The 55030-nt window shown below is 67.3% G+C and carries 56 protein-coding genes and 2 riboswitches (2 of these 58 cut by a window edge); of the genes, 32 read left to right on the forward strand and 24 right to left on the reverse strand.

Annotated elements, in window-relative coordinates:
• Window positions 1–73, reverse strand: partial view of an A24 family peptidase gene (locus J2W22_RS18865; protein WP_307119824.1) — the beginning only. It extends 401 nt beyond the left edge of the window; only the first 73 of its 474 coding nucleotides appear in the window; its start codon is at window positions 71–73; its stop codon lies beyond the left edge, outside the window.
• A 49-nt stretch (window positions 74–122) separates the two neighbouring features.
• Here J2W22_RS18865 and J2W22_RS18870 point away from each other — a divergent pair, with 49 nt between their 5' ends.
• From J2W22_RS18870 to J2W22_RS18885, 4 genes are all read left to right on the forward strand, one after another.
• Window positions 123–1067, forward strand: a complete 945-nt coding sequence (locus J2W22_RS18870) for an alpha/beta fold hydrolase (protein WP_307119825.1) — start codon at window positions 123–125, stop codon at window positions 1065–1067.
• Window positions 1067–2146: an NAD(P)/FAD-dependent oxidoreductase gene (locus J2W22_RS18875; RefSeq protein WP_307119826.1), complete on the forward strand. Its 1080-nt coding sequence runs from the start codon at window positions 1067–1069 to the stop codon at window positions 2144–2146. Before J2W22_RS18870 ends, J2W22_RS18875 begins: the two co-directional genes overlap by 1 nt.
• A gap of 5 nt (window positions 2147–2151) precedes the next feature.
• Window positions 2152–2874 (forward strand): hypothetical protein, encoded by a 723-nt coding sequence (locus tag J2W22_RS18880; RefSeq protein ID WP_307119827.1) that lies wholly within the window; start codon window positions 2152–2154, stop codon window positions 2872–2874.
• Window positions 2875–3077: 203 nt separating this feature from the next.
• Window positions 3078–3251: a YegP family protein gene (locus J2W22_RS18885; protein ID WP_307119828.1), complete on the forward strand. Its 174-nt coding sequence runs from the start codon at window positions 3078–3080 to the stop codon at window positions 3249–3251.
• A gap of 15 nt (window positions 3252–3266) precedes the next feature.
• Here the strand turns inward: J2W22_RS18885 and J2W22_RS18890 are convergent, their stop codons facing one another.
• Window positions 3267–3767, reverse strand: coding sequence for a hypothetical protein (locus J2W22_RS18890; RefSeq protein ID WP_307119829.1), 501 nt, complete (start codon window positions 3765–3767; stop codon window positions 3267–3269).
• Window positions 3768–4109: 342 nt separating this feature from the next.
• Window positions 4110–5321 carry a D-mannonate dehydratase ManD gene (gene manD / locus J2W22_RS18895; protein WP_307119830.1) on the reverse strand — a complete coding sequence of 404 codons (1212 nt, stop codon included), beginning with the start codon at window positions 5319–5321 and terminating at the stop codon, window positions 4110–4112.
• An 87-nt stretch (window positions 5322–5408) separates the two neighbouring features.
• On the opposite strand from manD, the gene J2W22_RS18900 reads away from it, so the two are divergent.
• From J2W22_RS18900 to J2W22_RS18915, 4 genes are all read left to right on the forward strand, one after another.
• On the forward strand, window positions 5409–6179 hold the full coding sequence (locus J2W22_RS18900; RefSeq protein ID WP_307119831.1) for a FadR/GntR family transcriptional regulator: 771 nt from the start codon (window positions 5409–5411) through the stop codon (window positions 6177–6179).
• 76 nt (window positions 6180–6255) lie between these two features.
• Window positions 6256–8127 (forward strand): hypothetical protein, encoded by a 1872-nt coding sequence (locus J2W22_RS18905; RefSeq protein WP_373423016.1) that lies wholly within the window; start codon window positions 6256–6258, stop codon window positions 8125–8127.
• A gap of 118 nt (window positions 8128–8245) precedes the next feature.
• Complete coding sequence (locus J2W22_RS18910; protein ID WP_307119833.1) at window positions 8246–11179, forward strand: TonB-dependent receptor; 2934 nt, start codon at window positions 8246–8248, stop codon at window positions 11177–11179.
• A gap of 180 nt (window positions 11180–11359) precedes the next feature.
• Complete coding sequence (locus J2W22_RS18915; RefSeq protein ID WP_307119834.1) at window positions 11360–12475, forward strand: alginate lyase family protein; 1116 nt, start codon at window positions 11360–11362, stop codon at window positions 12473–12475.
• A 162-nt stretch (window positions 12476–12637) separates the two neighbouring features.
• Here the strand turns inward: J2W22_RS18915 and J2W22_RS18920 are convergent, their stop codons facing one another.
• Complete coding sequence (locus J2W22_RS18920) at window positions 12638–13579, reverse strand: DUF4861 family protein (protein WP_307119835.1); 942 nt, start codon at window positions 13577–13579, stop codon at window positions 12638–12640.
• A 9-nt stretch (window positions 13580–13588) separates the two neighbouring features.
• The gene (locus J2W22_RS18925; protein WP_307119836.1) at window positions 13589–14758 is read right to left on the reverse strand and encodes a glycoside hydrolase family 88/105 protein; all 1170 of its coding nucleotides are present in this window, start codon (window positions 14756–14758) and stop codon (window positions 13589–13591) included.
• 191 nt (window positions 14759–14949) lie between these two features.
• Between J2W22_RS18925 and J2W22_RS18930 the strand changes: the two genes are divergently transcribed.
• The 3 genes from J2W22_RS18930 to J2W22_RS18940 all read left to right on the forward strand — a co-directional run bounded on the left by J2W22_RS18930 (window position 14950) and on the right by J2W22_RS18940 (window position 16578).
• Window positions 14950–15372: an acyl-CoA thioesterase gene (locus J2W22_RS18930; protein ID WP_307119837.1), complete on the forward strand. Its 423-nt coding sequence runs from the start codon at window positions 14950–14952 to the stop codon at window positions 15370–15372.
• Window positions 15373–15413: 41 nt separating this feature from the next.
• Window positions 15414–15770: an STAS/SEC14 domain-containing protein gene (locus J2W22_RS18935; protein WP_307119838.1), complete on the forward strand. Its 357-nt coding sequence runs from the start codon at window positions 15414–15416 to the stop codon at window positions 15768–15770.
• Window positions 15771–15870: 100 nt separating this feature from the next.
• Window positions 15871–16578: a DUF6683 family protein gene (locus J2W22_RS18940; RefSeq protein WP_307119839.1), complete on the forward strand. Its 708-nt coding sequence runs from the start codon at window positions 15871–15873 to the stop codon at window positions 16576–16578.
• Between the two features lie 9 nt (window positions 16579–16587).
• Here the strand turns inward: J2W22_RS18940 and J2W22_RS18945 are convergent, their stop codons facing one another.
• The 4 genes from J2W22_RS18945 to ispH all read right to left on the reverse strand — a co-directional run bounded on the left by J2W22_RS18945 (window position 16588) and on the right by ispH (window position 20485).
• On the reverse strand, window positions 16588–17949 hold the full coding sequence (locus J2W22_RS18945; protein ID WP_307119840.1) for a protein arginine N-methyltransferase: 1362 nt from the start codon (window positions 17947–17949) through the stop codon (window positions 16588–16590).
• Window positions 17950–18013: 64 nt separating this feature from the next.
• Window positions 18014–18454, reverse strand: a complete 441-nt coding sequence (gene rnhA / locus J2W22_RS18950; protein ID WP_307119841.1) for a ribonuclease HI — start codon at window positions 18452–18454, stop codon at window positions 18014–18016.
• Window positions 18451–19407: a homoserine kinase gene (gene thrB / locus J2W22_RS18955; protein ID WP_307119842.1), complete on the reverse strand. Its 957-nt coding sequence runs from the start codon at window positions 19405–19407 to the stop codon at window positions 18451–18453. Before thrB ends, rnhA begins: the two co-directional genes overlap by 4 nt.
• A 124-nt stretch (window positions 19408–19531) precedes the next feature.
• Window positions 19532–20485 carry a 4-hydroxy-3-methylbut-2-enyl diphosphate reductase gene (gene ispH / locus J2W22_RS18960; protein WP_307119843.1) on the reverse strand — a complete coding sequence of 318 codons (954 nt, stop codon included), beginning with the start codon at window positions 20483–20485 and terminating at the stop codon, window positions 19532–19534.
• 108 nt (window positions 20486–20593) lie between these two features.
• Here ispH and J2W22_RS18965 point away from each other — a divergent pair, with 108 nt between their 5' ends.
• The 6 genes from J2W22_RS18965 to gcvPB all read left to right on the forward strand — a co-directional run bounded on the left by J2W22_RS18965 (window position 20594) and on the right by gcvPB (window position 26650).
• Window positions 20594–21241 carry a hypothetical protein gene (locus J2W22_RS18965; protein ID WP_307119844.1) on the forward strand — a complete coding sequence of 216 codons (648 nt, stop codon included), beginning with the start codon at window positions 20594–20596 and terminating at the stop codon, window positions 21239–21241.
• Window positions 21242–21413: 172 nt separating this feature from the next.
• Window positions 21414–21506, forward strand: a riboswitch (glycine riboswitch).
• A 1-nt stretch (window position 21507) separates the two neighbouring features.
• Window positions 21508–21597, forward strand: a riboswitch (glycine riboswitch).
• Between the two features lie 69 nt (window positions 21598–21666).
• Complete coding sequence (gcvT, locus tag J2W22_RS18970) at window positions 21667–22830, forward strand: glycine cleavage system aminomethyltransferase GcvT (RefSeq protein WP_307119845.1); 1164 nt, start codon at window positions 21667–21669, stop codon at window positions 22828–22830.
• Window positions 22830–23201: a glycine cleavage system protein GcvH gene (gene gcvH / locus J2W22_RS18975; protein WP_307119846.1), complete on the forward strand. Its 372-nt coding sequence runs from the start codon at window positions 22830–22832 to the stop codon at window positions 23199–23201. The genes gcvT and gcvH overlap by 1 nt, the downstream gene beginning before the upstream one ends.
• A gap of 44 nt (window positions 23202–23245) precedes the next feature.
• Window positions 23246–23710, forward strand: a complete 465-nt coding sequence (locus J2W22_RS18980) for a hypothetical protein (protein ID WP_307119847.1) — start codon at window positions 23246–23248, stop codon at window positions 23708–23710.
• A 10-nt stretch (window positions 23711–23720) separates the two neighbouring features.
• Window positions 23721–25079: an aminomethyl-transferring glycine dehydrogenase subunit GcvPA gene (gcvPA, locus tag J2W22_RS18985; RefSeq protein WP_307119848.1), complete on the forward strand. Its 1359-nt coding sequence runs from the start codon at window positions 23721–23723 to the stop codon at window positions 25077–25079.
• Window positions 25076–26650, forward strand: coding sequence for an aminomethyl-transferring glycine dehydrogenase subunit GcvPB (gcvPB, locus tag J2W22_RS18990; protein ID WP_307119849.1), 1575 nt, complete (start codon window positions 25076–25078; stop codon window positions 26648–26650). The genes gcvPA and gcvPB overlap by 4 nt, the downstream gene beginning before the upstream one ends.
• A gap of 190 nt (window positions 26651–26840) precedes the next feature.
• Here gcvPB and J2W22_RS18995 read toward each other — a convergent pair whose 3' ends face one another.
• A complete protein-coding gene (locus J2W22_RS18995) occupies window positions 26841–27752 on the reverse strand; it encodes an oxygenase MpaB family protein (RefSeq protein WP_307119850.1) in 912 nt (303 codons plus the stop codon).
• Between the two features lie 99 nt (window positions 27753–27851).
• On the opposite strand from J2W22_RS18995, the gene J2W22_RS19000 reads away from it, so the two are divergent.
• A complete protein-coding gene (locus J2W22_RS19000) occupies window positions 27852–28178 on the forward strand; it encodes a phage tail protein (protein ID WP_307119851.1) in 327 nt (108 codons plus the stop codon).
• A 16-nt stretch (window positions 28179–28194) separates the two neighbouring features.
• On the opposite strand, the gene J2W22_RS19005 is transcribed toward J2W22_RS19000, so the two are convergent.
• On the reverse strand, window positions 28195–28668 hold the full coding sequence (locus J2W22_RS19005) for a methyltransferase family protein (RefSeq protein WP_307119852.1): 474 nt from the start codon (window positions 28666–28668) through the stop codon (window positions 28195–28197).
• A 125-nt stretch (window positions 28669–28793) separates the two neighbouring features.
• On the opposite strand from J2W22_RS19005, the gene J2W22_RS19010 reads away from it, so the two are divergent.
• Together J2W22_RS19010 and J2W22_RS19015 are read left to right on the forward strand one after the other, a co-directional pair.
• A complete protein-coding gene (locus J2W22_RS19010) occupies window positions 28794–29306 on the forward strand; it encodes a CcdC protein domain-containing protein (protein WP_307119853.1) in 513 nt (170 codons plus the stop codon).
• Window positions 29303–29884 carry a DUF938 domain-containing protein gene (locus J2W22_RS19015; protein ID WP_307119854.1) on the forward strand — a complete coding sequence of 194 codons (582 nt, stop codon included), beginning with the start codon at window positions 29303–29305 and terminating at the stop codon, window positions 29882–29884. Before J2W22_RS19010 ends, J2W22_RS19015 begins: the two co-directional genes overlap by 4 nt.
• Before the next feature lie 173 nt (window positions 29885–30057).
• On the opposite strand, the gene J2W22_RS19020 is transcribed toward J2W22_RS19015, so the two are convergent.
• Together J2W22_RS19020 and J2W22_RS19025 are read right to left on the reverse strand one after the other, a co-directional pair.
• Window positions 30058–30963 (reverse strand): DMT family transporter, encoded by a 906-nt coding sequence (locus tag J2W22_RS19020; protein ID WP_307119855.1) that lies wholly within the window; start codon window positions 30961–30963, stop codon window positions 30058–30060.
• Between the two features lie 50 nt (window positions 30964–31013).
• Window positions 31014–31808, reverse strand: coding sequence for a hypothetical protein (locus J2W22_RS19025; protein WP_307119856.1), 795 nt, complete (start codon window positions 31806–31808; stop codon window positions 31014–31016).
• Window positions 31809–32017: 209 nt separating this feature from the next.
• Between J2W22_RS19025 and J2W22_RS19030 the strand changes: the two genes are divergently transcribed.
• The 3 genes from J2W22_RS19030 (at window position 32018) to J2W22_RS19040 (ending at window position 35430) form a co-directional block, all read left to right on the forward strand.
• Complete coding sequence (locus J2W22_RS19030) at window positions 32018–33553, forward strand: aminoacyl--tRNA ligase-related protein (protein WP_307119857.1); 1536 nt, start codon at window positions 32018–32020, stop codon at window positions 33551–33553.
• Window positions 33554–33829: 276 nt separating this feature from the next.
• The gene (locus J2W22_RS19035; protein ID WP_307119858.1) at window positions 33830–34432 is read left to right on the forward strand and encodes a TIGR02466 family protein; all 603 of its coding nucleotides are present in this window, start codon (window positions 33830–33832) and stop codon (window positions 34430–34432) included.
• Window positions 34429–35430 (forward strand): pectinesterase family protein, encoded by a 1002-nt coding sequence (locus tag J2W22_RS19040; protein ID WP_307119859.1) that lies wholly within the window; start codon window positions 34429–34431, stop codon window positions 35428–35430. Before J2W22_RS19035 ends, J2W22_RS19040 begins: the two co-directional genes overlap by 4 nt.
• A gap of 333 nt (window positions 35431–35763) precedes the next feature.
• On the opposite strand, the gene J2W22_RS19045 is transcribed toward J2W22_RS19040, so the two are convergent.
• The 3 genes from J2W22_RS19045 to glpD are packed head-to-tail and all read right to left on the reverse strand — an operon-like array spanning window position 35764 to window position 37932.
• Window positions 35764–36096 carry a PilZ domain-containing protein gene (locus J2W22_RS19045; RefSeq protein ID WP_307119860.1) on the reverse strand — a complete coding sequence of 111 codons (333 nt, stop codon included), beginning with the start codon at window positions 36094–36096 and terminating at the stop codon, window positions 35764–35766.
• A gap of 58 nt (window positions 36097–36154) precedes the next feature.
• A complete protein-coding gene (locus J2W22_RS19050; RefSeq protein ID WP_307119861.1) occupies window positions 36155–36484 on the reverse strand; it encodes a hypothetical protein in 330 nt (109 codons plus the stop codon).
• Window positions 36481–37932, reverse strand: a complete 1452-nt coding sequence (glpD, locus tag J2W22_RS19055; RefSeq protein ID WP_307119862.1) for a glycerol-3-phosphate dehydrogenase — start codon at window positions 37930–37932, stop codon at window positions 36481–36483. The genes J2W22_RS19050 and glpD overlap by 4 nt, the downstream gene beginning before the upstream one ends.
• Before the next feature lie 54 nt (window positions 37933–37986).
• Between glpD and rnr the strand changes: the two genes are divergently transcribed.
• From rnr to J2W22_RS19070, 3 genes are all read left to right on the forward strand, one after another.
• Window positions 37987–40227, forward strand: coding sequence for a ribonuclease R (gene rnr, locus J2W22_RS19060; RefSeq protein WP_307119863.1), 2241 nt, complete (start codon window positions 37987–37989; stop codon window positions 40225–40227).
• Between the two features lie 70 nt (window positions 40228–40297).
• Window positions 40298–40714, forward strand: a complete 417-nt coding sequence (locus tag J2W22_RS19065) for a hypothetical protein (protein ID WP_307119864.1) — start codon at window positions 40298–40300, stop codon at window positions 40712–40714.
• On the forward strand, window positions 40711–41028 hold the full coding sequence (locus J2W22_RS19070) for a hypothetical protein (protein ID WP_307119865.1): 318 nt from the start codon (window positions 40711–40713) through the stop codon (window positions 41026–41028). Before J2W22_RS19065 ends, J2W22_RS19070 begins: the two co-directional genes overlap by 4 nt.
• Here J2W22_RS19070 and J2W22_RS19075 read toward each other — a convergent pair.
• Both J2W22_RS19075 and J2W22_RS19080 read right to left on the reverse strand, forming a co-directional pair.
• A complete protein-coding gene (locus tag J2W22_RS19075) occupies window positions 41017–42186 on the reverse strand; it encodes a saccharopine dehydrogenase family protein (RefSeq protein ID WP_307119866.1) in 1170 nt (389 codons plus the stop codon). The two genes, J2W22_RS19070 and J2W22_RS19075, sit on opposite strands and share 12 nt — an antisense overlap.
• 290 nt (window positions 42187–42476) lie before the next feature.
• Window positions 42477–42914, reverse strand: a complete 438-nt coding sequence (locus tag J2W22_RS19080) for a MarR family winged helix-turn-helix transcriptional regulator (protein ID WP_307119867.1) — start codon at window positions 42912–42914, stop codon at window positions 42477–42479.
• Window positions 42915–43050: 136 nt separating this feature from the next.
• On the opposite strand from J2W22_RS19080, the gene J2W22_RS19085 reads away from it, so the two are divergent.
• Both J2W22_RS19085 and J2W22_RS19090 read left to right on the forward strand, forming a co-directional pair.
• Window positions 43051–43476, forward strand: coding sequence for an organic hydroperoxide resistance protein (locus tag J2W22_RS19085; protein ID WP_307119868.1), 426 nt, complete (start codon window positions 43051–43053; stop codon window positions 43474–43476).
• A gap of 173 nt (window positions 43477–43649) precedes the next feature.
• Entirely contained in the window at window positions 43650–45644 is a 1995-nt protein-coding gene (locus J2W22_RS19090; protein ID WP_307119869.1) for a sensor histidine kinase, read from the forward strand.
• Here J2W22_RS19090 and J2W22_RS19095 read toward each other — a convergent pair.
• Window positions 45625–46518 carry a LysR family transcriptional regulator gene (locus tag J2W22_RS19095; protein WP_307119870.1) on the reverse strand — a complete coding sequence of 298 codons (894 nt, stop codon included), beginning with the start codon at window positions 46516–46518 and terminating at the stop codon, window positions 45625–45627. The two genes, J2W22_RS19090 and J2W22_RS19095, sit on opposite strands and share 20 nt — an antisense overlap.
• A gap of 118 nt (window positions 46519–46636) precedes the next feature.
• On the opposite strand from J2W22_RS19095, the gene J2W22_RS19100 reads away from it, so the two are divergent.
• Together J2W22_RS19100 and J2W22_RS19105 are read left to right on the forward strand one after the other, a co-directional pair.
• Window positions 46637–47374, forward strand: coding sequence for an SDR family oxidoreductase (locus tag J2W22_RS19100; RefSeq protein WP_307119871.1), 738 nt, complete (start codon window positions 46637–46639; stop codon window positions 47372–47374).
• A gap of 44 nt (window positions 47375–47418) precedes the next feature.
• Complete coding sequence (locus J2W22_RS19105) at window positions 47419–48315, forward strand: SDR family oxidoreductase (protein WP_307119872.1); 897 nt, start codon at window positions 47419–47421, stop codon at window positions 48313–48315.
• 50 nt (window positions 48316–48365) lie between these two features.
• Here J2W22_RS19105 and J2W22_RS19110 read toward each other — a convergent pair whose 3' ends face one another.
• Entirely contained in the window at window positions 48366–50144 is a 1779-nt protein-coding gene (locus J2W22_RS19110) for an ABC transporter transmembrane domain-containing protein (RefSeq protein ID WP_307119873.1), read from the reverse strand.
• Between the two features lie 273 nt (window positions 50145–50417).
• Between J2W22_RS19110 and J2W22_RS19115 the strand changes: the two genes are divergently transcribed.
• Window positions 50418–51650, forward strand: coding sequence for a polyhydroxyalkanoate depolymerase (locus J2W22_RS19115; RefSeq protein WP_307119874.1), 1233 nt, complete (start codon window positions 50418–50420; stop codon window positions 51648–51650).
• A 105-nt stretch (window positions 51651–51755) separates the two neighbouring features.
• On the opposite strand, the gene J2W22_RS19120 is transcribed toward J2W22_RS19115, so the two are convergent.
• From J2W22_RS19120 to J2W22_RS19130, 3 genes are all read right to left on the reverse strand, one after another.
• A complete protein-coding gene (locus J2W22_RS19120) occupies window positions 51756–52130 on the reverse strand; it encodes a YkvA family protein (RefSeq protein ID WP_307119875.1) in 375 nt (124 codons plus the stop codon).
• Window positions 52131–52368: 238 nt separating this feature from the next.
• The gene (locus J2W22_RS19125) at window positions 52369–52851 is read right to left on the reverse strand and encodes a pyridoxamine 5'-phosphate oxidase family protein (RefSeq protein WP_307119876.1); all 483 of its coding nucleotides are present in this window, start codon (window positions 52849–52851) and stop codon (window positions 52369–52371) included.
• A 45-nt stretch (window positions 52852–52896) separates the two neighbouring features.
• Window positions 52897–53847, reverse strand: a complete 951-nt coding sequence (locus J2W22_RS19130) for a glucokinase (protein ID WP_307119877.1) — start codon at window positions 53845–53847, stop codon at window positions 52897–52899.
• 246 nt (window positions 53848–54093) lie between these two features.
• Here J2W22_RS19130 and J2W22_RS19135 point away from each other — a divergent pair, with 246 nt between their 5' ends.
• The gene (locus J2W22_RS19135) at window positions 54094–54399 is read left to right on the forward strand and encodes a GIY-YIG nuclease family protein (RefSeq protein WP_307119878.1); all 306 of its coding nucleotides are present in this window, start codon (window positions 54094–54096) and stop codon (window positions 54397–54399) included.
• Window positions 54400–54848: 449 nt separating this feature from the next.
• Here the strand turns inward: J2W22_RS19135 and J2W22_RS19140 are convergent, their stop codons facing one another.
• Window positions 54849–55030, reverse strand: partial view of an acetyl-CoA C-acyltransferase gene (locus tag J2W22_RS19140; protein WP_307119879.1) — the final stretch only. 997 nt of this gene lie beyond the right edge of the window; the window shows 182 of its 1179 coding nt (coding positions 998–1179); its start codon lies beyond the right edge, outside the window; its stop codon occupies window positions 54849–54851.

The raw sequence follows: 55030 nt of genomic DNA on the forward strand, positions 1-55030 counted from the left end.
CGTCCTGGATGCCCGCCGAAACGAGCAGCAGCGCGAGCGCAACGAGCAGCAAAGTGATGAACAGCTCCCCCATGGAGCCAAAGTCCTAGACGGGACGGCTTATCAAAACGTAACCAAGGGACATGCGTGAAAACCCGGATATCCGCCGTTCCATCCCCGCCGGGGCCAAGGTCCACTATTGGGGCACCCCGGACGGCTGGCATTTGCGCGCCTTTGCCTGGCCGGCCGAGACCGCGACTCCGCGCGGCTCGATCCTGTTCCAGGGCGGGCGCGGCGACATTTTCGAGAAGTATCTCGAGGCGTTCCATCACTGGCACGAGCAGGGCTGGACGATCACTTCGTTCGACTGGCGCGGCCAAGGCGGCTCGGGCCGGCTGACCTCGCGCGCCCACTGCGGCGACATCGACAGCTTCGACACGTTCATCGCCGATCTGCGCGCCTTCTATGCCGAATGGGAGGCGGCGACTCCGGGGCCGCACGTGGTGATGGGCCATTCGATGGGCGGCCACCTGATCCTGCGCGGGCTGGTCGAGGGCGCGATCCGCCCCGATGCCGCGGTGATCGTCGCCCCGATGCTCGGCGTGAAGAGCGCGCTCGGCCCCTTTGCCGAGCGGGCCGCGCGCATCCTGGGCGGGGTGGGGGACAGCACCCGCCCGGCCTGGAAGAGCAACGAGAAGCCCTACACCACCGAGACCCGCGCCAACCTCCTCACCCATGACCAGGATCGCTATTCGGACGAGATCTGGTGGCAGCAGCACAATCCGGACATCGTCACCGGCCCCCCCAGCTGGCGCTGGCTGATCCAGGCGTTCAAGTCGATGCGCGAGCTGGCCGGCAATCCGAAGCTCCGCAAGATGCCGGTGCCGCTGCTTGCCGTGGTCGCCAAGGCGGACGGGCTGGTCGATGCCAAGGCGGCGCTGAAGATCGTTCCGAAGCTACCCGACGCCCGCATCGTCAGCTTCGGCAAGGAAAGCGCGCACGAGATTCTGCGCGAGGGCGACAAGGTGCGCAATCGTGCGATCGGCGAGATCGACCTGTTCCTCGCCGCGCGCGCCCAGCGCCGCTGATGCGTTACGACGTGGCGATTGTCGGTGCCGGCATCGCCGGCGCCAGCCTCGCGGCCGAGATCGCGCCGCACGCTCGGGTGTTGTTGCTCGAGGGCGAGGACCGGCCCGGCTATCATGCCACCGGGCGCTCGGCCGCCTTCTGGTCCGAAAGCTATGGCGGCCCGGCGATCCAGCCGCTCACCACCGCCTCGGGGCCGATGCTGCGCCCCTATCTGGAGCCGATGGGCTCGGTCCATATCGGCCGCGCCGACGAGGCCGGGGCGATCGACGCGTTTCTCGCCGAGTTCGAGGGGACGGGTGTCGAACTGCGCCGGGTCGATCCCCAGGCGATGATCCCCGGCCTGCGCCCCGAATGGACGCTCGGCGTGCTCGAGCCGAGCTGCGAATATATCGATGTCGGCGGCCTGCACGGCGACCAGCTCGCTGTGGCGAAGCGGGGCGGGGCCGAGCTGGTCACCGGCGCCGGCGTCCTCGCCGCCCGGCGCGAGAACGGCGCCTGGAAGATCGAGACGCGGGCGGGATCGTTCGAGGCCGACGTCCTGGTCGATGCCGCCGGCGCCTGGGCCGATCCGGTGGCGGAGATGGCCGGCGTGCGGCCGCTCGGCATCCGGCCCTATCGCCGCACGATAATGCAGCTCAAGACCGATCCCGCGCCGGCGCCGGGCAGCCCGATGGTCGCGCATATCGGCGGCAGCTTCTACTGGAAGCCCGAGGCCGGCGGCCGGGTGTGGCTCAGCCCGCATGACGAGATCGAGACGCCCCCCTGCGACGCCCAGCCCGAGGACATCGACGTCGCCACTGCGATCGACCGGTTCGAGCATGTCGTCGACTGGCGGGTCGAGAAGCTCGAGCATAAATGGGCGGGCCTGCGCACCTTCGCCCCCGATCGCCTGCCGGTCTATGGCTTCGACCCGCACGCGCCCGGCTTCTTCTGGTGCGCCGGCCAGGGCGGCTTCGGCATCCAGACCGCTCCGGCGGCGGCGAAGCTCGCGGCGGCGCTGCTGCATGTTGCGCCTGATCCTGTAGTGGCGGGCATCGACCCGGCGCGATATGCTCCGGAGCGCTTCAACCGGGGGTGATGCCGATGCGTAGGCTGGGGTTCGCTGTTCTCGCAATGCTCCTGCCGGCAGTGGCGCAGGCCCAGCAGCCCGACGATTATCAAACGCTCAAGCAGCGCGTCACCGATATCGCCTTCGATCCCGACAGCTTCTTCGGCGAGCAGGGCCGGTATTTCCGGATCGCGACGATCCGCTACCGCGGCGACGACTGGGCCTTTCCCGTCTACGCCATCGCCATTTCCAATGGCTGCGTCCTTGGCCGCGCGCCGGGATGCGAGGCGCGGCGCATCGCGCGGATGGTGCGCGGGACCGAGGCAAAGCCGCCCGAGCGGCCGCGCTGGCGCGGTTCGGCGCTGATCGGTCGGTTGGGCAAGCTCGGCCCGCTTGACCGCCCCGGGCTCGCCAGGGCGCTCGATGCCAATGTCGACTGGCTGGAGGCCGATCTCGACCAATGCGCCGGCGCGCGGGCTGCGCTGTCGCAGGCGGGGGAAGCGCGCTGGATCGCACCCGAGCTGCTGGCATCCAAGCCGAGCGACGATATCGGCATCGTGCTGCACGCCGATACGATCCGGGTGGAATTTGCCGGTTTCCTGCGCAGCGCGGTCTATGACAGCTACATTGCCAAGGGCACGCCGACGGCCTGGGCCGATGGCTTCGCCAAGGCGATCGAGCCCTGCTGGAAACCCTCCGCCGCGCCGCGTCCCTGGCATGCCGCACCGGGTGCCAAGCCCGCTCCCTCGGGCGGTTGAGCGCGGAGGCCGCCCTGGGCTGGCTCGGCCCGGTCGGATCGCTCGGGGGAACAATCTTCCGCAGAATCGGCTCGCCGCTGATCGTTGAAGCCGAAACGATTGCCGCGCGCGACGAACGCCTTGCTTCAGGTTAAGCGAGTGCTTCAATCCGCAGCGGAATCGTCCTAACCTTTCGGCTCCGGAACGGAAGAGGAGCTGGGTTCATGGCACACAAGTTCGTGATCGAGCAGAACAAGGCCGGCGAGTATGTCGCCAAGTTCAAGTACAATGCCGAAGTGATCTTCTGGACCGAGGGCTATTCGAGCAAGGCGAGCGCGAAGAACGCGATCGAGTCGATCCTGAAGAACGGCCCCACGGCACCTGTCGAGGAGGGCTGAGGGCTCCGGGCGCCGCTATTTGGCGCCTTTGCACCCTTCGACGAACTGCGTGGCGAGCGCCCGGTCTTGGTCGCTCATCGCAACGGCGGTCGTGTGGCCGGTGGTGAACAGCGAAACGAGCTGGGCGCGGCCCAGGCGTTTCAGCTGCTTGTCGTTCTTTGCGATGTGGATCGTCATGTCCCAGCCCTTGGCGGGGTTGGCCACCGCCGTGGCGGGGCGCAGGTCCGGTGTGCCGTCGCCGCCATAGAGCGCCATGAGCGCGGCGCCCTGCGTCATCTTCGCGCCGGGGCCGTCGCCGACCTTCGTCCCTGTCTGCAGGTCCAGCAACTGGGTCACGCCGAACTGCGTGATCTTCACATCCTCCGCGCCGCATTCGAAGAGATATTGCGCGCCGTACGTCAACTGCAGCCCATGCTCAGGCGTTGCCGCGATCAGATGCCATCCCTCCTCCTGGGCCGCCGCCGGCTGGGCGAGCGACAGGTAGAGCCCCAACATCGCGACGATCGGCAGCTTCATGGCAAATCCCCCGGCTTGTTCTTTCGGGCGACTGTCGGGCGCCAGCGATGGCAGATCAAGGGGGGGCTCGGTCCGAAGTGGCTCCGCATCCGACGCAGATCGGCTCCCCTGGCTTGCAATGTAGGATTTCGCCTGCTTGGCTTTCGCGGCCGGCATCGCAATCGACCGCTCTTTGATGTTGTTGGAAAGATAGGATCACGCCCACGCAAGCATGTTGCGGGATGCGTCGCGCTTGCGGGAACAGTGTCAATTTTGGCGCCGCGAGAAACGGCTTCTGGCGTGAACTTCGTGTACTTTGGCGAGCCGCCGGGGCGCGGGGTGTAGGAAACCCCGCGCGGTAGCTCACCAGTTGAACATCGTCCCGTCCTCAAGCCGGTTCACCGGCAGATAGGCGCGCTTGTATTCGTATTTCGCCGCCAGCACCTCGTCGATGTCGACGCCCAGGCCCGGCTTGTCGCCCGGGTGCATCAGCCCCTGGTTGAAGCTGTAGGCGTGCGGGAACACCGCGTCGGTCTCCTCCGAATGCCGCATATATTCCTGGATGCCGAAATTGGGCACCGAAAGCCCGAAATGCAGCGCCGCGGCCATGCACACCGGCGACAGGTCGGTCGCGCCGTGGCAGCCGGTCCGCACCTGGTAGAGGTCGGCCAGCGCGGCCACCCGGCGCAGATGGGTGATGCCGCCGGCATGCACCACGGTCGCGCGGATATAGTCGATCAGCTGCTCCTCGATCAGCTGCTTGGCATCCCAGATCGAGTTGAAGATCTCGCCCACCGCCAGCGGCGTGGTGGTGTGCTGGCGGATCAACCGGAAGCCTGCCTGGTTCTCGGCCGGCGTGGTGTCCTCGAGCCAGAACAGGCGATACGGCTCCAGGTCCTTGCCCAGCCGCCCGGCCTCGATCGGGGTGAGGCGGTGGTGGACGTCGTGGAGCAGGTGGATGTCCCAGCCCAGCGAGTCGCGCGCCTTCTGGAACAGCTCCGGCACGAAGCGCATGTACTTCGACGTGCTCCACTGCGATTCCTCGGGCAGCGATCCCTTGGCCGGCTCGTAATAGAAGCGCTCGCCGGACACGCCGTACGTCGTCTCCATGCCCGGCACGCCCGATTGCAGGCGCACCGCCTTGTAGCCCTGCTCGAGATATTCGTGGGCGCGCTCGATCGTTTCGGCGGTATCGCTACCATTGGCATGGCCATAAACCATGCAGCCTTCGCGCGCCGCGCCCCCCAGCAGCTGGTAGACGGGCATGTTGGCCAGCTTGCCCTTGATGTCCCAGAGCGCCATGTCGACCGCGGCGATCGCCGTCATCGTCACCGGGCCGCGCCGCCAGTACGCGCCCTTGTAGAGATATTGCCAGATATCCTCGATGCTGTGCGCATCGCGGCCGATAAGGCACGGGATCACGTGGTCCGTAAGGTAGCTCGCCACCGCCAGCTCGCGTCCGTTGAGCGTCGCGTCGCCAAGGCCATATACGCCCTCGTCGGTCTCGATCTTCAGCGTTACGAAGTTGCGGCCGGGGCGCGTCACGATGACGCGGGCGGCAGTGATACGTGGCAAAACAACATCCCCTGGAAGTGGTCAGGCCAATATCGACTTGTATGACCTATCGTGTCAACCTACGAGACTGTGTATGACGAGGATGCAATGAAGATTACCGGCAACAAGCTCTACCAGCGCGTAGCCGCCTCGATCACCGAGGCGATCGAGGCCGGGCGCTGGTCGCCGGGCTCCCGCCTTCCCGGCGAGCGCGACCTCGCCGAGGAGTACAAGGTCAGCCGGCCGACGATCCGCGAGGCGATGATCGCGCTCGAGATGAAGGGCTGGATCGAGGCGCGTCACGGCTCGGGCCTCTATGTCACCAAGCGCGATCATGGCAGCGGCGAGCGCGCCGATGCGCTCAATTTCGACGTCGGCGCCTTCGACCTGACCGAGGCGCGCATCCTGTTCGAGGGCGAGGCGGTTGCCCTGGCCGCGGTCTCGATCACCGACGAGCAGCTCGCCGAGCTGGATGCGCTGCTGGAAGAGATGGCGGCCGACGACTCGAACGAGCCGTCGGTGATGGACGCCGATCACCGCTTCCACCTCGCCATCGCCAATGCCACCGGCAATGCGGCGATCCGCAGCGTCGTCGACTATCTCTGGGACCTGCGGGTCAACTCGCCGCTCGCCGCCAACATGTTCGCCCGCGCCAAGCGCGGTGGCATCACGCCGCGGGTCGAGGAGCATCGTCCGATCCTCGATGCATTGAAGGCGCATGACCCGCATGCCGCGCGCAACGCGATGCGCCGCCATCTGCGCGGCGTGGTCGACGATCTGCTCGAGGCCACCGAGCTCGAGGCGATGCAGCGCGCGCGCAACGAGATCGAGACGCGCCGCGACAGTGTCGCCCGGCGCCTCAAGATCGGGTCGGCCTGATCGCGCGATCGGGTGGCTTGACACCGATTACCTTAATGTTGAGATTGGCCTGACCAAAAGGAGAGGCCAATTGAACATGCTGTCGCGTGCGCCGTTCGGCGCCGCCTGTCTCGCGTTGCTCGCTGCCCCGGCGGCGATGGCCCAGTCCGCGGCACCGGCGCCCCATGGCCCGGTCTATGAGACCGCTCCGCCGATGGACGCGACGATCGAGGGTCGGCTGATGCCCCAGCTCGCCGGGCTGCTCCACCAGCTGCTCCGCGAGAAGCGGGGCATGCGGCTGGACGGGGTGCCGGTGTTCGACAGCGGCGACAAGTTCCTCCCCGGCAAGATCGCCTCGGGTCTGAGCTATCTCCTGCTCGACACGCCGAAGGGCGATCCGAAGCTCGCCGAATATCTCGCCGGCTACCGCGACATCGCCGACCTGACGATCGACGATCCCAACGACACCTGGGGCATCTATTACTACATCTCCGCCCTCCACGACCTGAAGCGGGCCGGCCTGCTCGACGAGGCGGTCAGCCCCACGACGCTCGCCAGGCTGCAGCAGAAGCTCGACTGGCGCCGCTTCGTCGATGCGAAGTCGCTCAGGCTGCTCCACGACCTGCCGAACAATTATTACGGCGTCGCCTTCAGCGTCGCCCGGCTGCGCTACCTGCTCGGCTGGGAGGACGAGGCGGCGTCGAAGGCGCTGCTCCAGCGGATGATCGACCATTATCGCAGCTATTCGGGGCAATATGGCTTTGCCGACGAGACCGATGGTCATGGCCGGTTCGATCGCTATTCGGTGCTGCTGATCGGCGAGATCGCCCAGCGCTTCATCGAGACCGGCATGACGCCGACGCCGCAGGTCAAGGCCTGGCTGCGCAAATCGGCCGACCTGATGCTCCACCGCGCCACGCTCACCGGCGAGGGCTGGGAATATGGCCGCAGCATCGGCACCTATGGCGAGACCGCGTTCCTCGAGGTGCTCACCGCCGCAGCGAAGCTGGGCGTACTCGACAAGCGGGAGCGTGACATGGCCTATGCGCTCTCCAGCCGCATCGCCGCGCGCTATGCCGATTTCTGGCTGAACCCGGCGATGGGGTCAGTGAACCTGTGGGACGGTGGCCGCCGCACCGATGGCTATCGCGGCAAGCACCGGATCCTGGGCGAGAATCTCAGCCTTGCCCGCCAATATATCTACACCAACGCGCTGTGGAACGGCCTCGGCTACAAGGGCGCCGCGCCGTCGCCGGGCTATGCGGCCTGGCTCCGGACCTTGCCCGCCGCCCGCTTCACCTGGTTCGCACGCGGCGATCATGACCGCGCGCTGCTGACGCTCAGGGACGGCGATCACGTCATCGGTCTGCCGATCATCAACGGCGCCGAGGATCAGCACATGCACAATCCCTATTTCCCGATCCCCTTCGCGGGCGGGATGCTCCAGGGATCGGCCGACGCGAGCTTCCCGCAGCTCACGCCGCGCTTCGCGCTGGCGGACGGCAGCGTGCTGATGCCGCTCGCCTGGTTCCGCGGCGTGACCTGGAAGCGTACGGGCAATCGAACTGTCGTCGGCTGGCGGCAGGATGCAATGGACCGGATGGGCGGGAACGCGCCGGTCGCCGACAAGCGCCTCACCGTCACGACGCGCTACGCATTCGCGCCGGGCCGAATCACCCGCACCGACGTCTATCGTGCGGCCGTGCCGGTCGACCTGTCCGAGGTGACGATGGAGTTCGCCAGCTTCTCGGGCGACCCGCGCAGCACCGGGCCTGCGGCGGTGACGTTCGGGGCTGGGGAAGTCACGGGCTTCTCGGCGACCGGCTATGAAGGCTGCACGGTCGGCCCGGCGGCGGGCAAGGAATATCGCGCGCCGACCGGCGCCTTTGCCTCGCTGGTCCGCTGCCGGCTCGGCGCGCGACGGCTGGCGGCGCCGCTCACCTTGACCTGGACGCTTCGCTACAAGTGACAAACGTTACGATCATCGTGCACTGCGCCTAGTCAATTGGGTTGACACCGGTGCCAAATTGGCCTTACCACACCGCCTGACCCGAAGACGGGCGCGAGAGATACTACGGGGAGAGTTCATGCCTGGGACCGTTTTTTCTGCTTTCGGACGTAATTCGCTGCGCCTCGCGCTGCTGGCATCCGCCTGTGCGGTGATGCCCGCCTATGCGCAGACCGCCGGCGCCGCGTCCGATGCCGCCCCGGCGGACGGCGCGGCCCCGCAGGAGGAAAGCCAGGCGATCGTCGTCACCGGCGCCCGCGCCGAGCAGCGCAGCTCGATCGACGTGAAGCGCAACGCCGACGTCGTGCTCGACGGCATCGTCAACGACGAGATCGGCGCGCTGCCCGACAACAGCGTGGGCGACACGCTGGAGCGCATCACCGGCGTCTCGGCCGACCGCTTCAAGGGCAATGCCAACGAGCTGTCGGTGCGCGGCCTCGGCCCGACGCTGAGCTTCTCCACCTTCAACGGCCGCGAGGTCTCCACCGCCGGTGCCGACCGCTCGGTCGCCTTCCAGCAATTCCCCTCCGAGCTGGTCAACGGCGTCATCGTCTACAAGACGCAGCGCGCCGACTTCCTCGAGGGCGGCATCGGCGGCGTGATCGAGCTCAAGTCGATGCGCCCGCTCGACTATGGCAAGTCGCGCTTCCAGGCCGAGTTCCGCGGATCGTACCTGCCCAAGGACGACGACATCATCGGCCGCGACGGCCTGGGCTACCGCGCCAATGCCAGCTTGGTGAAGCAGTTCAACACCGGCATCGGCGAGTTCGGCATCGCGATCGGCTATCAGCGCCAGGACGTCGCCGCGCCGGAGGATTATTACAACGGCAACGCAGCCTTCGTGCCATGCAACACCTCGGCCAGCAACGGCACGCTGATCTCGGCCAACACCCCGGCAAACAACGCCGCCGGCGCTGCGGTCAACTGCCAGTTCGCCGCCGCGCCGCGCGCCGGGATCGGCGAGACGGTCGGCACCACCTACTACGCCACCCAGTCGCGCAACTTCCGCCAGCAGAACACCCGCGAGCTGCGCAACGCCGTGATCGGCGCGCTGCAGTGGCGTCCGGCGCCCAATCTCGACATCGCGATCGACGGCCAGTGGTCGAAGCGCGAATCGACCGAGGACCGCAACATCCTGTCGATCGCCGAGGCGCTGCGCGGCATCAAGCCGATCCTGATCGGCAACGGCAGCAACGGCTATTCCGAGGGCGCGCTGATCAAGTACAGCGGCAATTCGAACATCGAGAACCAGCTCGAGTTGCGCGAGCGCGACGAGGAGTACAAGGGCGGCGGCGCGACCATCACCTGGAAGCCGGGCAACTTCACCCTGGTCGCCGATGGCAGCTTCTCGGACTCGCACCGCACCGAGACGCAGAAGGCCACGCGCATGCGCTCGACCACGCGCGTCGGCTATGAGCTCGACTATACCGAGAGCCCCGACGTCCCGCGCGTCACCTTCCTCAACTTCGACGTCAACGATCCGGCAGCCTTCGGGGCCAATGCCGCGACCGCGGTCTATGCCCGCAACCGCTTCGTCACCAACCGCAAGGACAATATCTGGGCGGGCCGCTTCGACGGCGAGTACAAGTTCGCCGACGGCAGTTTCATCACCGCGATCAAGGCAGGCGGGCGCTATTCCGAGCATCACCGCACGCTCGACAACAACCGCAACACCGATGTCGGCACGATCGTGCCCTATGGCAGCTTCACGACCCCGGCGCAGGTGATCAACGCGGCCAACGCCAATTGCCGCAAGGCCTTCCCGACCAAGGACTATTTCCCCAGCACAAGCACCAACCTGACCAGCTGGGCGACCTTCGACAATGCGTGCCTCTACCGCACCTTCACCGGATCGGACGCGCTGCCGCTGCCGGCCGAGAGCCGCGACCCGAGCGACCTCGACATCCGCGAGCGGATCAAGGCCGCCTATGTCATGGCCAATTTCGCCGGCGGCGACGGGTTCATCAGCGGCAATGTCGGCCTGCGCTATGTGAAGACCAACATCACTTCGATCGGCTACCGCCTGCCCTTCAAGGTGACGATCGACACCGCTGCCGACAATTTCACCGTCGGCCCCGATCCCACCGGCGCGATCCAGACCGACACGCTGAAGGGCGACTATTCCTACTGGCTGCCCAGCCTGAACCTCAGCTTCAACCTGTCGGACAAGATCAAGCTGCGCACTGCCGGCTATCGCGCCCTGTCGCGCTCGCCGATCGAGAGCTTCGGCGCCGGCATCGCGCTCAACCCGCAGACCGCGGGCACCGGCGGCCCGGCCAATGTGATCTTCAACCCGACCAGCGGCAATCCGAACCTGAAGCCGATGCGCGCCTGGAACGCGGACGTCAGCCTGGAATTCTACCCGAGCCGTGACACGCTCTTCTCGGTGGCGGGCTATTACAAATGGCTGCGCGGCTCGGTGATCTCGCGCTCAGCGGGTATCCCGACGACGATCAACGTCACCACCATCGTCGATGGCGGCGCGCCGACCCAGGCGAGCTACAACGTCAACGTCATCGCACCGTCCAACGATCCGGACATGCGCCGCCTCTACGGCGTGGAGTTCACCGGCAGCCATAATTTCTCCTGGCTGCCCGGCATCCTCAGCGGCTTCGGCGTCAACGGCTCGCTCAACATCGCCTGGGCGAACTTCGAATATCCCGACACCTCGACGCTGGCCGCCTATCTCGATCCGGCGAACCTGATCGGCCTGTCCAAATACGTCGCCAACGGCACGGTCTATTGGGAGCGCAAGGGCTTCTCGCTGCGCGCGATGTACCGCTACCGCTCGCACTACTACAAGCCGAACGGCGGCACGAACCGCAGCGTGCAGGATGCCGGCTATCTGAACCTCTCGGCCCAGTATGACGTGACCAAGAACATCCAGCTCAAGCTGCAGGCGCTCAACGTCACCAACACCAAGGACGTCTTCTACAAGGGCGGATACGACTCGATCGCCGAGGTGAGCGAGAGCGGGCCGCAATATTATTTCGGCTTCCGGCTCCGCTACTGATTTCGGGAAGGACGTCCGATGCGCCGCAGCCCCATTTTTCTCCTAGTCCTGGCTGCGGCGCTTGCGCCGCAGGCTGCCTCCCATGCCGGGATCGCCTCCCCTGGCCAAAACACGCAGCAGCCGGTCTGCGACGGCGCGGAAGGATATTCCGCGGCGTTCGGCGGACGCAGGACCTTTTTCTTGGCGCCGGACACGATGCTCCGGCTCAAGGCGGCGATCGCCACCGATCCGGGGGCGAAGGCGGCCTATGACGCGCTGATCGCCCGCGCGGAAAAGGCGATGGCGCGGCCGCTCTACACGGTGGTCGACAAGAAGGCCTCGCCGCCGTCGCGTGATCCGCACGACTATCTCAGCCTGGCGCCCTATTGGTGGCCGGACCCGAGCAAGCCCGGCGGCCTGCCCTATGTGCGCAAGGACGGCGAGATCAATCCGGACCGCAACACCGACAAGTTCGACGTGAGCGACCTGGAGGGGATGAGCTCGGACGTCGAGACGCTGAGCCTGGCCTATTATTTCTCCGACAATCCCCGTTACGCCGGCCGCGCGGCGAGCTTGGTGCGTACCTGGTTCCTCGATCCGAAGAGCCGGATGAACCCGAACATGAACTATGCCCAGGCCGTGCCGGGGCGCGAGGAGGGGCGTGCCGAGGGCGTGCTCGACACTTCGCGGCTCGAGCGGGTGGTCGAGGGTATCGGGCTGATCGGCCCGTCGGGCAGGCTGACCGAGGCGGAGCGCAAGGGCCTGGAGAAATGGTTCTCCGATTATCTCGACTGGATGCAATCGAGCCGCAACGGCAAGGCGGAGAATGCCGCGAAGAACAATCACGGCATGTGGTTCGACGCCCAGACCGCGCAGTTCGCGCTGTTCGCGCGGCGCCCGGAGATGACGAAGGCGGTGACCGAGGCATTCGCGAAGAAGCGCATGGCGCCGCAGATCACCGCCGAAGGCAGGATGCCGCTCGAACTCGCCCGCACGCGCAGCCTGCATTATTCGATCTACGCGCTGCTCGCCGCCTATGACGTGGCGGACATGGGCAAGTGCGTCGGCGTCGACGTGTGGAATCGGCAGGAGGACGGCAAGAGCCTCCGCCTCGCGACCGATTTCCTCAAGCCCTATTACCGCAAGGTCGCAAGCTGGCCGATGCCCGAGCTGCGTCCCGATGCCGGCGAGCTCGACGAGCTGCTGCGCCGCGCGCGCGGGGCATGGGGCGCGGACTATCCGCTGGCGCAGGAGACCGAGCTGAAGCGGTATTTCGGCGCGGCGCCGCCGGTGGGCGAGGGGAAGAATCCGGGGTGATCTCCTAATTCCTCCCCCAGCTTGCTGGGGGAGGGGGACCGCGCCCGAAGGGCGTGGTGGAGGGGCGCGGCGCTAGCCGCCGCTCCTTCGCAGGCCCCTCCACCATTCGCTGCGCGAATGGTCCCCCTCCCCGAGGCAAGCTCGGGGAGGAATTTTAGGGCCTCACTTCGCCGCGCAGGTCTTCTGCGCGGCGCCCACCACATAGGGTTGCTTCGCCAGGTCCGCGGCCGTGTCGTCGAGCCATTTGCGGAACTCGCGCTCGGTCTTCGGCGCGCCGGGCTCCTGCACCCAGGCCGCACCGAAGGCGTAGCGGAGGTTCCGCGGATCGCAGAACTGGACATAGAGCGACTTGCCGTCGGTGCCCGTCGAGGCTGCCTCGTCGGCCGGGTAGAACAGGGCGATGCCGAGATCGTCCTTGGCCAGGCTCTGCTGGCCCCAGGTGGCGAAATAGCGCCACTTGCCGCGCTTCGGGCTCTCGATCTTGGTGACGCCGTCGTGCAGCGTCAGCCCGGCGATCATCGCCGGCACCTTGCCGCTCACCCGCGCCTCGACATTGGTCAGCCGCGATCCGGGGAAGATCCGGTAGGTGGTCGAGAGATCGGCGCCGCCGCCGTCGCCAGGGAAGCCGGTGTTGGTGACCAGCACCGTCGCCGCGCGATCGGTGTTGAATATGCGGGCGCTGATCTTCGCCTTGCCGAGTTGGGTCGCCGTGCCGTTGCGCAGCACGCCGATCCCGCCCATGCCGAGCGACTGGTCGACCTGGAAGATGTCCTGCCCCCAGGGCGCCATCGCGTGATAGTCGTCCTTGCCCATGCCGATCGTCGGCAGCACGTTGCCGGGCAGCTTCTTGCCATAGATGTCCGGCACGTTGCGCTCGTCGAGGTACAGGCGATAGGCGACCTTGTCGCTCTCCCAGCCCGGGCCCTCCATCGCGATCAGCCGGTCATGGATCTTGTGATCCGCCGGCACGTCGAGCCGCTCGGCCAGCCTGTAGCTGCCATCGGCCTGGCGGACGTTGAGCGTCGCCAGCGGGGCGGGCGGCGCGGCGTCCTGTCCGGCCGCGACCAGCAGCGGTGCGGCGAGGAGCCAGAGGGCGTGCTTCATATGTCTTCCTTACCTCGTCAGATCATAGACCGCGGCGCCGGCGAGCAGATACGCGCCCGTGCCATAGAATTGCGCATCCTCGGCCTTCACCACATCGGGCCGGTCGCTCACCTGCTGTACCCAGCCGAGCATGCCATTTGGCTGAACGGCGCGTTCGAGTGCTGCCCAACCCTTTGTAACCGAAGGAAGATAGGTCTTGCGATCGAGAAGGCCAGCCTTGATTCCCCAGGCCAGGCCATGGACGTAGAAACCGGTGCCGCTCGATTCGTCCTGCGAGCGGTCGGGATCGGCGAGCAGCGAGGGCGGCCAATAGCCATTGCCGCGCTGGAGCTTGACCAGCTTCGCCGCCATCTCCCGGAACAGCTTCACATAATAAGGCCGGCGCGGATCCTTGGCGGACATCTCGGGGATCATCCGGGCGAGGCCGGAGAACACCCAGCCATTGCCGCGGCTCCAGAACAGCTTCTCGTCATGCGCGCCGCGCTGGTCGAAGAAGCGGCTGTCGCGGAAGTACAGCGCCTCGGACTTGTCGAACAGATAGTCGGTGGTCGCGCGATATTCCCGGTCGGCGAAGGCGGCGTAACGCTTGTCCTTGGTGTCCTTGCTCAGCGCCCAGAGCGTCGGCGGGGCCATGAACAGCGCGTCGCACCAGCACCAGCGCGTGGTGCATTCGGGGTCGCCGCCGGCCGGCGCGATGAACTTGAGGTCGTTGGTCTTGGGCGCTGCGAGGATCTGGTCGAAGCTGGCGCGCATCGGGGCGAGCGCCTGCGCGCCGGCGCCATGGCGCGCCGCCCAGATCCAGGCGGCGCCGATGATGTGGTCGTCGGCATGGTAGAGCCGGTCGCCCAGCCGCCAGCCTTCCTCGCGGCCCTTTGAGAGGATGGCGTCCTTGTAGCGCACGCTCTTCGAGCGGTCGGCCACGCTGGTCAGCGCCACCCAGAAGGTCGCCTGCTGCCAGTCGCGGGCGCGCTTGGTGCTGGGCCGGGCGGCGGGCATGTAGCTCAGGTCGTCGAGATGGGTGAGCTGCCAGTCGGCGACGCGCTCGAGCGATGCCATCACCTGGGCGCGGCTGGGCAGGGCAGGCGCGGCCGTGGCGGCGGGCGCCACGGGGGCGGCGGTGCCGCTGGTGCTGGTGGCGAGGGCGGCGCCGGCCAATGCGGCGGCGAGCTTCAGTGTCATCCGGTATCCCCATCTTGCTACCGCTGTCATCGCGATATGCCCGGACGATGTTGGTCCGACGTGTTCGAGTCAAGTGGTAAGGCCAATTTCCTGGCAATCCCGTTGCCGAGGGTGACGCTACGGCAAGCGCGGGTTCCGCGAAAAGCACGGTTTTCCGGGGATTTGAGTCGCTTCGGAACGGGGTTTGCACTATGACGCAGGGCATGTCCGGCACCGCGCTTCCCTATGAATTCCCGATCGACGTCGCCCAGGACGATATCGACTTCATGGGGCATGTGAACAACGCCTCCTATCTCAAGTGGGTGCAGGAGGCAGTGATCGCCCATTGGCAGGCGCTGGCGCCGGTCGAGGCGGTGGCCGAGCATCTCTGGGTCGCGCTCAAGCACGAGATCACCTATCGCAAGCCGGCGTTCCTCGAGGACGACGTGGTCGCCACGGTGCTGCTCGAGAAGGTCCAGGGCGCGCGCGCCTTCTACGAGACGGTGATCCGCCGCGGTGGCGAGGTCCTGGCCGAGGTCAAGTCGAGCTGGTGCTGCCTCGATGCCGAGACGCTGCGCCCGGCCCGGCTGGCGCGCGACGTGATCGACAAGTTCTTCGTCAAATCCGACGACTGACGGTCCAGAGTCCCTTAACTTTTCCCTGCGAGAGCGGCGCCATGTACCGGGTTGCCTTCCGTAAAGAGCTGAATCTGCTCGATATCGAGTGGCTCGCCATGTTCGAGCCCGATGCCGTGGGCGACTATGCCCGCCGCCTGCGCGACCAGTTCGACGCCGAGGGCTTCGCGCCCGGCTACCTGCTGCGCATGGACATGCGGCGCAGCGGCGTGCAGGCGCAGGAGGCGGTCGCGGCCTTTCGCCGCCACTTCGCCGGCTTCCCGGTGGCGAGCCGCATCGCCGTGGTCACCGAAAGCGCGATCGCGCAGATGCAGATCCGCCGCGAGATGACCCAGCCCTATCTGCGCATCTTCGGTCGCGCCGAGAGCGCGCTCACCTGGCTGCTCCGCCGCGGCTGAAGCGAGCGATGAACGGGCGCGCCGCTGCGGCGGGCCGCGCTCGTTCCGCCGTGTGGCCGGCTTCCCGTCCCGCTATGCTCGCGCGAGCAGGAGGACGATCATGGTGCGAGCGGGTACGGCCATCCTTATCGGCGCGGGGCTGCTGGCCGCCGCGCCTGCCCGGGCGCAGGACATGGTCAACGTCTATCTGATGGACGGCGGCGCCTTCAACAACGCGCTGAACGCCAGCACCATCGTCTCGCGGACCAAGGCGCTGCTCGGCAACAAGGCCGAGCCTGCGTCCAAGCCCGTGCCTCGCGCCGCGCCTGCCAAGGCGTTGCAGTTCACCTCGACACCGGAAGCAACCGCGATACCGGCCATGGCCGCAGCATATCCGGCGGCGAAGCGCGGCGAAGTCGCCGGCGTCTTCCGCCAGCTGCTCGGCAAGTTCTGCGCGATCGAGAAGATGTTCGGCCAGCCGCATAACGACCTGCCGACCGCGCTCGCGCTCTATGTGGCGACCAGCTACGAGGCGGTCACCGGCGTGGAAGTGAAGCCGGACCAGGCCCGCCCGCTCATCGCCCAGATGCGCACCTTGCTGCAGGGCGGAACCGGGATCGCCGGCGCCTCGGATGCCGAGAAGCAGAAGCTCTACGAGATGTTCGCGGTCACGGGCATGTTCACCGCGACCGCGGGGATGGAACTCAAGCGCAAGCCCGATCCCGCCGCCAGCGCCCGGCTCAAGGCGTCGGGCCGAGCCAATCTCGCACGGCTCGGGCTCGATCCCGATCGTATGCGCTTCGGCGCCGAGGGCCTGTCGAGCCGCTGATCCGACAGCCTATTCGGTGAGCGGCAACAGGATCAGCGTGATCCGGTCATGGCCGACCGCGATGTCGAGCGTCTGCCCCGCCACCACGTCGATCGGCTCGGGAAAGCTGTGCAGCACCTGAAGCCAGCCGCCATCGGTGTAGCGATCGGGATGATTGTCGAACGTCACGCCCTCCCACAGGTCGATGTGCATCCACTGGACGATGCCGATGGCGCGTCCGCTCGCGGTGACCGGGATGGACAGCCGCGCGAGCGTGGCGTCGTGCTTCTTCTGGGTAAGGTCGAGGCGGACCAGCTCCAGATCGTCCGACAGACGCTCCCATCCGGTCATCGTGCCGTGGATCGGCAGGCGCTGCGGCGCGAAGACGGTGAAGGCGGAGAGATCGAACCCCGAAACTTCGCCGACAAAGGCATAGTCGGCCAGGTTCTCGCTTGCCACCAGGCACCCCATCGCGCTCGCCGCGCGCGGGATCACGATGGCGTCGGGCGCGAGCAGGCGGCGATGCGCGTCCTCGAACGTGTCGAGCACCTTCTCGGTCAGCAGGTCGCTCGACAGGATCTCGGAGACCAGGATGTCGGCCGGCGCGTCGAGCTCCGCGCCCACGGCAAGCTCGGTCGAGGGCTTGGCGTGGACGATGACGCGGTCGGCATAGCCATTCTGCGCGACGATGTGCTGCGCCATCTCGGCGATCATCGGTTCCATCTCGCACGCCACCACTTTCCGGGCGCCGGCCCGCGCCGCCATCAGCGACAGCAGGCCGCTGCCCGCGCCGATGTCGAGCACCCGCGCATCGGGGCCGGCGACGCCGACCGCGGCCTTGATGGCGTCCTCGAACGCATCGTTGCGCGGCGTGTCGTTCATCATCGGGATGTGCCAGAAGGGCACCGATCCCGAGCCGAGCCGCCGGACCTGGTGGCGCAGGTGGAGATTGTCGGGCTGCAGCGCGAGCGCGCGGCGGAAATGCTGGAGCGCCTCCAGGTTGCGTCCGGCATCGGCCAGCACCACGGCCAGGTTGCCGATCGCGATCGGATTGTCGGGATCGAGGGCGCAGGCGCGCTCGAGCGTCACTATCGCCGCGTCGGTGCGGCCGAGCCAGTGCAGCGTCAGCCCCTTCTCGTGCAGCGCCACGGCATGGTCGGGCTCGATTGCGAGAAGCTGGTCCCAGGCGGCGAGGGCATCCTCTGGGCGGGTGAGGCGCCCGAGCAGGCCGGCGAGCAGAGGCAGCACGTCCGCCGGGCGATAGCCCTGTGCCAGCACCCTGCGATAGCCGGCCTCGGCGGCTTCGAGATTTCCCTGCTCGTGCAGGGTCATCGCTTCGGCGAGTGCTGCGCGTGCCTCGGTCGGGGGATCAGTGGAAACCGGATCGGTCACGTCGTTCTTCCTGGAATATCAATGTCGAGGCGCAGCCTTTCGATAGGCCAATCGCCGCCGCCGGTCACATCCCGATTGCGGCGTCGCTGGCCAGCTTGTCGGCGCGCTCATTGTCCGGATGGCCGGCATGCCCTTTCACCCAGACCCATTTGACCTGGTGCGGCTTGGCGGCGGCGAGCAGCTCCTGCCACAGATCGGCATTCTTGACCGGCTTCTTGTCGGCGGTCTTCCAGCCGTTCTTCATCCAGCCATGAATCCACTTGGTGAGGCCATCCATCACATAGCGGCTGTCGGTGGAAAGCGTGACGCGGCAGGGGCGGGTGAGCGCCTTCAGGCCCTGGATCGCCGCCATCATCTCCATGCGGTTGTTGGTGGTATGCGCCTCGCCGCCGGAGAGTTCCTTCTCGGTCGTCCCCATGCGCAGCACCACGCCCCAGCCGCCCTTGCCGGGATTGCCCTTGCACGCGCCGTCGGTGGCGATTTCGACATGTTGCAGTTCGCTCATGCGAACAGCGCGTCGCCCTTCTCCACGTAGAAGTCCAGCCGGCGCAGATAGGCGAGCGGATCTTTCCTGGTGACAAGCGCGTCGGCCGGCGTGTTGAGCCAGTCCCAGGCGCGGGTGAGAAAGAAGCGGATAGCGGCGCCCTGGGCAAGGATGGGGAGGGCGGCGCGCTCGGCATCGGACAGCCCGAAGCTGGCCGTGTACCCTTCGATCAGCGCCGCGCCGACCTCGGGGGAGAAATCCTCGCCCCGCGCGTCGAACGCCCAGGCGCCATGCATCACGGCGAGGTCATAGGCGCGGATATCGGTGCAGGCGAAATAGAAGTCGATCAGCCCGGTCACCCGGTTGCCGAGCATCAGGACATTGTCGGGGAAGAGATCGGCGTGGATCGCGCAGGTCGGCAGGTCGGCCGGCCAGGTGGCGAGGATCGTGTCCAGCGCGGCACCCGCGCGGTCGTGGAGGCCCGGCTGGATGCCGTCGAGATCGCGGCCGCAGCGCTCGAACAAGGGGCGCCATTCGGCGACGCCCATCGAATTGGGCCGGTCGAGCGCGAAGTCTTCCGCCGCCTTGTGCAACTTCCCCAGCGCCTCGCCCGCAGCGCGCGCCTGGGCCGGCGTGGGGTGCGACACCGACACGCCCGACAGGAACTGGATCAGGCAGGCGGGGCGGCCCTCAAGCTGGTGGATCAGCGTGCCGTCGCGGTCCGGCACGGCCGGCGGCACCGGCAGGCCCTTGTCCGCCAGATGCTCGAGCAGCGCCATGAAATAGGGCAGGTCGCCGCTTGCCACGCGCTTCTCGTACAAGGTCAGGATGAAGCGGCTCTTCGTCGTGTCGACGAGATAGTTGGAATTCTCCACCCCCTCGGCGATGCCCTTGGCCGAGGCGAGCTCGCCTACGTCGAACTTCTCCAGAAAGTCCGACAGCGCTTCCGCCGAAACCTGCGTGTAGACTGCCACCTTACCCCCTGAATCGTCATCCCCGCGAACGCGGGGACCCATCTCCCGGATGGGCCACGCATACAACAGCAGTTATGCTTGGGGCGAGCAAAGGCCCCCGCTTTCGCGGGGTGACGGCAATGGATCAGGCCGCTTCCAGCCCGCGCGGCAGCTTGAAGACGACGTTCTCGGGCACCGTCTCGACTTCGCGCTCGCACACCTCGAAGCGCTCGGAGAGCTTGTCGACCAGCTCGCGGACCAGCAGCTCGGGGGCGGAGGCGCCCGCGCTCACGCCGACCGTGCCGACGCCGCCAAACCAGGCCCAGTCGATATCCTCGGCACGCGGGATCAGATAAGCGGTGGTGCCCTGACGCTCGGCGACCTCGACCAGCCGCAGCGAGTTGGACGAGTTCTTGCCGCCGATCACCAGCATCAGGTCCACCGAGGAGGCGATCGCCTTCACCGCGCCCTGGCGGTTGGTGGTGGCATAGCAGATGTCGTTGGGCCCGGGCGCCAGGATCGCCGGGAAACGGCGCTTGAGCACCGTCAGCGTCGCGGCCGTGTCGTCCACCGAAAGCGTGGTCTGGGTGAGGAAGGCAAGGTTGGCGGGATCGCCGACCGTCACCCGCTCGGCATCTTCCGGCGTCTCGACCAGGGTCATCGCGCCCTCGGGCACCTGGCCGAAGGTGCCGATCACCTCGGGATGGCCGGCATGTCCGATGAACAGGATGTGGCGCCCGGCACTGACCAGCCGCTCGGCCTGGCGATGCACCTTGGAGACGAGCGGGCAGGTGGCGTCGAGATAGTCGAGCCCGCGCTCCTCCGCCTTGGCCGGCACCGCCTTGGGCACGCCGTGCGCGGAGAACACCACGGGCACGCCGTCCGGCACCTGGTCGAGATCCTCGACGAAGATCGCGCCCTGCGCCTTCAGGCTGTCGACCACGAACTTGTTGTGCACGATCTCGTGGCGCACATAGACGGGGGCGCCATATTTCTCGATCGCCAGCTCGACGATCCGGATGGCACGGTCCACGCCGGCGCAGAAGCCGCGGGGCGCTGCGATCAGCAGCTCGAGAAAGGGTTTCGGATTGTCGGCCATAGTTCTGCCGCGGCTCTACGCGATTGCTTGCGCGGGCTCAACGCGGTTCCTATGGTGCGCGCCGCTTTGGACCCCTTCTGGTCCCGTGTGTTTGAAAGGGTTTCCGTCTTGGTCCGCAAGCTTGCCGTTGTCGCCCTGATCCCGCTCGCGCTAGGCGCCTGCGCAAAAACCGGCGAGATCGACGCCTCCGGCGGCGGCGCCGGCATCACGGCGGTGCGTTCGGCCTGCCCGCATGTGGCGATCCCCGCCGGCACGGGCGACATGACGCTCTTCAATCCGGGCAACAGCCGCGAGGCGAGCGCGATCGACGTCAATGCGGTGATGACCAACGTCACCTCGACCTGCGACGATGCCGGCCAGCAGGTGGTCACCACCGTCAAGTTCGACGTGCTGGCCCGCCGCCAGAGCGCCGATGGCGCGCGCGACGTTAGCTTCCCCTATTTCATCACGGTCGTCCGCGGCGGCAGCTCGGTGGTCGCCAAGCGGATCAACCGCGTCACCGTGCATTTCGAGCCCGGCCAGCTGCGCGCGCAGACCAGCGGCACCGCCACCACCTATGTCGAGCGCAGCGCCGCGACGCTGCCCGACGACGTCCGCAAGCGCCTGACCCAGAAGCGCAAGGCCGGCGACGAGGCCGCGGCGATGGACCCGCTGGCCGATCCCTCGGTCCGCGGCGCGGTGCTCTCCGCCACCTTCGAGGCGCTGGTCGGCTTCCAGCTGACCGAGGACCAGCTGAAGTACAACGTCACGCGGTAGGAAAGCTGTTCCCCCTTCTAATCCCCCTTCCGCTTGCGGGAGGGGCTAGGGGAGGGGATGGTATTCCACAGCTTTTGTCGTTTCAGCCCCTCCCCGACCCCTCCCGCAAGCGGAAGGGGAGATTGGGCGATTGACTCGAATCACCCTCACGGCCAAGGCTGCAACCCGTCGACAGGCACGCGCGGGAGAGTGGTGATCTCCGGATCACCCGCCGAAGGAGCAACCGCCCCGGAATCTCTCAGGCACCAGGGACCGCGCGTACACGACACTCTGGAAAGCGGACGCGGCCCGGCCACGTCCCACCGAAGGGGTAAGCCAGTCCGCTGGCGAAAGCTCTCAGGTTCCGTGACAGAGGGGGCGACGGAACGGCGCGCGAGGATTCCGTGCTGCTCCGTCGAATCCCCTTCGAATCCGGAGCGTGCCCGATGAGCCAGCAAGTCCAGGACCAGACCCTGAGCGGCGATCCCGAAGGCGGTGAGGGCGAGATCGCGCTGCGCCAGCTCCCGCTCGACCAGTGGCACCGCAACAAGGGCGGCCGCATGGTCCCCTTTGCCGGCTATGAGATGCCGGTCCAGTATGAAGGCATCATGGCCGAGCATGTCTGGACCCGCGAGCATGCCGGCCTGTTCGACGTGTCGCACATGGGCCAGTTGACCTTCACCGGCGAAGGCGTCGAGGCCGCGCTCGAGGCGCTGATGCCCGCCGATATCCAGGCCGCCAAGTTCTCGCACCCGGTCTATTCGCTGCTGATGGCCGACAATGGCGGCATCCTCGACGATCTGATGCTCACCCGCCTCAAGGAGGGCGAGGTCTATATGGTCGTCAACGGCGCCTGCAAATGGGACGATATCGCCCATTTCCGCGAGTTCCTGCCCGACGAGATCGGCATGAACCATATGGAAGACCACGCACTGCTCGCGCTGCAGGGCCCCGAGGCCGCCGTGGCGCTGGAGCGGGTGATCCCGGGTGTCTCCGAGCTGGTCTTCATGCAGGGCGCCGCCTTCCAGTGGCAGGGCCATGACCTGTGGATCAGCCGCTCGGGCTATACCGGCGAGGATGGCTTCGAGATCTCGGTGCCGGCCGAGGGTGCGGAGGCGCTGGCCGACGCGCTCACCGCCCAGCCCGAGGTCAAGCCGATCGGCCTGGGCGCGCGCGATTCGCTGCGCCTTGAAGCCGATCTGCCGCTCTACGGCCATGACCTTGATACCGAGACCACGCCGGTTGCCGCCGCGCTCGGCTTCGCGCTCAAGAAGCGCCGCCGCGAGGAAGGCGGCTTCCCCGGCCATGCGCGCATCATGCTGGAGCGCGAGAACGGCCCGATCCTCAAGCGCGTCGGCCTGGTCGTCGAGGGCCGCCAGCCGGTCCGCGAGGGCGGGCTGGTCGTCGATGTCGACGGCAACGAAGTCGGCAAGGTCACTTCGGGCGGCTTCGCGCCGACGCTGCAGAAGCCGATCGCCATGGCCTATGTGCCCGCCGCCCAGGCCGAGCCGGGTACGAAGATCACCCTTGCCCAGCGCGGCAAGATCCACACCGCGGAGGTCGTGAAGATGCCCTTCGTCCCCCACCGTTACGTCAGAAAGGGAGCCTGATGAGCCGCTATTTCACCGAAGATCATGAGTGGATCGACGTCGACGGCGACACCGCCACCGTCGGCATCACCGAATATGCCCAGAGCCAGCTCGGCGACATCGTGTTCGTCGAAGTGCCGGAAGAGGGCAAGGAAGTGAGCAAGGGCGACGACGCCGCCGTGGTCGAGTCGGTCAAGGCCGCTTCGGACGTCTATGCGCCGGTCTCGGGCACCGTGATCGAGGGCAACGAGGCGCTCGCCGACAATCCGGCTTTGGTCAACGAGGACCCCGAGGGCGAAGGCTGGTTCTTCAAGCTGACGCTCGCCGACACCAGCGAGCTCGACAGCCTGATGAACGACTCCGCCTATCAGGAATACGTCTCGAAGCTGTGATCCCAAATTCCCCTCCCGCAAGCGGGAGGGGAGAAGGAACAAGAATGCGCCGACAGTCCATTTCCTGCACGCTGGCCGCCGTTCTTGGCGCGCTGCTCGTCGCGGGTTGTGGGGCTGCCGCCAAGCCCATGGGCGTGGCAGAGGTTGTTCCCGAGATACGCGCGCTCAACGGCAAGACCGTTCGGGTCGCCGGCTATCTCGGGGAATGTGCCGGTTATGAGTGCAGGCTATTCGTGGATGAGGCCGGTCTGCATGACTATGAGCGCGCATTCGCGAAGATGATGAACACCCGCGATGCCGTGCGCTGGCCGGCCTATCTCGGGATCGGAGTCGGCGAGAAGTTCGATTTCGATGCCAGGGCCCGGCCGTTCACCAACAGCTATGTCGTGATCACCGGCAAGATCACCGACGCATGCCGCACGCCCGACAATGAGCCTGGCTGCATGGATCGCAGCACCGATCTCAAACCCACCGACATCCAGCCCTGGTCGCCAACCAAATCCAAATGAGAAGGCCCTGATGCGCTACCTGCCCCTTACCCAGCCCGATCGCGAGGCGATGCTCGGCGTCATCGGCGCCAGCTCGATCGACGATCTCTTCGTCGACGTCCCCGCCAGCGCCGTGCTCGACGGCCCGATCGCCGGCCTGCCGATGCATGCCAGCGAGCTCGCGGTCGAACGCCACATGACCAAGCTCGCCGCGAAGAATTTGGCGGCGGGGGCAGCGCCCTTCTTCCTCGGCGCCGGCGCCTATCGCCACCATGTGCCGGCCAGCGTCGATCACATCATCCAGCGCGGCGAGTTCCTCACCGCCTACACGCCCTATCAGCCGGAAATCGCGCAGGGCACGCTGCAGATGATGTTCGAGTTCCAGTCGCAGATCGCGCGGCTGCTCGGCTGCGACGTGGCGAACGCCTCGATGTACGACGGCTCGACTGCGTGCTGGGAAGCCATCACCATGGCGCGCCGCGTGACGAAGCGCGGCAAGGCGATCCTTTCGGGCGGCCTGCACCCGCATTATGTCTCGGTTGCCAACACCATGGCGAAGTTCACCGGCGACCAGCTGGTCACTGCGCTGCCGACGCTGTCGCCGACCCCGGACACCGATGACCTGATCGCGCAGATCGACGACGACACCAGCTGCGTCGTGGTCCAGTATCCGGACATTCTCGGCCGCATCGCCGATCTCTCCAAGCTCGCCGAAGCCGCGCATGCCAAGAAGGCACTGCTCGTCGCCGTCGTCACCGAGCCGGTGGCGCTGGGCGCGATCAAGGCGCCGGGCGAAATGGGCGCGGACATCGTGGTGGGCGAGGGCCAGTCGCTCGGCGTCGGCCTGCAGTTCGGTGGTCCCTATGTCGGCCTGTTCGCCTGCTCGGAGAAGCTCGTGCGCCAGATGCCGGGTCGCCTCTGCGGCGAGACCGTCGATGCCGAGGGCAAGCGCGGTTACGTGCTGACCCTCTCCACCCGCGAGCAGCATATCCGCCGCGAGAAGGCGACGTCGAACATCTGCACCAGCTCGGTGCTGTGCGCGCTCGCCATGTCGGTGCACATGACCCTGCTTGGCGAGAAGGGCCTGCGCCAGCTCGCCGCGATCAACCACGCCACGGCCTTGGCCGCCGCCGACCGCCTGGCCCAGGTGCCGGGCGTCGAGCTGGTCACCCCGACCTTCTTCAACGAGTTCACGCTGAAGCTGTCGAAGGAAGCCCGCCCGGTCGTCCGCACGCTTGCGGACAAGGGCATCCTCGCCGGCGTCTCGCTCGGCCGCCTCTATCCGGGCGCCGACGATCTCGCCAACGGCCTGATCGTCGCGGTCACCGAAACCACTACTTCGGAGGACATCGAGACGCTTGCCTCCGCGCTCCAGGAGGTGCTGGCATGAGCACGATCAACCAGTCCGGCTGGCGCCCCACCACCCCGGAAGCGGGCGAGGCCAGCGACATCTCGACCTTCACCGGCAACCGCGCACTGATGCTCGACGAGGCACTGATCTTCGAGATCGGCTCGTCCGAGACCACCGGCGTCGATTTCGGCGAAGTCCCCGCAGCGCCCTCGCGCCTTGGCGGCCTTGAGCGTAGCGCCGAGATCGGCCTGCCCGGCCTGTCCGAGCCCGAGACGGTGCGCCACTATACCCGCCTGTCGCGCCAGAACTATGCGATCGACCTGGGCCTGTTCCCGCTCGGTTCGTGCACGATGAAGCACAATCCGCGCCTCAACGAGCGCATGGCGCGCCTGCCGGGCTTCGCCGACATCCATCCGCTCGCCCCCGTCGACACGGTGCAGGGCGCACTCGAAGTCATCGACCAGCTCGCGCATTGGCTGATCACGCTCACCGGCATGCAGGCCGTGGCGATGAGCCCCAAGGCGGGTGCCCATGGCGAGCTGTGCGGTATCCTCGCGATCCGCTCGGCGCTCGACGCGCAGGGTCAGCAGGACCGCAAGATCCTGCTCGTGCCGACCAGTGCGCACGGCACCAACCCGGCGACGGCGGCGTTCGCCGGCTTCTCGGTCGAGGACATCCCCGCCACCGAGGACGGCCGTGTCGACCTCGAAGCGCTCAAGGCGCGGCTGGGGCCGGACATCGCCGGCGTGATGATCACCAACCCCAATACCTGCGGCCTGTTCGAGCGCGACATGAAGGCGATCTCGGACGCGGTGCATGCGGCGGGCGGCTATGTCTATTGCGACGGCGCCAACTTCAACGCGATCGTCGGCCGGGTCCGCCCGGGCGATCTCGGCGTCGATGCGATGCACATCAACCTGCACAAGACCTTCTCGACTCCGCATGGCGGCGGCGGTCCGGGCTCGGGCCCGGTCGTGCTGTCGGCGGCGCTAGCGCCCTATGCGCCGCTGCCCTTCGTCGAGAAGCAGGGTGACAAGTTCCACCTCGTCGAGGAGGAAACCGCGGGCGAGCATCATGCCGGCACCTTCGGCCGGATGACCGCGTTCAACGGCCAGATGGGCATGTTCACGCGCGCCCTGACCTATATCTTGTCGCACGGCGCCGACGGCCTGCGCCAGGTTGCCGAGGATTCGGTGCTCAACGCCAACTACATCCTGCGCTCGATGACCGACGTGCTGGAGGCGCCCTTCGCCAAGTACGGCCCGTGCATGCACGAAGCGATCTTCAGCGATAAGGGCCTGCCCGAGGGCCTGTCGACGATCGACATCGCCAAGGGGCTGATCGACGAGGGCTATCACCCGATGACGGTGTATTTCCCGCTCGTCGTCCACGGCGCGATGCTGGTGGAGCCGACCGAGACCGAGTCGAAGGCGACGCTCGACCAGTTCATCGGCGCGTTCCGCAGCGTGGCTGCCCGCGCCAAGAATGGCGATCCGACGATCAAGACCGCCCCGCACTTCGCCCCGCGCCGCCGCCTCGACGAGACGCTCGCCGCACGCAAGCCGGTGCTGGCGTGGAAGGCCCCGGCCAAGGCCGAAGCTGCGGAGTAAAGTCGTTCATTTCCTCCCCCGGAAACGGCGTTTCCGGGGGAGGGGGACCGCGCCCGCAGGGCGTGGTGGAGGGGGTCTACGACGAAAGTTGTGGGCCCTTTTTGATTCGATGGCGGGGGAGATCCCCCCTCCACCACGCGGCTGCGCCGCGCGGTCCCCCTCCCCCGGAGCTGCGCTCCGAGGGAGGAAATTAAGCGCGCTTCCACAACCAGTCCGCCGGCAGCCCCAGCCGCTCGCTCGCCTTGGCCGGCGGGGCATCCAGCAGCGGCACCCGGTTCGCGACCCGCGCCACCGCGCGGACCAGCCGGCGCTCGAACCGGCGCAGCCGCCAGTCCTCCAGCCCCAGCCGCTCGATCAGCGCATCGGGCAGCAGCGAGACCGCGGCGCGCAGCAGCACATGCTGGAGCGGCCGCGCCACTCGCGGCAGGGCGGGCACCGCGCGCATGATCGCCAGGAACTCGTGTATGATCGGCGAGGGCACCAGCCGCGCATCCATTTTCGCGAACAGCGCCGCCATCTTCGCCTCGCTCGCAGGCGCACCGGTCGCGCCATAGAGCCGCGCCACCACCGCGCCCTCCGCCAGCGCCGCGTCGCGCTCGCGGTAGCTCAGCGTCTCCGCATAGGCGTGATAGGCGCGGATGAAGCCATAGGAAGCGGTCGCCTGCACCCAGTCGAGCAGCACCGGATCGTTCGCGCGATAGGGCATGCCCTCGCTGGTGACGCCCGTCACCCGCCCATGTGCACGCACCACTCCGGCGATCATCGCCTCGGCCCGGCTCTTCGGGCCATAAACGCTTATCATCGCGGCCAGGCCCGTGCGGCGCAGCCGGGTGAGGGCATCGGTGCGGAAGCTCGAATGCTGCCACACCCCGTCGCGTACGCCGGGCTCGGCCAGCTCTAGGATCACCGCCGCCACGCCGCCGACGAACAGCGTTACGGGATTACGGAACACCCGCCACGATACCGAGTCCGCCGGCACCAGCGCGGGCTCGCCCTTGGGCGCGGCGAAGTCGAAGTCCATGCCCGGCGCGCTGCCCATCATCTCGCCCGCCGCCGCGCCGATCCGGCGGAGCATGGGCGTGGGAAGCGAAAGCGCGGCCATGCGGGATCAACGCCGATAGCCCCGGAACCGTTCAAAAGCGGATTGCCCGCGGCCGACGGGCAGCGCAGCCTGCGCGCCAAATCCATTGGGGGATTCGACATGAAGATCGCATTGCTCGCGGCTGCCTTTGCCGCCGCCACCTTCTCGCTGCCCGCCCATGCCCAGGACGGTGCATTCGTCGGCGAAGTCCGTCTGATCGCCTTCGACTTCTGCCCGGACGGCTGGGTGGAGGCGGACGGCCGGCTGCTGCCGATCCGCGGCCAGCAGGCGCTCTTTGCGCTGCTCAGCAACAGCTATGGCGGCGACGGCGCCAATACCTTCGCGGTGCCCGACCTGCGCAAGGCGATCCCGCAGCCGGCGGTCGATAAGGAAAAGCGCATGCGCTACTGCATCGCGTTCCGTGGCGACTTCCCCCGGCGCCCTTGAGCGCCGGGCCGAGGGCTCAGATCCAACGCCGCACGGCTGACTTGTAGCTGAGATAGCGCTCGCCGAACTTGCCGGCGAGGTACAGCTCCTCGCGCTCGATCACTTCGCGCTGGATCACCAGCAGCAGCGGAATCAGCAGCAGCAGGGTCACCAGGCTGTCCATCCACACCGCCACGCCGGCATATGCGAGCGCCATGCCGAAATACATCGGGTTGCGCGACCAGCGATAGACGCCGTCGGTGATCAGCGCGGTCGAGCGCTTCCACGGCTTGGGATCGGTGCCCGCGGCGCGGAACAGCCCGACGGCGGACAGCATGATGCCCACGCCGAGCAAGGTCGCCAGCGAGCCCAGCCCGCGCTCGGTCGCGTGGTTGAGCGGCAGGTCGGGACTGCCCAGCAACTTGCCGAGCGCCAGTCCCACCACCAATGTCCCGATGAAAGCAGCCGGCGGCGCGAATTTCACGCCTGCACTATCCTGATCGACGTCCATGAACCCTCCGGGCGCCCTGATGGACCGGCGTGTCCGCATGCGCAATCCTCTTGCCTTTGCCACGCAACTCGGCTGGCATGGATAGTGTATTGCTTGTATAAATCACTTTCAAGTTCCGGGGGAAAATGATGCAAGGCCAGCACAATCCGCTGTTCAACCTGATTCCGATCGCCATCGTCCTGCTCGTCCTCGCGCTGCGCATGCGCCGGCTCACCCGGGAGCGTCCGCTGAAGGTCGAATGGCTGTGGGTCGTGCCTGCCCTGTACGTCGCGATCGCCGGCTTCACCTTCTGGAGCATCCCGCCCGCGCCGATGACCTGGGCGATCGCCGCTGCCGCATTGCTCGCCGGCGCGGCGCTCGGCTGGCAGCGCGGCCGGATGATGCACATCAAGGTCGATCCGGAGACGCACGAGATCTCGCAAAAGGGCTCGCTCGCCGCGATGGCCTTCATCGTCGTCCTTATCCTGATCCGCATGGGCGCGCGGAACGCCGAATCGCTCGGCATCCCCGGCATGCATTTCGACGTGATGGCGATGACCGACGTGCTGATCGCCTTCGCGCTCGGCATGCTGACGATGCAGCGGGTCGAGATGTTCCTGCGCGCCCGCCGCCTGCTCGAGGCAGCGCGCGCGGCATGAAGCGCCACGCCCCAGCGACCGAGCGCAACCGCGATCCGATCGCCGCGGTGCTGGCCGAGGAACTGCCGGCGACGGGCGAGGTGCTGGAGATCGCCAGTGGCACCGGCGAGCATGTCGCCTGGTTCGCCACGCGCTTCCCGGACCTGGACTGGCAGCCGAGCGATCCCGACGCCGATGCGCTCGCCTCGATCGCCGCCTGGAGCGAGGGGCTGGCCAATGTCCGCCCGCCGCTGGAGATCGATGCGAGCACCGGGGACTTCCCCGCGGCGGAGGCGATCCTCTGCATCAACATGGTCCATATCAGCCCCTGGGAAGCGACGCTCGGGCTGCTCGCCGGAGCGGGGAAGGCGCTGGCGCCGGGCGGGCCGCTGATCCTCTACGGTCCCTATCGCCGCGAGGGCGTCGAGACCGCACCGTCGAACGAGGCGTTCGAGCTGTGGCTCAAGGAAAAGGACCCGCGCTTCGGGTTGCGGCATGTCGAGGCGGTGAGCGAAGCGGCTGCGGTGCAGGGGCTGGAACTGGCGCGGCTGGTGGAGATGCCGGCGAACAATCTGATGCTGGTGTATCGGAAGGGGTGAGTCCGAACCGTCATCCCCGGTCTACAACCGTCACCCGACCCACAATCGTCATCCCGACGAAAGTCGGGATCTCGTGCGGCTCTTTTCCTGCCATCGCCTGAGATCCCGACTTGCGTCGGGATGACGGCCTGGGGGCGAGGACGACGATTGTGGTGTGAATGGACCGACGGAACCTAAACCGGCTCCATCTCCGCACTCGTCACCGCCGGCCCCACGCCGCGCTTCCTCTCCCGCCACACGATGTACAGCCCGCTGGCGATGATCACCGGGGCGCCGAGCCAGGTCCAGCCGCTCGGCCACATGCCGAAGATCGCCCAGCCATAGAGCGTGCCCCAGATCAGGCTCGAATAGTCCATCGGCACCACTGCGCTCACCGGCGCGTGGCGCACCGATCCGGTCAGCGCCAGCTGGCCGACCCCGCCGATCAGCCCGATCCCGACCAGGATGCCCCAGGTCGCCGGGTCATGCGGCCTGAACTGGAAGGCATAGGGGATCGCCAGCACCGGCACCGACAGGACCGAGAACCAGAATACCGTCGTCCCGGTCGCCTCGGTCTTGCCGATCTGCCGGAGCAGGATCGCGACGATCGCCACGAACAGCGCCGCGAGCAGGCCGACCACCGCGCCGAACAGCGGGACATGCGCGCTCCACGGCTGGGTGACGATCAGCACGCCGAGGAAGCCGACGACCACCGCCCCCCAGCGATGCCAGCCGGTCGGCTCCCCGAGCAGCACCGCGCCCAGGATCGTCGCGAAGATCGGCACGGTGAACTGGAAGGTCACCGCCTCGGCGAGCGGCAGCAGCAGCACCGCACCGAAGGTGAAGATCATGCCGGTCAGGCCCACGGCAGTGCGCGAGACATGCGCGCCGAAGCGCTGGGTGCGGATCGATCCCAGCCCGGGCCCGGCCGCCACCCAGGCGGTCACCAGCGGCACCGCCCAGAGCTGGCGGTGGAACATCGTCTCGACCAGCCCGGCACCGCGCGCCTCGGCCAGCTTGATCAGCGCCGACATGGTCGCGAGGCAGGCGACCGCGAACAGCCGCAGCGTTATGCCCTTCAGGATATGATCGTCGCCCACCCGAGCGCGCTAGGGAAAAGCGCGCGCCGGGGCAATCGCACAGGCGCGGCTCAGCTCTGCTGGTAGGTAAGCCAGCCGGTGATCCGGTCGCCTTGTTCATGGGGCAGGCTGGTGATGCCGCGCAGCACGTGCAGGCCGATCGCGCATCTCTGTTCAGGGCGCGCCTGCGCCATCCTTGCCTGGTTGCCCCAGGTCTCGAGGTCGAACTGGCTCATCCCGCCGCGCCGCATCGCCGTCACCAGCGCAACCGCGTCGGGTCTTGCGATCTCTCCCTTGGGGACCTTGCGATGCACCGGGTTGTCGCGTCCCGCCGCCGACGTGGTGATCTGCGCAGCGGCAAGCTCGACCAGCCGTTCGGATACTTCGGGCGAATAGCTGCCGCCGCCCCGGATCGTCCCCATCACATAGCGGTCGCACAGGGCGACATCGCGCTGCTGCAGCGTCTCGAGCAGCTGGATCTCCATCTGCCGGTAGAGGTTGAGGTCGCCGTGTGGCGCCTGGACGAACTCGTCGCGGTGGCGCAGCGTCGCGGCGTGCATCCAGGCGAAGCTCTCACGGCCGATCTGCTCGCCGGTCGCGCCTTCGCGAACCCGCTTCGAGACCATGGCGGTATAGGCCGCGAACTCCTCCGGATAGCTGTCCCGCAGCGCTTCGAAAAACGCCTTGACGGTGCGGTCCTTGAGCATCGATTCGGCGACGCCTTCGGGCGACTGCGCCTGCTCCTTGAATTTCGTGCCGAACCACCAGGCGCCGCCAATGCCCAGCGCGGCGAGCAGCAGCAGGACGATGCCGATCGCCAGCCCGGTGCGCGAGACTTCGCGCGGCGCCACATCCCGTTGTTCCATGCCCCGATTCCCCCTGCCGGCCAGTAGAGCGGGCCTGCGGCGTCGAATCAAGCGCCGCCGCCGGGAGAGAAGGCGCTGGCAAAATAGGATTTGATTTGTCACCACGAAGCTGGCCCCGCCGGTGCTTCGCGCACGCGATGGGGATTCAAGAGATTCAATGAATCCGGGCTCGCTTGCCGCGGGCGCGCCACGACTTTAGAGGCACGGCCATGATCAAGCATGCACTCACCGTCACCCGCGAGGGCGACTTCGCCCAATGGTACCAGACCGTCATCACCGAGGCCGACATGGCCGAGGAGAGCGGCGTGCGCGGCTGCATGGTCATCCGGCCGTGGGGCTATGGCATCTGGGAGCGCATCCAGCGCCTGCTCGACGATCGCATCAAGGGCGCGGGCTATGACAACACCTATTTCCCGCTGTTCATCCCGCTGAGCTATTTCGAGAAGGAAGCCGATCACGTCGAAGGCTTCGCCAAGGAGATGGCGGTCGTCACCCATCACCGGCTGATCTCCGACGGCAAGGGCGGGCTCACCCCCGATCCCGCCGCGAAGCTCGAAGAGCCGCTGATCGTGCGTCCCACTTCGGAGACGGTGATCGGTGCCGGCTTCAGCCGCTGGATCCAGTCGTGGCGTGACCTGCCGGTGCAGATCAACCAATGGGCGAACGTCGTGCGCTGGGAGATGCGCACGCGCATGTTCCTGCGCACCAGTGAGTTCCTGTGGCAGGAAGGCCATGCCGCCTATGCCAGCGCCGAGCAGGCGCGCGAGGAGACGCTGAAGGCGCTGGAGATCTATCGCAGCTTCGCCGAGGATTGCGCGGCGATGCCGGTGGTCGCCGGCGAGAAGCCCGAGAACGAGCGCTTCCCCGGCGCCGTCTCGACCTACAGCATCGAGGCGATGATGCAGGACGGCAAGGCGCTCCAGGCGGGCACCAGCCACTTCCTCGGCACCACCTTCAGCCAGGCGCAGGACATCAAGTTCCAGAATTCGGAAGGCCAGCAGGAGCTCGCCCAGACGATCAGCTGGGGCATGTCGACCCGGATGATCGGCGGCATGATCATGACGCATGGCGATGACGACGGCCTGCGCGTGCCGCCGCGCCTCGCGCCCTGGCAGGTCGTGATCGTGCCGATGCTGCGCGACAATGACGAGGACGCTGCGCTGATCGACTATTGCAAGTCGCTCCAGCAGGAACTGTCGAAGCAGTTCGCGTTCGGCGAGCCCGTCCGCGCGCTGCTCGATCTCAAGGCGATCAAGGCGGTCACCAAGCGCTGGGGCTGGATCAAGAAGGGCTGCCCGATCGTCGTCGAAGTCGGCGGTCGCGACATGGCCGGGGGCAACGTCTCGGTCACCGTCCGCACCGATCTCTACAAGGAGGACGGCAAGCTCAACTCGCAGATCGTCGCCCGCGACGCGTTCCTGGGCGATGTCATCGGCACGCTCGAGACGGTGCAGAAGACGCTCTACGACCAGGCCAAGGCGCGCACCGACGCGAACATCGTCCGCGACGTGACCGACTTTGCCGGGCTGGAGAGCTATTTCGAAAAGGCCGGCAAGTTCCCCGGCTGGGTCGAAGTCGAATGGTCGAAGCCGAGCGGTGCCGAACTCGACAAGGTGGTCGAGCGGATCAAGGCGCTCAAGCTGACCTTCCGCAACGTGGCAAGCAACGCCGCGCCGGCCACCGGCACCTGCATCTTCACCGGCCAGCCGGCGGTGGAGCGGATCCTGGTCGCGCGTGCGTACTGACGACCATTCCGTCACCGGCGCCACAACCGACGCCCGAGCCACCTCCGTCATCCCGGCGAAAGCCGGGATCTCAGGCGAGGGTGTGGACGCTCGGCCAAATATACGTTGTCACCCCGGCCTTGTGCCGGGGTCCACGGTGCCGCACCGACTGTCCTTCACCCCTTTTGCCCATGTCTCGCCTCCCGGTGGACCCCGGCACAGGGCCGGGGTGACGGTTGGATTGGCCGTGGGGAAAGGGCCGCATGAGATCCCGACTTGCGTCGGGATGACGCCCTGATGCGCACGCTCTTCGCCACCCAGCTCTACGAGCAGCCGCTCGGCGACCCCGACCTGATCGAGGCGCTGGAGGATTCCTGCCTCCAGCTCGCCGAGGACGACATGGCCGGCCGCCGCTGGTGCCGCGAGAATCATTATCGCGGCTACACCAGCTACGCCTCGCTCGACGACCTGCCGATCCGCGACCCCAATTTCGCGGACCTGAAGCGCCTGCTCGACAAGCATGTCGCGAAGTTCGCCAAGGCCTGTGCCTTCAATCTGGGTGGCAAGAAGCTCAAGCTCGACAGCCTCTGGGTGAACGTGCTCGATGGCAAGGGCGGGCACAGCGCGCACATTCATCCGCACAGCGTCGTCTCGGGCACGCTCTATGTGTCGCTGCCCAAGGGTTCGCGCGGCCTCAAGCTCGAAGACCCAAGGCTGGCGATGATGATGGCCGCCCCGCCGCGGCTGGAGGATGCGCCCGAGGCGTTGCAGAGCTTCATCGAGATCATCCCCGAGCCCGGCACCGTGCTGCTCTGGGAAAGCTGGCTGCGCCACGAAGTCCCGCCCGGCTCGGGCAAGGAGCCGCGGATCAGCATCAGCTTCAACTATCGCTGGGGATGACCGCCCGGCGCGCCTTCCTCGCCGGCGCGCTGAGCCTGCCGCTCGCAGCGAAGGCGGGCGAGGCCTGGGACGCGGTGGTCGATCCCGCCACCGGCACCCTCGGCAAGGCACTGGCCGAGGCGGAGCGGGCAGGGCGTCCGTACCGGATCCTGCTCAAGCCCGGCATCTTCACCGAGAAGCTGACGGTTCGCGCGGCCGGAGTGACGATCCAGGGTAGTCCCGGCACCGTGCTCGAGTACGGCACCGCGGCCGGCACGGCGAAACCCGGCGGCGGGACCTGGGGTACCGGCGGCTCGGGCACGCTGACCATCGCAGCGCCGGACGTCACACTGCGCGGCCTGACCATCCGCAACAGCTTCGACTATATCGGTGCCCGCCGCGACGGTGCCGGCAACGGTGCCCAGGCGGTGGCGCTGGCGATCGGCCGCGAGGCGGATCGCACCCTGGTCGATCGCTGCGCGTTGCTCGGCTATCAGGACAGCTTCTACCTCCACACCCGCACCTTGGTCACCGATACCCGCATCGTCGGCGGGGTGGACTTCATCTTCGGCGGCGCCGCGGCCTGGTTCGAGCGCTGCGAGATCGTCACCCGCCATGTGCCGGGTGCCGAGAGCTTCGGCTTCGTCGCCGCGCCCAGCACCCCGGCGGCGCAGGAATTCGGCCTCGTCTTCGCCGACTGCCGGCTGAAGCGCGAGGCTGGGGTGCCCGTCAATTCGACCTGGCTCGGGCGGCCCTGGCGTGCCGGCGGCAACATGGCGCTGCTCGGCCAGGCGGCGTTCCTGAACTGCTGGATGGACGCCCATATCCGCCGCGAAGGCTGGACCTGGATGGGCTACAAGGGCCCCGATGGCGAACCCCGCCGCCTTACCCCGCCCGAGGCGCGGCTTTGGGAATATGCGAGCAAGGGACCGGGTGCGGGGCCGGCAGGTGGGGACCGCAAGCTGCTGACAGCGGAGGAGGCGCGCCGCTTCACCCGGGCGAATGTGATCGGCTTCTGACTCCTTCTTTCCCCGGCGAAGGCCGGGGCCCAGACTTGAAAGTCACGCGCCCTGGCGCGTCTTCGCCGCGCACTTCTTGGTCTGGGCCCCGGCCTTCGCCGGGGAAACAGAAGCGCATTGCAATGTAGGATTTCGTCTGTTTCCCTCACCGGGCTGGAAGCCAATTCCGCCGCTCTTTCAACCTGTGGGAAATCTAGGAGAAGCCGAGCGCAAGATCGTTGCGGGATCGCGCGCATATCCGGGAAAACAGGGAAGATAGGCGCCCGGGAAAATCGCCATTGGTGCGAACTTTGTGAACTTCCGCGGGCGAATCCCCCCCGCCGTGTAGGAAGTTCAGCAGATCACCAGGGTGAGCTGCCGCACCAGGCTGCGCTCGATCGGATCGTCGAAGCGGCAGCCGATATGGGCGCCGTCGTTCCACACCACGGTGGCGGGAACCGGCTGGTCGTCGCGCAGGGCCAGCCACACCCGGTCGCCCTCGCCATGCGCCACGGCGCAGGCGAGGCGGCAGCCATAGACCGAGAGGTCGTGGAGCATCGCCTCGACCGGGCGGTTGCCGCGCTTGGTGACGGTGGCTCGGGTGACGAGGATGCGATGCCGGGTCGCCCCGCGCTGTTCGACAAGCGCAGGCGCCACTGCCCGATATTGCGAGAATTTGGTCGCCATTCTCTCTCCGCCCCGGCTTGCACCCTGCCTTGGACGGTTTAACAAGCACTTAAGGTGATCAGCGATACGGCCCCAGCACCAGATTGCGGGCATGAGTTACGCGAACCCTCTGCATCACGCCGGGCCGTTGGGGTTCCCGGGAGCAGACCCGAAAGTCGCCATATACGCTTGCGCCGAACAAGTCGCCTGTGGGTAGCCAGAGCCGGCGGACATTGGCTGGGAGCTGGGTGAGCGAGAGATCCTCATCGGCATCGACGCCGAGCACGCGCCGGGTGCCGATCACCCAGATGCGCAAGGCGGGATTGCCGTTTGCCGCGGACAGCCGGCCGTGCACGGTTCGGCATTGCGGCTGCACCGCAAGCGCGAGCGCGGCGAGCGTGGCGATCATGATTGCTCCTTCAATATCGCTTCGACCCTCGCCGCCAGCTCCGGCCCTGCATGCAGCCCCAGCTTGCTCCGGCGCCACAGCACATCCTCGGCGGTGCGGGCCCATTCCTGGTCGCGCATCCAGCGTATCTCGGTGGCGGTCAGGCCCGCGCCCAGATCCTCGCCCAGGTCCGTCACGCCTTTCAGCATGTCGCCGAGGCAGCAGCCATAGGCATGCGCCATGCGCTCGGCCCGGGCGTCGCCCAGGAAGGGCCAGCGGGCCTTGGCTTGCGCGACGAACTTGTCGAAGTCGGCGATCGCGCCGCCGGGGAAGACGCGGGCCCGGGTCACCGGCTCGACCGTGGCGCCCAGCACCGGCCCGATCTTCGCCAATGCGTCCTCGGCCAGTGCACGCGCCGTGGTGATCTTGCCGCCGAAGATCGAGAGCAGGGGCGGGCCCTTGTCGTCGAGTTCGAGGACATAGTCGCGGGTCACCGACTGCGCCTTGGCCGCCCCGTCATCATGCAGCGGCCGCACCCCGGACCAGCTCCAGACGATGTCGACGGGCGTGACCTGGCGGGTGAAATAGCGGTTCACCGACTCGCAGAGATAGGTCTTCTCTTCCTCGGTGCACACGGCATCCTCGGGCCGGTCGACCTGTATGTCGGTGGTGCCGATCTCGGTGAACCCGCCCTCATAGGGGATGGCGAAGACGATCCGCCGGTCGGGCTGCTGGAAGATATAGGCATGGTCGCCGTCGAAGAGCCTGGGGACGACGATGTGGCTGCCCTTGACCAGCCGGATCTGCGAATGATTAGCGATAGCCAGCGTGTCGAGCAGCTTGCGCACCCAGGGGCCGGCCGCATTGACCAACCCGCGCGCCTCGACAATGCGCCCATCGGAAAGCTCGGCGCGCCAGTTTCCGCCCTCGCGCCGGGCGCTCAGCAATTCGGTCCGTGTGGCGATCTCGGCGCCGTGGGCAGCGGCGTCCACGGCATTGGCCAGGGCGAGGCGGGCGTCGTCGACGCGGCAGTCCGAATAGACGAAGCCGCGATGCTCGCCGGCGAGGGGATCGGTGAAGGCCTTGTCCCGCGCGGTCAGGTCGCGCGAGCGGGGCAGGGTGGAATTGCTGCCTATCGCCAGTGCGTCATAGAGATAGAGGCCTGCCCGCACCATCCACCAGGGTCGCAGCGCATGGGCGTGGGGCAGGACGAAGGTGAGCGGGCGGATCAGGTGCGGCGCGGCTTCCAGCAGCCGCTCGCGCTCGTGCAGCGCCTCGCGGACCAGGCGGAACTCATAGGTCTCGAGATAGCGTAGACCGCCATGGATCAGCTTGGTCGAGGCCGAGCTGGTGTGGCTGGCCAGGTCGTCCTTCTCGACGAGCAGTATCTTGAGGCCGAGCAGCGAGGCCTCGCGGGCGATCGCGCACCCGTTGATCCCGCCGCCGACGATGAGCAGGTCATATGTCACGCTACTACGCTACGGCGTTGGCATGCGGCTCGCGAGTCCTTATCTTGGGGTCCAATGGCAAAACCAAAACATAAAGCAGGGCTGCCCACGCGGCAGCAGATTCTAGATTTCATCACCAATTCCGACACGCCCGCCGGCAAGCGCGAGATCGCCAAGGCCTTCGGGCTGCACGGGCAGGACAAGATCCTGCTCAAGGCCTTGCTCAAGGACATGAGCGACGAGGGGCTGATCGACGTCGCCCCGGGCCGTGCCTTCCACAAGATGGGCGGCGTGCCCAAGGTCACCGTGCTGCGCATCACCGATGCCGACGGCGACACCACCTGGGCGGTGCCCGAGCGGTGGGAGGCCGAAGGCGTGCCCGTGCCGCGGCTCCGCGTTCGCGAGGCGCGCGGCAAGCGGTCGGCGTTGGGCGTAGGCGACCGCATCCTCGCCCGCACCGAAGAGGCCGGCAACGGCTGGATCGCCCATCCGATGAAGAAGCTCGCGCGCGGCGAGGAGCTGATGCTTGGCGTGCTCAAGGAAGAGGCCGGGCGGCTCTGGCTGCAGGGCGTCGAGAAGAAGGAGCGGCGCAACTGGCCGGTCTCCGATGCCGGCGGCGCAGAGCAGGGCGATCTCGTCCTCGCCGAGAAGACCGGCCGCCCGCCGCGGATCACCGCCAAGGTGGTCGAAGTGCTCGGCGATCCCTTTGCCCCGCGTAGCTTCTCGCTGATCGCGATCCATCGCCACTCGATCCCCAATATCTTCTCCGAGGACCTGCTCGACGAAGCCGAGCGGGTGTCGAAGACCGATCTCGGCAAGCGGGAGGACCTTCGCCACTTGCCGATCGTCGCGATCGACCCTGCGGATGCCCGCGACCATGACGACGCGGTCTGGGCCGCCCCCGACGCCGATCCGAAGAACGAAGGCGGCTGGAAGGCGGTGGTCGCAATTGCCGACGTGTCCTTCTACGTCCGCCCCGGCTCGGAGCTGGACCGCGAGGCGCGCAAGCGCGGCAACTCGGTCTATTTCCCCGACCGCGTCGTGCCGATGCTGCCCGAGATCCTCTCGGCCGAGGTCTGCTCGCTCAAGGAAGGCGAGGACCGGGCGGCGCTGGCCTGTCATCTCCAGATCGGCAAGCAAGGCGAGCTGAAGAGCTGGCGTTTCACCCGCGCGGTGGTCAGCATCGCGGCGAACATCGCCTATGAGGACGCCCAGGCGGCGATCGACGGCAAGATCGAGCATCCGCTGACCGAGGTGGCGCTCAAGCCGCTCTGGGGCTGCTGGCATGCGCTGAACAAGGCGCGGGACAAGCGCGAGCCGCTCGATCTCGACCTGCCCGAACGCCGCATCGTCCTCGACGAGATGGGGCGAATCCTCTCGGTCGCTCCCCGGGAACGGCTCGATGCCCACAAGCTGATCGAGGATTACATGATCGCGGCGAACGTTGCGGCGGCGAAGGCGCTGGAGGCCAAGAAGGCACCCGTGATGTACCGCATCCACGAGCCGCCAGCCCGGGAGAAGCTCGTCGCGCTGCGCGAATATCTCAAGACCTTCGGCATCGAGTTCGCGCTTGGGCAGGTGATCAAGCCGGCGACGTTCAACCACATCCTGAAGCGGGTGGGCGAGAGCGACTTCCGCGAGCAGGTGATGCAGCAGGTGCTGCGCAGCCAGATGCAGGCGTCTTACGGACCGGCGAACCATGGCCATTTCGGCCTGTCGCTCGGCAGCTATGCGCACTTCACCTCGCCGATCCGCCGCTATGCCGACCTGATCGTCCATCGCTCGCTGGTTCACGCCTATGATCTTGGCCCGGGCGGGCTGACCCAGGACGAGGCCGCGACGGTGGAGCGGATCGGCGAGAGCATCTCCAGCCTCGAGCGGCGGGCGATGGAGGCCGAGCGGGAGACGATCGACCGCTATGTCGCCGCCTATCTCGCCAACCATGTCGGCGAGGTGCTCGATGCACGGATCACCGGGGTGCAGAGCTTCGGCTTCTTCGCCACCGTCGACGGCGTCGGCGGCGACGGGCTGGTCGCGGCGCGGGACCTCGGCACCGAATATTTCCGGTACGACGAGGCGGGGCAGCGGCTGGTCGGCGACGAGAGCGGCGACGTGTTCTTCATCGGCATGCGGCTGCAGCTGCGGCTGGTCGAGGCCAATCCGGTCTCGGGGGCGCTGCGCTTCGAGCTGCCCGACGGCAAGGGCTCGGCGGGACCCTCGGCGTTCGAGCGGGACCGGGTCCACAAGGGCCGTCCCCGTCCGATCAAGCGGCGCGGCCGGCCGGCCAATATCCGCCACAATGGGAAGCGGCGTTGATCTGGGTTCATTGACCCCGAGGCGGGGGCCTTTATGCTCCCGCTTCCACATTCCCGGGGGAATCGACCCAATGCTGAAGCCCATCATCCTCGCTCTCGCGTTCGTTGTCGCCCCGGCTCTGCCCGCCGCCGCCCAGACCGCGCCGGCGCCTGCCGCCCAGGCCAAGCCGACCGCGGCCGACTTCGCCAAGAACATGCAGGGCGCCGTCGGCCAGACCTTCGAGGGTGGCATCACCCTCAAGGCCATCACCGCGGAGGCCAACACGCTGGTCCTCACCGTCGATGGCCCCAAGGGCTGGCGCACCGGGCTGACCCCCGCGGACATCTCGACCGCCCTGGTCGGCGGCTTTTGCGGCACCGCGCCGCAATTCTTCGACACCGGCGTCTCGATGCGGGTCGACTCGCTCGACGACACCAAGCTCGCCAAGGGCCCTGTCGTGAACAAGTGCCCGCCGGCGCCGGCTGCCACGCCCGCCGCACCGAAGTGATCCCGGCTTCCGGCGCCCCGGCGATCATCGGGGCGCTGGCCGCAGGGGCGCAGCGGCGGATCCGTGCCCATTTCTTTGCCCTCCACGCGGTGACCGCCGAGGAGGCGGTTCCCTTCGTGCCGCAGCGGCCCGTCGAGCGTACCCAGTTCGAGCGCATGCGCCGCGCCGGGATCGTCCGGGACGCGGGGCCGGGCCGCTACTGGTTCGACATCGTCGCCTGGCAGCGGAGCCAGGACCGCACCCGCGCCTTCCTGGTCCCCATCGTCATCGCGCTGTGCCTCCTCGCCGCGGGGCTGATCACTCTACTCTACTGAGAAGCTGAGCCCGGCATTCGCCTCGAGCCGCTTGACCAGCGGCTCGGGCATCAGCCCGCCGGCCGTCCAGATGCCGCCCTTGCCCTCGGCCGGCACGTCGCGGAGCAGGCAGAGCGCGCTTTCGGCGATCATCTTGCTGGTCGAGCCATAGCCGGGATCCTTGTCGCCCTTGACCGTCGCCGACAGGCGCGGGCCGTCGGGCATCTCGGCGACGAAGACCAGGTCGTAGAACCCCGTTTCGCGCTCCTCCTTGCTCGGGCCCTCGCCCGGCGCCGGGCCCTTGTCGGCGGCCATCGGGTTGATCTTGGCCAGCGCCTCGGCCGCCGCCTTGCCGATCTCGCCCAGGCCGGGGACGATCAGCATCTCGTCATACTGAAAGTCGGCGCCATAGGGCTGGCCGGCGAGGAAGTTCGAGCGGTGGACGTTCTTGGTGTTGATCACCGCCATCATGAAGGGGGCAACCCAGGCATCGACTGCCTCGTCATGATAGGGGACCATGCCATTGGGCTGGTGTGGCCCCGCGAAGCCCGGGGTCAGCGCAAAGGGATCGATCATCAGCTTGAGGATCGAGGGATCCTTGGCCGCGGCCGCCATCGAAGCCTTGCCGCTGGCGAAGGTGCCGCCGGAGAAAGTGCCCTTCATCGCGCGGACCCGGCCCTTCACCCGCGGCGCCGGCTTGCCGAAGCGGGCGATCGCCGCCTGCTGCGCGGTCCACACGCCGAGATCGAAGGGGATCGAATCGAAGCCGCAGGAGAAGACGATGCGCGCGCCGCTGGCCTTGGCGGCATCCTCATACTTGCGGATCATCTGGCCCATCCAGGCGGGCTCTCCGCACAGATCGACATAGGCGGTGCCGGTCTCGACGCAGGCGGCGAGCAGCGCCTCGCCATAGAGCTGATAGGGGCCGACGGTGGAGATCACCACCGAAGCGCGGGCGACCATCGCGGTGAGGCTGGCGGGATCGTCGGCATTGGCGGTGAGCAGGGGCGTGCCGGCTGGCGCGCCGATCTCGTCGCGGACTTCCTGCAGCTTGGTCAGCGAGCGGCCGGCCATCGCCCATTTCACGTCGGGATACTGGCCGGCGAGATATTCGGCGACGAGGCGGCCGGTGAAGCCGGTGGCGCCATAGACGATGATATCGAATTCGCGGTCTGCCATTTTCCCGGTTCCTGCTCCTCGACGTTCAACCGTCTGGTCGAACGATTCATTGAATCTCTTGAATCGCCCTTATTAACGCGTGGGAGAGCGGCGGGCTGCCGATTCCCCGATCACGGGCCTTTTCGAGCGATGGGCAGTGAAGCAGAGGAAATCCTATTTTGGAAGAGGCGGTATGGTTCTTTCACTCGTCATCCCGGCGAAAGCCGGGATCTCAGGCCGCATGCTCCCTCGCCCGAGATCCCGGCTTTCGCCGGGATGACGGTTAGATGGCGAGGGGAGAAGGAGTTGGGTCAGCCCTTTGCCTCGCGCAGCGCCTGCCACAGCGTCTTCACTTCGCGATTGAGCGCGCCGAGCTCCTCGCCCTTCATGCCGGAGCGGACCAGCAGCTCCTCGGCCAGGCAGCCGCAGTCCTCGCGCATCTCGCGCCCGCGCGGGGTCAGGCGGACCTGGACCTGACGCTCATCCTCGGGATTGCGCTCGCGGGTTACGAAGCCGGCGGCCTCGAGCCGCTTCACCAGCGGGGTGACGGTGCTCGATTCGAGTGCCAGCCGATCGGCGATCGCGCCGACGGTGCGGCCGTCCTGCTCCCACAGCGCATGGAGCACCAGATATTGCGGATAGGTGATGCCGAGCTGGTCGAGCATGGGCTTGTAGGCGCGGGTGATCGCCATGCTGGTCGCGTAGAGCGAGAAGCAGAGCTGGTCGTCGAGCGGCATCGCGGCGGGCATGTTCATCTCCTTGGCAGGGCCAATATCATCAAAAATCTATATCGCGATAACGATTTTGCTGGACAAGCCCCGACTCGGTCCCTAGCTAATATGTATCGCGATAAATGATATCGCGAACTAAATGAGGAGACCGAGCATGTCCGTCAATGTCCTGTACACCACCCGCGCCACCTCGAACGGCGGCCGCGACGGCGAATCCCGCAGCGAGGACGGGCGCTTCGTCGCCAAGCTCTCGACCCCGAAGGAACTGGGCGGTGCCGGCGGCGAGGGCACCAATCCCGAGCAGCTGTTCGCCGCTGGCTATTCTGCCTGCTTCATCGGCGCGCTGAAGGTCGCCGGCCAGCAGCTGAAGCTCAAGGTTCCGGCCGAGACGACCGTGACCGCGACGGTGGGCATCGGCCCGCGTGCGGCAGGCGGCTTCGGCATCACCGCCGACCTGGAGATCAACCTGCCGGGCGTCGAGCGTGCCGATGCGGAGAAGCTGGTCGAGGCCGCGCACCAGATCTGCCCTTACTCGAACGCCACCCGCAACAATATCGACGTGGGCCTGACCATCGCCTGAAACATCCCCGCTCCAAAGGCCCTGCCGCCCGGGAAATACGGAACCTCCGCAATTTTCCCGGGCTGGCGGGGCCCTTAATCTGCGCAAAAGTGAAGGCTGCAGACATGTGGTAAATTCGCCATAAGCGAGTCGACATGACGGGCGCCCGACGGCCTGGGCGGGGGAAGGAAGCGATGGATATCGCAACGGCCGAAGACAGCGGGGCAAGGGGGAGCATTGCAGCGGATCGTTGGGCGACCGGGCTGCTTCTCGTCTCGATCCTGTGCCCGGCCCTGCCGATCCTCGGCTGGATCCTCGTCATCCCGGTGCTGCGCGGGTTCGGCAATCCCCATTACGCCATCGCCCCGCTCACCGCCGCCCTGTTCCTGCTGATCGCGATCGGGGCGCTGCTGGCGCACCGCGGTGCATGGAATGTGGCGCGGGCGGTGACTGCCGTGCCCCTGGCGCTGCTGCTGCTGATCGTCGTGCAATATGCCGCGCGGCTCGACCTGGGGCTGGAGCGGCTGCTGTTCTCCGGGCAGGTGGCGGCGCTGCAGGTGACCAACCGCGGAATCCCCGGCCTGGGCGCGGTGGCGATCTTCATCCTCAACTGCATCGCCATCCTGCTGATGACCAGCCGGTCGGCCTTCGCGCGCACCTGGGTGGTGCTGCTGGCAAGCGCGAGCCTGGGGCTCTCCGTACTGACCATGACGATGACGGTCACCGACCCGACCAACCTCTCGCCCACCTTTATCGGCCGCTCGACCGCTTCGGCGCTGCCCAATTTCACCATGGCGCTGGCGATGGTGCTGCACATCCTCAACGAGAGTGGGCTCAACGAGCGGGGGCGGCAGCAGGAAGAGCTGGGTTTCGAATATACGCTGCTGCGCCAGCTCTCACCGGCGATCATCGTGCTGCCGGTCTTCCCCTCGCTGATAGCGCTGCTCAGCGTCGGCGGCCGGCTGCTCACCCATAACGAGGCCCATTTCCTGGTGGTGGTGGGCAATGTGCTGATCGTGCTGCTGCTGCTCGGCATCGGCCTGCGCCGTGCCAAGCAGCAGAACGAGGCGGTGCTGCTGCGCGAGCGGCAGCTCCGCTCGATCCTGGCCGGCGTGCCCGACGCGGTGATCGTGATCGACGGCGAGGGGCGCTCGAAGGACTTCAGCGCCGCCGCCGCCCGGCTGTGGGGCGTTCCCCCGGAAATGGGGCCGGGCTGCAACATGGCCGATTATCTCGGCGACAAGGAACGCGACAAGCTTGCCGGGCTGCTGGCGCGCAAGGCGCCCGAGTTCCTGCTGACCGGCGAGGGCGTGCGCTTCGACGGATCGCGCTTCCCGCTCGAATTGCGCGGCGCGCTGCTGCAAGGGATGGACGACGAGACCTGCTTCACCCTGTTCGCGCGCGATCTTTCCGAGAAGCTTGCCGCCGAGCAGCATGTCGCGCGGCTGGGCGCGCAGCTTGCCCATGTCTCGCGCCACAATGCGATGGGCGAGCTGGCCGCCGACTTGGCGCATGAACTGAACCAGCCGCTGACCGCGGCGGTGAACTATCTGTCGGCAGCGGGCTTCGTGCTGAACCAGCGCGAGGACCAGGGTCCGGCGCCCGAGATGGTCGAGCAGGCGCGCGGACAGGTGGTGCGCGCCGGCGAGATCATCCGGCGGATGCGCGAATTCGCCCAGCACCGCGACGTGGAGAAGCGCGTCGAGCCGCTGGTGCCGATGATCGACGACGCCATCCAGCTGGTGCTGGCCGGCACCAGCGCGCACCATGTCGAGATCGAGCTGGCGGTGGAACCCGAGGACCTTTGCGTGTTCATCGACCGCATCCAGGTGCAGCAGGTGGTGGTGAACCTGTTGCGCAACGCGGTCGAGGCGATCCGGTCGAGCGCGCCGCATCGCGGGCGGATTACGATCGCCGCCTATCGGAACGATGAGGAATGGGTGGAGATCTTGTTCCGCGACGACGGCCCCGGCGTGCCCGAGGCGATCCTCGACCAGTTGTTCGAGCGCTTCACCTCGACCAAGGCGGGGGCGGGGATGGGCATCGGCCTGTCGATCTCGCGCCGCATCGTCGAGGCGCATGGCGGCACGATGAGCGCGGCCAATGGCGAGGGCGGCGGCGCGACCTTCTGCTTCACCCTGCCGGCGGCGTCGGTGGAGGATCAGGAGGTCAGCCGGCCTGCGCCGTGAAGCGCTGGACCGCCCAGTCGATGAACAGCCGCACGCGCGGGGACAGCTGGCGGCTGCGGGGATAGAGGATCGAGATCGGCGCACTGGGCAGCGGATGCTCGGCAAGCACGCGGACCAGCCGGCCCTCGGCCAGGTCGCGTTCGATGTGGAAGACGGGCATCTGGGCGAGCCCGAGCCCGAGCAGCACCGCGTCGCGATAGCTCTCCGTGCCGGTGACCGAGAAGGGCGAGGCGACCTCGATCCGTTCGACGCCGTGCGGGCGGACGAACTCGAAGGGTGTCAGCGCGCCGGTGGTGAGCGAGCGCAGCGACACCGCCTGGTGTCGGGCGAGGTCGTCGGGCGTCTCCGGCGTGCCGTGGCGGGCGAGATAGGCGGGGGCGGCGACGGTGATCCGGTCGAGCATCGTCACGGTGCGCGCGACCAGGTCGCTGTCGGGCAGCGCGCCATAGCGCAGCACGCAATCGACGCCTTCGCGCACGATGTCGACCCAGCGGTCGCTCTCGCTCATCGAGATCTCGATGCCGGGATGCTGGTCGAGGAAGTGCGGGATGCCGGGCAGGAGGAAGTGGCGGGCGATCGTGCCCTGCACCTCGATCCGGAGCATGCCGCGCGGGACGGCGCCGAGAAAGGCGCCCTCGGCATCCTCGATATCGTCGAGGATCGCGAGGCAGCGGCGATAATAGGCCTCGCCATCGAGGGTGGGGCGGACGGTTCGGGTGGTGCGCTGGAGCAGCCGCACGCCGAGCCGGGTCTCGAGCTGCTGGATCACCTGGGTCGCGGTCGAACGCGGCAGGTCGAGATCGTGTGCCGCCTGGGTGAAGCTGCGCCGGTCGACCACCCGGGTGAAGAGCCGCATCGCATCGAGCCTGTCCATTCCACTATTCCATCATTGCGAACAATGTTGCCGTATCTAGGCTGATTATCTTCGGTCCGCCAGCGGGCATCTAAGCATCACCGCTCGGGACGGTCCCGGGCCAAGTGGAGATGCGAAGATGAACACGGACAAGAAAGTTGCGATCGTCACCGGCGCTTCGCGCGGCATCGGCGCTGCGATCGCCGAGCGGCTGGCGAAGGACGGCTTCACCGTCGTCGTCAACTATGCCGGCGGCGCTGCAGAGGCCGAGGCGCTGGTCGCGAAGATCGAGGCGGCGGGCGGCTCGGCCATCCCGGCCCAGGCCGATGTGAGCGATCCGGCGGCGGTGGCCCGCATGTTCGACGCGGCGCAGGCGGCGTTCGGCGGGGTCGACGTGCTGGTCAACAATGCCGGCATCATGAAGCTGGCGACTTTGGCCGAAAGCGACGACGCGCTGTTCGACAGCCAGGTCGCGATCAACCTGAAGGGCAGCTTCAACACGCTGCGCGAGGCGGCCAAGCGGCTACGCGAAGGCGGGCGGATCATCAACCTGTCGTCGAGCGTCGTCGGGCTGCGCCCCGCCAGCTACGCGGTCTATGCCGCCACCAAGGCCGGGGTCGAGGCGATGACCCATATCCTCACCAAGGAGCTGCGCGGCCGCAACATCACGGTGAACGCGATCGCCCCCGGGCCGACCGCCACGGCCTTGTTCCTCGACGGCAAGCCCCAGTCGGTGATCGACACGCTCACCAAGGCCGCCCCGCTCGAGCGCCTCGGTCAGCCCGAGGACATTGCCGGCGCCGTCGCCTTCCTCGCCGGCCCGGACGGCAGCTGGATCAACGGTCAGGTGCTGCGCGCGAACGGCGGGATCATCTGATCCCACATCTCTCCCCAAGCTCTTATCTTCGAAAGGAATTCATCATGTCGAACAGCAAGATCATCCTCATCACCGGTGCCTCCAGCGGTTTCGGCCGCCTGACCGCCGAGGCGCTCGCCCGGGCCGGGCACATCGTCTACGCCTCGATGCGCGACGTCGCCGGGCGCAATGCCAAGAACGCCGCCGAGCTTGCCGCCATCCCGGGCAGCGACCTTCGCCCGATCGAGCTCGACGTCCAGTCCGAGGCTTCGACCGAGGCGGCTGTGGCGAAGATCATCGCCGAGAGCGGCCGGATCGACGTGCTGGTCCACAATGCCGGGCACATGATGTTCGGGCCGGCCGAGAGCTTCACGCCGGAGCAGTTCGCCCAGCAGTACGACGTCAATGTGCTGGGCACCCAGCGGGTCAACCGCGCCGCGCTGCCGCACATGCGGGCGGCGAAGCAGGGGCTGCTGGTGTGGGTGTCGAGCAGCAGCTCGGCGGGCGGCACGCCGCCCTATCTCTCGCCCTACTTCGCGGCAAAGGCGGCGATGGATGCGCTGGCGGTGCAATATGCCCGCGAGCTGAGCCGCTGGGGGATCGAGACCTCGATCGTCGTGCCCGGCGCCTTCACCAAGGGCACCAACCACTTCGCCCATTCGGGCAGCCCGGCGGACGCCGCGCGCCTCGCCGAATATGAGGCGGGCCCGTACAAGGACTTCGGCGCGATCATCCAGAAGGCGTTCGGCGAGATCGTCCCCGAGGATGCCGATCCGGCGGGCGTGGCCGAGGAGATCGTCGACCTGGTCGGCATGGAATTCGGCACCCGCCCGTTCCGCCTCCACTATGACCCGAGCCAGGACGGCGCCGACATCACCTTCGGCGTGATGGACCGGGTGCGCGCCGAGATGCTCCACCGCGTGGGCATGTCGGACCTGCTCAAGCCGGCCAAGCTGGTCTGAGCGGTCGCACGATCGGGAAAGGGCCCGCCGGCGTGCGGGCCCTTTTCGCGTCAGGCTGCCTCGTTGAACTGCAGCGCGGCGAGGCGGGCGTAGAGGCCGCCCTGGGCGACCAGCTCGGCATGGGTGCCGGTCTCGACGATGCGGCCCTCGTCCATCACGATGATCCGGCCGGCGGCGCGGACGGTGGCGAGGCGGTGGGCGATGACCAGGGTGGTGCGGTTCTCCATCAGCCGCTCGAGCGCGTCCTGCACCAGACGCTCGCTCTCGGCGTCGAGCGCGGAGGTGGCTTCGTCGAGCAGCAGGATCGGGGCGTCGCGAAGCAGGGCGCGGGCGATGGCGATGCGCTGGCGCTGGCCGCCCGACAGGCGGGCGCCGCCTTCGCCGAGAAAGGTATCGAGCCCCTCGGGCAGGGCGCGGAGGAAGTCGGCGGCGTTGGCGGCCTGGGCGGCGGCCCAGATCTGCTCGTCGCTGGCATCCCAGGCGCCGTAGCGGAGATTGTCGCGGGCCGAGGCGCCGAAGATCACTGTCTCCTGTGGCACCATCGCCATGCGGGCGCGGACGTCTGCCGGGTCGGCCGACTTGATCGGCACGCCGTCGATACGGACTTCGCCGCCCTCGGGATCGTAGAAGCGCTGGAGCAGCTGGAATAGCGTCGACTTGCCGGCACCCGAGGGGCCGACCACCGCCACCGTCTCGCCCGGCCGGACATCCAGCGAGAAGTCGCTGAGCGCCGAGACTTCGGGGCGGCTCGGGTAGCGGAAGGTGACATGGTCGAAGACCAGCGCGCCCTGGGGCGGCTGGGGCAGGGCGACCGGATTGGCCGGGGCGGCGATGTCGGGCTGTTCCTGGAGCAGCTCGGCCAGGCGGCTGGCGGCGCCCGAGGCGCGCAGCAGGTCGCCATAGACTTCGGTCAGCGTGCTGAACGAGCCGGTGACCAGGCCGGCGGTGAGCACAAAGGCCAGGATAGAGCCGCCCGAAGCGCGCCCGGCGGCGACATCGGCGACGGCGGCCCAGACGATCAGCACGATCGCGGAGAACAGCGCGCCGATCACCAGCGCGGTCATCACCGCGCGCAGCCCGAAGCGGCGCTTGCCGGCCTCGAAGGTGCGGGTGACGGCGCCCTCGAAGCGTTCACCCTCGCGCGTCTCCTGGCCGAAGGCCTGGACGATGCGCATTGCGCCGAGCGTCTCCGATGCGATCGAGCCGACATCGGCGACGCGATCCTGGCTGTTGCGCGAGAGCTGGCGGACGCGGCTGCCGAGCCAGACGATCGGCAGGATTGTTACGGGAATGCCGACGATCAGATAGGCGGCGATCTTGGGCGAGAGCGCGAAGAGGTAGATCACGCCGCCCGCGCCGGTGAGCAGGTTGCGCAGCGCCATCGAGACGGTGGAGCCGACCACCTGCTCGACGATCGCGGTATCGGCGGTGAGGCGCGAGGCGATCTCGGAGGGGCGGTTCTCCTCGAACCATTTGGGCGGCAGGCGCAGCAGGTTGCGGTGCACCGCGATGCGCAGGTCCGCGACGGTGCGCTCGGCCAGCCAGGAGACGAAGTAGAAGCGCACCGCGGTGAACACCGCCAGCGCGAGGACGACGAGCAACAGCCCCTCGAAATAGATGCCGATCCGGCTGGGGTCGACACCGGCAGCGAAGCCGTGATCGATGATCAGCTGGAAGGTGCGCGGGACCAGCAGCGTCGTCACCGACGAGCCGAACAGCGCGACCATCGCGATCAGCAGCTGGAGCGGATAGCGCCGGGTGAAGCTCCACACGACGAGCAGGTTGGAGAGCTTGCGCTTCTGCGGCGCCGGCGGGACGGGTTCGGCCATGCGGGGCGGACTAGCGCGATTGCGGGGGCAGGGAAACTGTCGTTTGGCGGAGGATCCTTGCCGCGAATTCATTCAAAGCGTGGGATGCCGGTTTAATCGAATGCACAGAGAGGGTTAGTGGGTTCTCGCTACGGTTTTCGTAACACGGGTACGGGAACCCGACCTCAATTTGTCGCATTCTGATACCGGGCGCCGTTGCACCGCAGCACCGCTCGCCTATAACGCTAACATAGCCGCCGCCGTGATGGGGAGGGGGACGGCGGAAGGGACGCAATGCTGTACGACGCTTATGAGATTCAGCGCTCGCTTCTCGCAGGTGCGAGCGCGCTGGCAAACTTCTCCGCCGGGCTGCTGAATAATCCCGCCAATCCGTTCGCCTATTTCGGCGGCGGGCCGGTGATGGCCTCGGCGCTCGAGGTGTTCGCGCATGCCTCCGCCCCGCGCGGCAAGCCGGAGTTCGCGCTCGACCGCACCGAGATCGACGGCAAGCAGGTCGACGTCCATGAGGAGATCGTGCTGCGCAAGCCGTTCGGCCAGCTCAAGCGCTTCGTACGTGAAGGCGTGGAAGGCGGCCCCAAGCTGCTGATCGTCGCGCCGATGTCCGGACACTATGCCACGCTGCTGCGGGGCACGGTCGAGCGGATGCTGCCGGTGGCCGACGTCTACATCACCGACTGGCGCGACGCGAAGCTGGTGCCGACGGCCGATGGCCGCTTCGACCTGGACGACTATATCGATTACCTGGTCGAGTTCCTCGCCTTTATCGGCAAGGACGGCGATCCGCGCCCGCACGTGCTGGCGGTGTGCCAGCCTTCGGTGCCGGCCTATGCCGCCGTCGCGGTGATGAGCGCCGACAACCACCCGAACCGTCCGGCGACGCTGACCATGATGGGCGGCCCGATCGACACGCGCGAGGCGCCGACCGCGGTCAACACGCTCGCCACCGAACGCCCGTTCAGTTGGTTCGAACAGAATGTCATCGCCACCGTGCCGATGACCTATGCCGGGGCTGGCCGGAAGGTCTATCCGGGCTTCCTGCAGCTCGCGGGGTTCATGACGATGAACCTCGGCAACCACATGATTTCGCACTGGGAGATGTTCAAGCATCTCGTCCAGGGCGATGACGAGGGTGCCGAGTCGACGATGAAGTTCTACGAGGAGTATCGCTCGGTCTGCGACATGACCGCGGAATTCTACCTCCAGACGATCGACCTGGTGTTCCAGGCACATGCGCTGCCCAAGGGCGAGATGACGCATCGCGGCCGCAAGGTAGATCCGGCGGCGATCACGGATGTCGGCATCCTCGCGATCGAAGGCGAGAAGGACGACATCTCGGGCATCGGCCAGACCAAGGCGGCGCTGACCATCGCGACCGCGCTGCCGAATTCGCTGAAGCAGTATCACCTCGCCCAGGGCGTGGGCCATTACGGCATCTTCAACGGCTCGAAGTGGCGCAACCGCATCGCGCCGGTGCTGGTGGAATGGATGGCGACGCACTCCGCCTAAACGTCATCCCGGCGAAAGCCGGGATCTCAGGCAAATATGCGGGGAAGGAGCCGCACGAGATCCCGGCTTTCGCCGGGATGACGATTGCGGTTCGGGGGGCGGCCTTCAGTTATATTCGCTGGTCGCGACCACGCTCCAGATCAGCCATGCCGCCGCCGCCCAGATCGCGACGATGATCAGCACGCCTGGCCAGCTGACCGGGCGCTGGGTCTCGATCTCGGCGCGGGCGCGGTGCTCGGCGAACAGGGCGGGCGGGATCAGCTTCTCGAACAGCCATACCCCCAGAGGAATGACGATCGCATCGTCGACCAGGCCGAGCACCGGGATGAAATCCGGGATCAGGTCGATCGGCGACAGCGCATAGGCGGCGACCAGCAGGCCGACCAGCTTGGCGACCAGCGGGGTGCGCGGATCGCGCACCGCGAACCAGACGGCATGCGCTTCGGTGCGGATGCGATGGGCGAGCGACGGGCCGGACATGGGGAAGGGGTGGCTTGGGCCGCTGCCAGCGTCAAGCCAAACCGGTCGGTGCCCATCCGTCAAAGCGCAATCCGTCGCACCACAATCCGTCACAGTATAATCCGTCAGCCCGGCGAAAGCCGGGATCTCGTGCGGCTCTTGTCCCGCGCCACCGCCTGAGATCCCGACTTTCGTCGGGATGACGATTGTGGGCGGATGACGGTTGTGGTGTCGGATGGCGATGGCGTTCGCTATACGGTCAGGAAGCCGCAGTCGTATCGACCACCGCGTGGCTGCCTTCCTCGTCGCCCTTGATCTTGCCGCCGAACAGCATCTTCACCATGCCGCCCAGCGACATGTCCGCCTCCCACAGCTCGGCGCCGTCGATGTCGAAGCGGAGCAGGGCGAGGTTGGGATCGTCCTTGCCGCCCGGAAACCAGGCTTCGACATGGCGGTTCCACAGCTTGTCGATCTGGGCGAAGTCGTTGTCGACGCGGAGGTCGCCGTCGAGGCAGGCGAAATAGTCATGCCCCTTGGCGGCGAAATGCACCATCGCGCGGCCGCCGGGCGTCAGGCGGTTGTCCTTGCCGGCGAAGAAGAAGAGCGTGTCGACCTGATCCTCGTCGAGTTGGGCGGTCAGCGGGATATGGTGCTGCTGGCTGTCGATTAGGCCAACCATCACGAACGGGCTGTCGGCCAGCTTCTTCCAGAGATGCTGCTTGAGTTCGGTGACGTCGGCCATGATGCTCTCCATATCGGGGTGTAGGGAGAGAACCGGCAGGAAGCCTCAGGCGTTCCCATAGGCCGCGGCGGCACCGATCAGCTCGAGATCGTTGCGGTTGACCAGAGCCACCGGCACTTCGGACAGCTGGCGGCGGAAGGCGGCCTTGCCCTCCATGCGACGGCGGAAGGCCGGATCCATCAGGTGCGGATGGAGCGCACGGCTGATCGCACCGGTGAGGAACACGCCGTCCCAGGCGCCGAAGGCCAGGGCGAGGTCGCCGGCGAAGCTGCCGAGATGCTCGACGAACATCCGGACGACTGCCGCTGCTGTGGCATCGCGCGCGGTGTTCCGGGTGACTTCCTCGGGCGAGCCGGGCTTGGCGCCGCCCGACAGCGCCTCATAGGCGAGGCACAGGCCGGGGGCGCTGATCAGGGTCTCGACATCGAGCGCATGGCCGCGCGTGCGGCAGAATTCGGCGAACTTGCGCTCATCGGCGGTCTGCGGGGCGAAGGCGACATGGCCGGCTTCGCTTTGGACGGGCACCAGCCGGTCGCCCGCGCTGATCAGCGCCGCTACGCCGAGGCCGGTGCCGGTGCCGATTACGACATAGTTGCCGCCGGGCTCGACCGGACGTGGCGGCGGGCCGTGCAGCGCGGTGAAGGCGCTGGCCGGCAGGGTGGTGAGCGCCAGCGCGTTGGCCGCGCATTCGTTGAGCGCCCGTGGCGGCGCGCGCAGCACCGCCTCGACGCCGGAGAGCGAGATGTACCAGCGGCTGCCGGTGAGGTTGATCAGGTCGCCGCGCGCCGCGCCGGCTACCGCCAGCACGCTGGGCAGGCGCGCATCCTGCAGGCCGAGGGCGCCCAGATAGGTGACGAGCGCGCTGGTGAAGGTGGGGTGCTCGCTGGTCGAGAAACGGCGGATGTCTCGCGGCGCCATCCCTGCGTCTCCGCCGGTCAGCCCGAATCGCACCGATTGGCGGCCGATATCGGCCACCAAAGCCAAGCCTTCGCCCATGGGCGGCACCCCTCCTTTTGTCGGCCCCGCTTTGCGAAGTCCGAAATCTGTTATCGCTAACACTGGTTACAGAAGCAATAAGGTTGCGATTGGCAGCGTTGTCAGGAGGGTAGGGCGAAGTCGACGCCCGGTGCAAGCGAGTTTTGTTGCAACGGGAGTTTACATCGATCGAGCCGCTTGGAGATATCCTTTTGGCGGCCTGCGCTATGTGGGAGTGGCGAGCCGCAAGTTCACGGGATGCGTTCGATGGACAAGACTCCGGTCGTTTACATCACGGCGAGTGGTCGCAACGGGACGCTCTACACTGGCGTAACGTCGGACCTTCCCGGCCGCATCTATCAGCATCGGACAAAGGCATTCTCGGGTTTCAGCGCCAAGCACGGTTGCAATCGCCTTGTCTGGTACGAAGTACATGAGGAGATGGAGCCCGCCATCATTCGCGAAAAGCGCATCAAGGAGTGGAAGCGAGCTTGGAAGATCGCGTTGATCGAGGCGTGCAATCCGATTTGGCGCGATCTCGCCGAAGATCTTGGCTTCGACCCCTTGCCCTGAGCTTCCATCGTCATCCCGGCGAAAGCCGGGACCCAGAGTCGCAATTGCTTGGGCAGGGTAACTCTGGGCCCCGGCTTTCGCCGGGGTGACGGTTAGGGGTGATGCGGACGAACCACTTACGCGGGCCCGATGCGGGCTTCGGATAGTGACGCGCGGGCTTCAGACATCGTTTATCGCTGCGCCCGCCGACACTAACGGAGAAAGCGTATGAGTCTTGCTGACTTGTGCCTGATCCTTGCGGCGTTGTTCGCCTTTGCGACCTTGATCCTCAAGGTCGTGGAGGTAGCGCGCTCCAAGTAAGCACGACGGGAGGGGTTCGGCCTGCCAGCCGAGCCCCGAACGATTTGGGCCCCGATCGCTGCCACGACCGAGGCCCATATCGAACGGAGCGAACTCCATGTCACTTGCAAGATCTCTATAATCCTGCAGGCGTCAATTTTCAATGAGGCTTACAGCACCTCGAACAGGCCGGCCGCGCCCATGCCGCCGCCGATGCACATCGTCACGACGACATATTTCGCGCCGCGGCGCTTGCCTTCGATCAGCGCGTGGCCGGTCATGCGGGCACCCGACATGCCGTACGGGTGGCCGATCGAGATCGCGCCGCCATTGACGTTGAGCAGCTCGTTCG

It is taken from the genome of Sphingomonas kyeonggiensis (genome assembly GCF_030812785.1).
GTDB lineage: Bacteria > Pseudomonadota > Alphaproteobacteria > Sphingomonadales > Sphingomonadaceae > Sphingomonas > Sphingomonas kyeonggiensis_B.

Coding starts and splice junctions, on each gene's coding strand:
- J2W22_RS19085 (WP_307119868.1), top strand. CDS start 43,051: ATGTCCGTCAATGTCCTGTACACCACCCGCGCCACCTCGAACGGCGGC.
- J2W22_RS18995 (WP_307119850.1), bottom strand. CDS start 27,752: ATGGCCGCGCTTTCGCTTCCCACGCCCATGCTCCGCCGGATCGGCGCG.
- J2W22_RS19035 (WP_307119858.1), top strand. CDS start 33,830: ATGCGCACGCTCTTCGCCACCCAGCTCTACGAGCAGCCGCTCGGCGAC.
- J2W22_RS19005 (WP_307119852.1), bottom strand. CDS start 28,668: ATGGACGTCGATCAGGATAGTGCAGGCGTGAAATTCGCGCCGCCGGCT.
- J2W22_RS18920 (WP_307119835.1), bottom strand. CDS start 13,579: ATGAAGCACGCCCTCTGGCTCCTCGCCGCACCGCTGCTGGTCGCGGCC.
- J2W22_RS18880 (WP_307119827.1), top strand. CDS start 2,152: ATGCGTAGGCTGGGGTTCGCTGTTCTCGCAATGCTCCTGCCGGCAGTG.
- J2W22_RS18910 (WP_307119833.1), top strand. CDS start 8,246: ATGCCTGGGACCGTTTTTTCTGCTTTCGGACGTAATTCGCTGCGCCTC.
- J2W22_RS19030 (WP_307119857.1), top strand. CDS start 32,018: ATGATCAAGCATGCACTCACCGTCACCCGCGAGGGCGACTTCGCCCAA.
- J2W22_RS19090 (WP_307119869.1), top strand. CDS start 43,650: ATGGATATCGCAACGGCCGAAGACAGCGGGGCAAGGGGGAGCATTGCA.
- rnhA (WP_307119841.1), bottom strand. CDS start 18,454: ATGAGCGAACTGCAACATGTCGAAATCGCCACCGACGGCGCGTGCAAG.
- J2W22_RS19025 (WP_307119856.1), bottom strand. CDS start 31,808: ATGGAACAACGGGATGTGGCGCCGCGCGAAGTCTCGCGCACCGGGCTG.
- J2W22_RS19040 (WP_307119859.1), top strand. CDS start 34,429: ATGACCGCCCGGCGCGCCTTCCTCGCCGGCGCGCTGAGCCTGCCGCTC.
- J2W22_RS19065 (WP_307119864.1), top strand. CDS start 40,298: ATGCTGAAGCCCATCATCCTCGCTCTCGCGTTCGTTGTCGCCCCGGCT.
- J2W22_RS18980 (WP_307119847.1), top strand. CDS start 23,246: ATGCGCCGACAGTCCATTTCCTGCACGCTGGCCGCCGTTCTTGGCGCG.
- J2W22_RS19075 (WP_307119866.1), bottom strand. CDS start 42,186: ATGGCAGACCGCGAATTCGATATCATCGTCTATGGCGCCACCGGCTTC.
- J2W22_RS18885 (WP_307119828.1), top strand. CDS start 3,078: ATGGCACACAAGTTCGTGATCGAGCAGAACAAGGCCGGCGAGTATGTC.
- gcvPB (WP_307119849.1), top strand. CDS start 25,076: ATGAGCACGATCAACCAGTCCGGCTGGCGCCCCACCACCCCGGAAGCG.
- J2W22_RS19135 (WP_307119878.1), top strand. CDS start 54,094: ATGGACAAGACTCCGGTCGTTTACATCACGGCGAGTGGTCGCAACGGG.
- J2W22_RS18900 (WP_307119831.1), top strand. CDS start 5,409: ATGAAGATTACCGGCAACAAGCTCTACCAGCGCGTAGCCGCCTCGATC.
- J2W22_RS19125 (WP_307119876.1), bottom strand. CDS start 52,851: ATGGCCGACGTCACCGAACTCAAGCAGCATCTCTGGAAGAAGCTGGCC.
- gcvPA (WP_307119848.1), top strand. CDS start 23,721: ATGCGCTACCTGCCCCTTACCCAGCCCGATCGCGAGGCGATGCTCGGC.
- J2W22_RS18930 (WP_307119837.1), top strand. CDS start 14,950: ATGACGCAGGGCATGTCCGGCACCGCGCTTCCCTATGAATTCCCGATC.
- ispH (WP_307119843.1), bottom strand. CDS start 20,485: ATGGCCGACAATCCGAAACCCTTTCTCGAGCTGCTGATCGCAGCGCCC.
- J2W22_RS19050 (WP_307119861.1), bottom strand. CDS start 36,484: ATGATCGCCACGCTCGCCGCGCTCGCGCTTGCGGTGCAGCCGCAATGC.
- J2W22_RS19110 (WP_307119873.1), bottom strand. CDS start 50,144: ATGGCCGAACCCGTCCCGCCGGCGCCGCAGAAGCGCAAGCTCTCCAAC.
- J2W22_RS19115 (WP_307119874.1), top strand. CDS start 50,418: ATGCTGTACGACGCTTATGAGATTCAGCGCTCGCTTCTCGCAGGTGCG.
- rnr (WP_307119863.1), top strand. CDS start 37,987: ATGGCAAAACCAAAACATAAAGCAGGGCTGCCCACGCGGCAGCAGATT.
- J2W22_RS19095 (WP_307119870.1), bottom strand. CDS start 46,518: ATGGACAGGCTCGATGCGATGCGGCTCTTCACCCGGGTGGTCGACCGG.
- J2W22_RS19045 (WP_307119860.1), bottom strand. CDS start 36,096: ATGGCGACCAAATTCTCGCAATATCGGGCAGTGGCGCCTGCGCTTGTC.
- J2W22_RS19130 (WP_307119877.1), bottom strand. CDS start 53,847: ATGGGCGAAGGCTTGGCTTTGGTGGCCGATATCGGCCGCCAATCGGTG.
- J2W22_RS18870 (WP_307119825.1), top strand. CDS start 123: ATGCGTGAAAACCCGGATATCCGCCGTTCCATCCCCGCCGGGGCCAAG.
- J2W22_RS19100 (WP_307119871.1), top strand. CDS start 46,637: ATGAACACGGACAAGAAAGTTGCGATCGTCACCGGCGCTTCGCGCGGC.
- J2W22_RS18940 (WP_307119839.1), top strand. CDS start 15,871: ATGGTGCGAGCGGGTACGGCCATCCTTATCGGCGCGGGGCTGCTGGCC.
- gcvH (WP_307119846.1), top strand. CDS start 22,830: ATGAGCCGCTATTTCACCGAAGATCATGAGTGGATCGACGTCGACGGC.
- J2W22_RS19010 (WP_307119853.1), top strand. CDS start 28,794: ATGATGCAAGGCCAGCACAATCCGCTGTTCAACCTGATTCCGATCGCC.
- J2W22_RS18935 (WP_307119838.1), top strand. CDS start 15,414: ATGTACCGGGTTGCCTTCCGTAAAGAGCTGAATCTGCTCGATATCGAG.
- J2W22_RS19120 (WP_307119875.1), bottom strand. CDS start 52,130: ATGTCCGGCCCGTCGCTCGCCCATCGCATCCGCACCGAAGCGCATGCC.
- J2W22_RS18905 (WP_373423016.1), top strand. CDS start 6,256: ATGCTGTCGCGTGCGCCGTTCGGCGCCGCCTGTCTCGCGTTGCTCGCT.
- J2W22_RS18890 (WP_307119829.1), bottom strand. CDS start 3,767: ATGAAGCTGCCGATCGTCGCGATGTTGGGGCTCTACCTGTCGCTCGCC.
- gcvT (WP_307119845.1), top strand. CDS start 21,667: ATGAGCCAGCAAGTCCAGGACCAGACCCTGAGCGGCGATCCCGAAGGC.
- J2W22_RS19000 (WP_307119851.1), top strand. CDS start 27,852: ATGAAGATCGCATTGCTCGCGGCTGCCTTTGCCGCCGCCACCTTCTCG.
- J2W22_RS19105 (WP_307119872.1), top strand. CDS start 47,419: ATGTCGAACAGCAAGATCATCCTCATCACCGGTGCCTCCAGCGGTTTC.
- J2W22_RS19015 (WP_307119854.1), top strand. CDS start 29,303: ATGAAGCGCCACGCCCCAGCGACCGAGCGCAACCGCGATCCGATCGCC.
- J2W22_RS18925 (WP_307119836.1), bottom strand. CDS start 14,758: ATGACACTGAAGCTCGCCGCCGCATTGGCCGGCGCCGCCCTCGCCACC.
- J2W22_RS19080 (WP_307119867.1), bottom strand. CDS start 42,914: ATGCCCGCCGCGATGCCGCTCGACGACCAGCTCTGCTTCTCGCTCTAC.
- J2W22_RS18875 (WP_307119826.1), top strand. CDS start 1,067: ATGCGTTACGACGTGGCGATTGTCGGTGCCGGCATCGCCGGCGCCAGC.